Raw genomic sequence first — 57671 nt, 5'->3', positions numbered from 1 at the left:
TCTGAAAGAAGCGTTGTGCGCTCCTAATTATAATGATGATGAAAAGGAGTTTGAACAGGGGTTCCTGAAACCTTACAGAAAAATACTATCGAATTCAAGAAATTCAGAAAAATTGGGAGGAGTGCCAGGATATAAAGAAATGAAAGAAGCTTTAGACATGCTTCATCAAGCTTTAATCATAAAAAAAGTGGCGGATTCTGAACGTCGTGAAATCATGCAAGATGTGCTCTATGTAAACGGGTTGTTTGACGTTTATCCTGATTATCTGAAAATGCAGGTATAAGGAGGTATGAATATGGAGAGTTCGAAGGATATAGCAGTAATAGGGATAGGTGTTAGGTTTCCCCAAGCGGAAAATCCAAAAGAGTTTTGGGAGTGTTTGCGCAACGGAGTGGATTGCGTAGGTTCCCTGCCTGAGGGTAGACGCCAGGATGTAGAGGAATACGTCAAGGCGGTGTATCACGAAGATGAAATCCCTCACTATCGTGAAGCAGCGTACTTGGAACGAATTGATACGTTTGACTATGAGTTTTTTAAAATATCGCCTAAAGAGGCAGCTTTGATGGATCCACATCAGAGGTTGATGCTTGAGACGGCGTTTCAGGCTGTTAACAATTCCGGCTATGCTCAAAAGATAAGGGGGACCCGTACAGGCGTATTTATTGGATTTCCAACGGAATTTTCTGCTGTTATGTATCAGCATTTAATTATGAAACTGAATCCAGAAGAAGCAGATAACTCCTTTTCAGGTAATTTGCCTGCGGTTATCGCGGGGCGCATTTCCTATTTCTTTGATCTCAAGGGACCTTCTCTGCTAGTAGACACCTCTTGTTCATCCTCCTTGGCAGCTGTACATATGGCTTGCAACAGTCTGAACAGCGGTGACAGTGAGTTAGCCCTGGTCGGTGGAATCAATTTATTTATTATGCCAACAGAAAATAAAGTGGTTAAAAATATAGGTATTATTGCTCCAGACGGGCGCACAAAGTCTTTCGATGAGGACTGCGACGGGGTAGGGCAAGGTGAGGGAGTAGGCGTTTTAATATTAAAGCCGCTGTCCCGGGCCCTGGATGATCATGACTATATCCATGCCGTTATTAAAGGCAGTGCAGTGAACCAGGACGGCAAATCTATTGGAATTACTGCCCCTAGCGCAGGTGCTCAAGGACAAGTGCTGATGCAGGCCTGGAAAAATGCTGGAATTGATCCATCATCCATAAGCTACATTGAAACGCATGGAACAGCAACAAAACTCGGTGATCCAACCGAAATTCAGGGAATACGTAAAGCTTTTTCCAATTACACTTCACATAAGCAATTCTGCGGAGTTGGATCAGTGAAAACCAATATCGGGCACACGATCGGCGCAGCTGGGGTAGCGGGTATGATAAAGGCGATCCTCTCACTTAAACAGCGTCAAATTCCGCCCAGTCTTAATCTTATAAAGCCTAACAGGAAAATTAAATTTGAAGATTCACCGGTTTACATTAATCACAGACTCCGCCACTGGACCGTAAGTCCCCGTAGGTGCGGAGTAAGCTCTTTTGGAATCAGCGGAACAAATGCCCATGTCGTATTGGAAGAAGCCCCTGAGTTATACAGGGAGAAATATTTAAGACCGGACTGTAGCATTTTCACTTTATCCGCTAATGGACGGGAACAGATATTAGAGCTTGTAGACCTCATGACGTCCTATCTTAAAGGAGAACGCTCTGACTCACTGGCAGATATCTGTTATACCTCTGCTGTTTGCAGACTTCATTTGAAATACCGCATAGCCATAATAGTGCAGGATGCAGGTGAATTAATAGCTAAACTGGATAATTTAAGACTTAATCCAGAGACGCCGCAGCCCAGTGTGTGGACCAACCTTGGAAATTGCATATCGGTTAATGAGATAGCAACGAAATCAACGACCGATGATTTGCCTGTTATTTGTAGGCGTTATGTTCAAGGTGAGGATATCCCCTGGGAGGCTTATTATGCAGACTTACCAGTATACAAGGTTCCTCTTCCCGATTATCCCTTCAAAAAAACACGCTGCTGGATTCAGAGTGATCCACGTGTACTAGCCTACAAAAAGCGGAATTCCGCTGAAAAGATGTATCGAACGGTTTGGAGTGCCGAACCGCTCCTCTTATCAACGGTACCATGGAACGGCAAGCGAGTAATCCTTCTTACAGATCGCTCAGTTGCGGGAACTTCGATGGCGGACCTTCTGCGGCATCAGGGCAACAACGTACTAGAGATCGAGATAGGCTCCTCCTATGTTCCTTTAGACAAGGACCGTATAAAGGTTCCCGCAAGTGAAGAGGATTTCGAGCGGCTGCATCCTCATTTGGAAATGTTTATGCCGGAGAAAATTATACATATGACGACAGCTTTCAGAGATAGAGATCCTGACACTCTTGCGCAATTGGAATTGAATTTAGAAGAAGGTGCCTACAGCCTGTTATATCTAGTCAAAACACTTCAGAAGCTTAAATCACCTGTTGGAGTCGAGCTTGTTATTGTGACCTCAGGTACTGCCCGCATTGAAGCAGATGATCTTGTCCAACCGCATAATGCAGCCTTGGCAGCTCTAGGTAAAACTGTAAAATGGGAAAATCCGCAGATAAATTGCCGAAGTGTTGATGTTGGTCGGGGTATTACAATCGATGAGCTAATGGCAGAAATCCAATATCCGGGCAGCCCATACGCAGTGGCTCTCAGGGAGAGACGGCGATATGTTGAAACGATCGAAGCGGTCTCTGCGGATTCCATTGAACTTCGGTCAGGACCAGTACTTCGTAAGGGCGGTACTTATGTGATTACGGGAGGTATTGGACGTATCGGCAGCCGTCTGGCAGAGACATTGTCTGGACATGAGAGAATCAATTTAGTGCTACTCAGCCGTTCCAGCTTCCCCCCGAAAGAACAATGGGAGAACATTCTTAACAGGTCCGGTGAATTGGAAGACGGTATTGGAGAAATCCTTCTTAAACTTTTGAGGATTGAGCGTAGTGGTTCCTACGTGGATGTGCGTTCTTGTGATATTAGCGATCCGGATCAAGTGAACGCTACATTCCAGAGTATACGGCGAGATTGCGGAATTATCGACGGCCTGATTCATCTGGCTGTATCTGATGAAACCTGTAGCTTGGCCGAACTAACGAAGAAAGCGATGAATCGTTCGACCAGAGCAAAGGTTCATGGTACATGGATTCTGGACCAGGAGACACGTGAGGATAATTTATCCTTCTTTATTCTGTTTTCATCGGTGATGACATTAGTATCGGGAGCCGGGAATGGGACCTATACGTTATCGAATGCCTACATGGATGCTTATGCCGAATACAGGAACAACAAATTTCCTGGTTCGATGGCAATCAACTGGCCGGAGTGGGAAGGTATTGGTCTCGCTGAGGATAAGCAAACCGATGAAGAACGTTCCATTTTCAAAAAGATTTCTTCAGAAAAAGGTCTGGAGATGTTCTCCAGGATAATGGAGCTGAAGGCGGAGCGTCTTATCCCGGGAGAACTTAACGTAAATAGTCCAATCTTTCAGTTGTTGGATTACATGCCTTTTCAATTATCTGGCGATTTGGTCTCACAGCTCAAACACTATAGAAAAACTAAGCCTTCCGCCAACCACCTGCCCATTGAGAAGAATAGCGGTTTACCGCAGCGGCAGGTATCAGCCGGGAGTATGGATATAAGCCGCACAACTGTTCCTGTTCAGACAGCGGATTCTTTACAGGTCCGTACTTTACAGGCGAGCGAAGCTTGCGCTTTAACAGGAAGAGCATCAGGTATGTATACACATTATGAACAGCAGCTGGCAATGGTATGGCGTGATATGTTTGGTTATGAAACGATTAATGTTACCGACAATTTTTTTGAAATAGGCGGGGACTCAATTTTTGCTTTCAGGCTTGCAGCAATTCTCTTAGATAAGGGAGTAAATGTGGATGCGGAAGATATCTTGCGCTATCAATCCATTGAATCTATTGCCAAGATTATGGAGAGCAAGGTTGAAGAGGGGGCTGTCCCTACATGATGGATCATGATGAGTATTTTATGCGATTGGCAATTGAGACTGCCCGTCATGGGATCGAACGTTTTGAATTTCCGTTTGGTTGTTGTATAGCCCAGGACAGCTATCGTTATGTAGTTACCGGAAATCATTGCTTTACTTCCGCCGATCCAACTGCTCATGCAGAGATTACTGCAATACGTGAATGGAGTCGGTTATACGGTGCAATCAGCTTGAAAGAAACAGTCATTTATTCAACTAGCGAACCATGCCTGATGTGCCTTGGAGCCATAAATTGGGCACGCATCCCGCGGATTGTATACGGAACCTCGCTGCACAGCTGTATCCATCACGGATTTGCAGAAGCAGATATTAACTCTGCTGCTTTGCTGAATACCTTTTTGCATTCTGTTTCTATGGAAGGGGGGGTACTGGAGCAAGCGTGTGAGCAACTATTTGGATCGTGGGAAAAAAAGAAGAGGTTGACAGCCTTATTCTCTAAACAGCCATCTAAGCTAAGTACGACGTAAAGGAAGGAGAGGCAATGAAGAAAATCGGAGTATATGAAATCTTCTCTTCCATCCAAGGAGAAGGGATTTTGCAGGGGATTCCTTCTGTTCTGATTCGCCTAGTCGGTTGTAATCTGGACTGTTCCTGGTGCGACACCCAGAGCTTTCTGAAAGGAGGAAGAGGGACTTACTACAAGCTGGAGCAAATAGTTGATGCACTTGATAGCTACTGCTGCAAAAATGTTGTTATCACCGGAGGAGAGCCCTTTATTCATCAAGAACTTCCTATACTCACCCGTGAATTACATGAGCGCGGATATCATATTACGATCGAAACGAATGCGACACTATACCAGGAGGTAGTCTGCGACCTCATAAGCATGAGTCCCAAGTTGTCTAATTCCGTTGTTACAGATCCCGACACGAAGAGCAACAAGATTGATATTGGAGTTATACGTAAGTTCATTTCCAATTTTGACTACCAGATTAAATTCGTTGTCAACGATCAGGAAGATATGGAAGAGGTTAGTTCTATTCTGAAAGAGATCGGAGATTATGATCCTTTTCGGGTGATGATTATGCCTATGGCAGCTACCTTGAAGGATCTGCAGCTAGTGCAGAAAAAAGTGCTCAAATTGTGCATTGATTATAACATGAGATACGCGAACCGTCTTCAGCTGCAAATCTGGGACAATCAAAGTGAGGTTTTAAACTAAAAGGGAGGCTATAGAATGAAAGGACCACTGAGTTTAAAAGAACGTATGGATGATTTTTGGGTGTATCCGAAATTATCGAAAGTGAATGATAAACGCGAGTACAGAGATGATTTTTTTCAATTCCTGCAACAACCTTCTTTAGATAGTAAAGCAGCACTTAACTTGTATATACACATTCCATTCTGTGATTCTGCCTGTATTTTTTGTCCTTATTATAAAGTTCACGGTAGTAAAAATCTGGAAATCAAAATATCAGAGTACATCGACACTCTTATCGCTGAAATGAAGCACTATGCCTCAACTCCATATTTCTATGGGAAAAAGATTGATTCCGTTCATTTTGGTGGGGGCAACCCGCTGCTTATGCAACCTGCAGATTTTGAACGGATCATTCTGGCTGTTAAAACATATTTTCAGATGGATTTTAAGGAAAATTGGTCAGTTGAAGGATCGATCAATTGTGTGAGAAGCGTCGATCAAATTCGCCAAATGATGGATTTAGGAATTAACAGGATTAGCTTCGGTATTCAGACATTTAAAGAAGATATTCGTAAGGATATGAATATGAGAGTGACTCTGGATGATATTTACCGTGGGGTAGACATCCTGAACTCTGCTGGTCTGACTGATTATTGCATCGATATGATGTACAATATGCCGAATCAATCAATTGATGATGTCATAGAAGATCTGGAGAAAGTGACAGCTTTGAATCCCTATCATATTGATATTTACAATATGGCTGTCTTTCCAAACACTTATCTTGACCGTCAGATCAAGAAAGGTGCCTATCGAATTAAACCATCCAACCCGAACCAGCTTACAGCCTTCCGTGAGGCCCATAAGTGGCTGAAAGAGCATGGATACCAGCAGATAACGACCAATACCTATTCCTTGCGTCAAAAGGAAACACATATTGGCGACCGCCTATACTTAACTAATAACAATGTACTTGGAATCGGAGTATCTTCAAGAGGTTATTTAGACGGTTATGTCTACAAGAATGTGTGTGATATGAAGCAATATACGGAACAAGTGAGTCAGGGTTTATTTCCTGCCAATCTGGCACACAAGCTGACTGAAGAAGAACACAATGACCGGACAATGGTCTTTTTCCCGATCACTTTGGCGATCAGCAAAGCTTCCATCCCCAATTATGCCTTCTATGAAGAAAAGATAAATACCGTTATCGGTATGGGACTTGCCGAATGGACAGGCGACACTCTAAAGCTGACAGAGGAAGGCATCGTATGGGCCGGCAATATAGCGGCACATTTTATTAGTGAGGAACGATGGAACACGTACATGAGTTCATTTTTCCAGTCTGTTCGAGACAAGACGAACTTCTACAACGAAGATGATACAGGGATGAAGGTTGTGGAACTGGAGGTTTAGTTCATGTTGTACTCGAGTCTTCAACAAGCAAAGAATAAATACTCAGAGCGGTGTGCAGTAGTCTGTAACGGACACCATATGAGCTATGCTGAACTCTTGAAAGAAGTTGACTATGCCTCGGAGCGGTTTGGCGAACTGGGACTTGGGGGCGGTCAAACAGCCGCTTTGGTTTTGAGCAACTCACTGGAGTTCATCATCTGTCTGTACGCGTTGTCTAGCAGGCATGTATGTGTGTTGTTAATAAATCCGCAGAATGACGTAGAGAAAATATGCGAAAACCTGCAAATGACTCACTTGGATATTGTAATTATGGAGAATCACGTTTACGACAACCTTAAGGATACGGGCGCATCTTTTCCTTTCCAAGTTATTTTGCGTGAACATCTTTCCGGGTATTGTCGTCCCGGTGCATCAAAGCTTATGAACAGGGACGATAATCTGTATCAATCCAGAAACGAACATGCTCCGGTTGTTATCCAATGTTCTTCGGGGACTACAGGGTTGCCTAAAATGGCCATCCGGACGAACCGCAACCTGTCAGTGGATACGGATAACATTATCTCGACATTTGCTTATACAGAGGAAGATGTTGTCTACTGCGCAGTTCCGGTATGCCATGGATACGGGTTGACCATGGGGTTGTTAGCTCCACTTAAGGCAGGAGCTCAAATATGGCTGGAACGCTGGTTCATGCCGAACCGTCTAATCAGCGACTTATCCAAGACAAGGCTGTCTGTATTTCTGGGAACGCCAGAGTACTATGATATTCTGAACCGCCGTCAATACAGCGAAAGAAACATCAACTTAAGTGAAGTCCGGCTGCTGTTGTGCTCCGGCTCTCCTTTACAAAAAGAGACCGGGTTATCGTTCCACACACGGTATGGACGCTGGATTCAGCAGTTGTACGGAATGATGGAAGTGAGCACGATGTCCTGTAATTTGGCTGCGGATGAAAACAATGTAACAAGTGTAGGACTGGCAGTGAATAATGTCTTGATCAGGCTCGGTGCAGGAGGGGAGATTGAGGTTTTCAGCGAGACGATCTCCGAGAGCTACGTTGGAGACCGAAAGATAACTCCAGCAGAGAAACACGGATGGTTCAGGACTGGTGACCGGGGATATCTCGATGAGACAGGACGGCTGTATATCCAGGAGCGTATCAAGGCTTCGGAGCAATTTGCAGAAATGGAGGCGAACCTATGAAAGTGACTATCGGTAAAGAGTTTTTATTTGAAGCAGCACATCAGTTGCCGCAGAGAGAAGAGTACGGCGCTTGCCAGAACCTGCACGGGCACCGTTACGAATTGACTGTGGAAGTAAGGGGAGAAGTAAATGAACTGGGGTGGGTTTGCAATTTTAAGGAAATAAAATCTATTGTTAAAAATAATGTAATCGAACTGTATGATCATGCATATTTGAACGATCATTTCGACTTACCGACAGTTGAAGTCATGGCTGTACATATTTTCAAGGTGTTGTCTGAGAAATTACGAGACAAACCGTACGACTTGAACCGAATCTTATTATACGAGACTCAGGACAGTTATGCGGAAATTAGAGCATAACTCGAATTAACAATTCTAACAATCATTTAAGGGGAGAAAAACGTTATGGGGAAACCGGAATTTCAAATATCGGAGCGGGAACTGCGGCTTTTCATTATGGATAAAATCAGCGAGGAAAGCACAGATTTAGATGCATTTGATGAGAATACCGAGCTTGTCGACAGTAAAATTATTTCATCAATCTCTTTGATTAATCTGCTTGCAGGAATAGAGGAATATCTGGGTCAAGAGGTTGTTACCAATGAATTCGGCATAGAAGATTTTACATCAGTGAATAAGATCATCCAATCTGTCAGATCCTCCTTGCAGTGGCCGGATCAATCTCTATGAACGCCAGTTCATTTATGGAGTCAGAGTTTGTCTTTCCTAAGGAGTTTGAGTATTACTGCTTTAAAAATTGCTATTGGAATCTTTTGAAATATTATGGTGTTGAAAGTCCCGAGTTATTTCTGGATTGCGGAATCGAATGGCTATTTACTGAAGATGGATCGGATAAATATGGCTACTCATTCAGCACGGGAGATTTTTTCTCCAGCTTTCTGCCTTCTTGGGCTGGGCAAGCACATTTCCACTCTAATTCAGATAACAAGTATCAATGTGAGGAAATTTGGGAGTCCAATCGTCTGAAGTTAATGGCAGGAGTACCTTTAATTGCTGGAGTTGATGTATTCGAACTGGATTATACTCCCTTCTATCACAAAAAGCATTCCTATCACTCCTTACTACTGACTGGGTATGAGGAAAGGACAGAACAGTATCAGTTAATTGATTGGTACCCTCCCTGGTTCTTTAAGGGAGAACGTACGCAAGCTTTACTTGACCCGGCAAGGTCCTCAGCGAATCAAGCAGACGGAATTCTGAGCGGGAATCCTATCGATTATCTCTGGGTAGAGGTAGAGAGAGAGGGATGGACAGCGGCCAAGAAACATCAAATTGATGAAGCGTTATCTTTGTGTCTAGATCAGTTTTACAGCAGCCCTGAAGAAAGAGGTAATGCGCAGAGAGGCGTTTACGCTCTCCACGCATTGTTGGAGACAATTGAGAAAATGATGGAAGAAACCAAGGGACAAAAGGAGTTTATGGAAGACCTGCATGGTAAATTATTTTTTACAGCACCGCGAAAATCCTTTCTGAAGTTTTATCTGAAATCAGCAGCCCGAGAGTGGCCATCATCCAAATTGTATGGTTGTATCAAGTGCTTGGAGGATACAATCACGGAGTGGAAGAAGCTCTCCTCCATCGTGATTAAGGCATCACTCTCGGAAAGAACCGAACTATTTCAGCAGGTGATCGATTTATTGAGACGTCAGATCTCTCTGGAGAAAAATTTCTACTATGAACTGTATAGCGTAAGCAAAAGTCTAAAGGTGGAAGGATTTCCGATATGGATATAAAACGAGTTGCGGTTATTGGCGCCGGTATCATGGGCAGAGGAGTGGCGGAGGTATTGGCGGCAGCAGGGATCTCAGTCGTTCTGATTGACCGGAAAGATGATGTACTGCGGCAATCCAGAGACCAGCTCCAGGATGATCTGCGGATCCGGGCACTTATTCGCCAATCAGAAATAACGGCTCAGGAGCCTGAGGCGATCATGGAACGCATAGAATGGACAACCCGTTTAGATGTTCTGACCCAGGTCGATTATATTGTGGAAAATGTCCCCGAAGTGACACACGTGAAGAAGGAACTGTATCAACAGATAGCTCCGTATCTTCCAGAATCGTGCGTTATAGCTGTTAACACATCCTGTGTTTCCATTACTGAACTGGCTGCCGGATTACACCGGCCGGAACGGGTTATTGGTGTGCATTTTATGAATCCAGTGCCGTTGATCCCTGCTGTTGAAATTATTCGGGGTTATCATACGTCAGCAGATACTCTGAATATAACCACCTCCTTAATGGAGAGACTTGGAAAACAATCAATCGTAGTAAATGATTTACCTGGTTTTGTATCTAATCGGATATCCCATCTGATGATGAATGAAGCCGTGTTTGTTGTTCAGGATCAGGTAGCAACTGCCTGGGAAGTCGATGAAATATTTAAAAAATGTTATGGACATAAAATGGGACCCCTGGAAACAGCCGACTTAATCGGCCTTGATACAGTAAAAAATTCCCTGGACGTTTTATACAAAAGTTACCAGGATTCTAAATTCCGTTGCTGTCCGCTTTTAAAGAAAATGGTAGACGCAGGCCTTCTGGGGCGGAAGACGGGACAAGGATTTTATCAATACACTTAAACCTATTTAAGAATTTAAGAATGGGAGAGGAATAACCGATGGATGATGTGCAATTGAAAATTGAGCATTTTCTGCTTCGCATGTTCCGTGTCAAACAGATCGGTCTGCATGATGATATCTTTGCGCTGGGTTCAATGAATTCCTTATTTGCGATGCAATTAATTCTTTTTCTTGAGAAGGAGTTTCAAATTCGGATTGAAAGCAAGGATATGGATTTGAACCAGTTTAAGACACTGGGAACTATTATTGAGCTGGTAGAAAGAAAACGTCTTATTCTTAAATCTTCTGGAGAATAAAGGAGGCATTTATGGGGACATTTGGAGTTCAGGAGGCTTTGCGTAAAGAAGAGTTTAGACGTTTTACCGAGTTAGAGGTATTCCCGCTTGCAGACAAGATTGACCGGGATGAACAGATGCCGAGGGAATTAATTCGTAAGTTGGGCGAGTCGGGATATCTGGGAGCCTTTCTGCCAAAACGGTATGGAGGGCATGAAATGAGTATGTCTGATGTGGGATGTTTGAACGAAGAATTGGGGAGAGGCTGTTCTTCAACACGGGGAATTTTGACAGTGCAAGGTATGGTTGAAATAGCCATAGACCGCTGGGGAACACCAGAGCAGCGACAGGAATGGCTGCCGGAGTTGGCACAAGGTTTGGCCATTGGCGCGTTTGCCCTTTCTGAACAAGGAGCCGGGACAGATGCCAAGAGTATTGAAACTGCTGCCGTTGTCCAAGATGGCGTATATATTCTGAATGGTCATAAAAAATGGATTACAATGGGACAACTGGCCGATGTGTTCATTGTGTTTGCCAATTATAACGAGAAGGTAACAGCCTTCTTGATGCCAAGGGATACTCCCGGCTTGACAGTCCGGCCGATCGACGGAATGTTGGGTCTAAAAGGATCCATGCTGGCTGAACTACAACTGAACAATTGCCGGATACCGCTGGAGAACATGATAGGGTCTGAGGGAACGGGATTGACCAATGTTGCGATGTCCTGTTTGGATTACGGACGTTATACGGTAGCCTGTGGTTGCGTCGGACTTGCGCAAGCCTGTCTGGATGAATCGCTGCTCTACGCCCGTAAAAGAAAACAGTTTGGGAACTCGCTAAGAAATCACCAGCTTATTCAAAAAATGATAACTGAGATGGTAGTAGGTGTTCAAGCGGCCAGAGTATTGTGCACAAATGCAGGGCGCCTGAAGGATGAGGGAGATCCCGAATCCATCATGGAGACTTGGAATGCAAAGTACTTTGCTTCCAAGGTGGCCGTTAAATCGGCCGCTGATGCTTTACAAATTCAAGGTGCTGTCGGGTTCAGTGCGAATAGTCCTGCACAAAGACATTATCGGGATTCAAAAGTTTACGAGATTATTGAGGGTACCTCCCAAATTCACGAGTTAATGATCGCTACGAACGCTTTCCGGAGAATGTAAAATTTCGGAGCAGCTATGGGAAGGGGGAATTAAACGGTGGGCAAAAATATAAAATGTGTGGTCTGGGATTTGGATAATACATTATGGAATGGTGTGCTTAGCGAAGGGGACCCTGTTGAGCCGGATAATGCCGCCTTGGAATTGATACGGGAGCTTGACAGAAGGGGGATTCTCCAATCCATTAGCAGTAAAAATGATTATGACAAAGCGATGCAGAAACTGGATGAGTTTGGCCTAAGGCATTTCTTCCTTTATCCCCAGATACATTGGAATCCTAAGTCGGAAGCGGTGCAGGCTATCATCAACCGGTTAAACATTTCGGAGGATACAGTTGCCTTTATTGACGATCAACCCTTTGAGCGTGATGAAGTAGCGGCTCATCTTCCGGATGTGATGACAATAGATGCTGCTTTTATTAGCAGAATTCCTGATTTTCCAGAAATGAATCCTAAGTTTATTACGGAAGACTCTCTCCGCCGTAGGGAAATGTACATGCAAGATCAACAGAGGAACGAGAGCGAACAGGAGTTCACGGGGACCAAAGAAGAATTTCTTGCCGGGCTGGGCATGGTGATGTCCATTTCTGAGGCAGAGCTAGAGGACCTGCAGCGTGCGGAGGAACTGACAGTCCGGACACATCAATTGAACTCGACGGGTATTACATACGATTTAGAAGAGCTTGACAGTCTCAGGAGATCACCGAACCATCTTCTTCTAATAGCGAATCTTGAAGATCGTTACGGGGATTATGGAAAAATCGGACTTATGCTGGTGGAATGTGGTCCAGAAGAATGGACAATCAAGTTGCTGCTCATGTCCTGCCGGGTCATCTCCAGAGGGGTGGGAACCGTAATGCTTAGTTATATCCAAAAGGAAGCAGAATCATCAGGGGTAAGGCTGCTGGCTGAGTTCCTGCCGAATGAACGAAACCGTATGATGTATGCGACCTATAAATTCGCAGGATTCACCGAATTGCCCGGTAATTGCGGTGGGGATGTCCTTGTGCTGGAGCATGACGCAGATAACCGGGCTGTTTACCCTAAGTATATGACAATCCATACAGGTAACGAAGGGCGACAAAAAAGGAGAGAGAGGCTAGCGAATGGGAAAATTTAAGGATGTCTGCATTCCAGAGCGTACCGAAGCTAATACGGAGGAGATCTCTAAGTATATTCGAAAAATTATAAGCTTAATCGGAGAGGATCCCGACCGGGAAGGCCTGCTGGATACACCGAAGAGAGTAGCCAAAATGTATAATGAAATTTTCAAGGGTTATTCCACAGATTGTGCGGAACTCTTGTCGGCCACCTTTAACGAAAACTACGACGAGCTGGTCGCTCTTAGCCATATTAAGTATTTCAGCATGTGCGAGCATCATATGGTTCCCTTTTACGGACAGGTCCACATTGGTTACATTGCAAATAATAAAATCGTTGGTCTGAGTAAGCTGGCGCGATTGGTTGATGCACTATCAAGCAAGCTGCAGGTTCAAGAACGGTTGACAACAGAAATAGCTGATATGATTGAGCGGCATTTAAAGCCTCTTGGTGTAATGGTGATTGTGGAAGGTGAGCATCTTTGTATGTGTGCCAGAGGCGTCAAGAAACCAGGGGTAGTAACTACTACCTCCGTCAGCCGGGGCGTGTTCAAAACTGATTCCGACCGCAAAAACGAATTCCTGCATTATATCAGACGAGATTAACCGCGTTCTATAGACTTTAGTACTATAAAGGAGCTTTATGATGGTTTTGAAGAAAAAAAAGTATACCTTACTCGACTCCATTTCTATTGCATATAAAGCAAACCCGGTTATTGTACTTTGCATTTTGCTGTTTGCTGGAGCTAACGGTTTTGTTCCATTTCTACTCATTCTTATGAATTCGAGTTTTATCAATTCCGCGATTGATTATGTGAATCAGAAATCATCCTTTAGTGATGTGTTAGGGCCGCTAATTACAATTTTTCTTTTAATCGGTTATGTTCAGATGTACGCTGTAATCTCTCAAATTCTGTTTTCCAGAGTCACGATCAGCCTTAGAGAAAGCTTTAATACGGCAATCATTCAAAAACAACTGTCGATTAAGTACGAACATATTGAAAATGAAGAAACAAATGAATTATTGAACCGTATCGTTAAAAATCCCGGATTTTACTCCATTAATGAAGTATTCAGGCATCTTGTGGATCTAATTGGAATTCTGATCAATTTTGTTGCCGTAGGCTGGCTGGTATTTGAACTGAAATGGTGGCTTGGTGCGGTTCTGTTTCTGGTATGCATTCCGCTTGTTCTGATCTCTTACGTCTCACAGCAAAAAATTTATACTATTCTGCGATCCACCAGCGATCTGGACCGGAAATCAGGATACATCGAATTTGACGTCCTCCGCGGCCGTGATTTAGCTGCAGAGCGCAGACTGTTTGGCTTCACAAGCTATTTCAACGAAAAATTCGAGCAATACTTTACCGGTGCCATCAATTTATCGAAGAAAGTTAAATTTAAATGGCTGGCATTAAACAAAGTTTCTGTCATGTTTATTATTATCACCTGTGTGAGTTTTGCCGTTATGCTGTTGACGCCTTTAAAGAATAACGAAATTACTCTGGGCTTTTTCATTTCACTTGTAACAGCAATCTTTCAGCTACAGGAGAAAATGGCTAACCAAATGTCGGAAATTATCGGATTTTTATCAAAGGACAATGAATATATGAAGGATCTCAACCGCTTTGTCCAGCTCGAAGACGAAGAGGAAAATATAACTGGCTCCCAAGAAAAGAACATCCCTATTCTACGGGTGCAGACAATTGAATTTAAGAATGTGTACTTTAAATACCCGGGGACGTCCAATTATATTCTGAAAGGATTATCTTTTACTATACAGAGCGGGATGCATTATGCAGTGGTGGGTAAGAATGGTTCCGGCAAAAGCACGATTACAAAATTATTATTAGGTCTGTACACACCTGATCAAGGAGAAATTCTTATTAACGGAATCAATATTAGGCATATTCAGTCCCAAACACTCCATATGCTTTTTTCCGTCGTATACCAGGATTTTGCTAAGTATTCTGTAACTGTCGGCGAGAACATTGCAGTGGGCGATACCCGCCAATTTACCGGTAAAGAGAAGTTGGAGGCAGCTAAAATCATTGAAATTGCCGATTATGTAAGATTAAAAGAAAATGTGGAGCAACTTCCGCAACAGTTTGATACCCCTCTGGGAAAAATTTTACCAAACGGAATTGACCTCTCAGGTGGGCAGTGGCAAAAAATTGCATTGGCCCGTTCGCTGATGAAGAAAGACACCGTGCGAATTTTGGATGAACCGACGGCGGCGCTTGATCCGCTGGAAGAAAGTAATTTGTACACACATTATTCAAGAATATCATCAGAGGATACGACCATCTTTATTTCACATCGCCTTGGCTCTACTAAACTTGCAGACATAATCCTGGTTATTGATGACGGACGGGTAGCGGAATGCGGATGCCATGAGGATTTAATGCAGAGTAGAGGGATTTACAATGATATGTTTAATTCACAAAAGGAATGGTACTATGAAGCCTAAATCCATGTCTTTTCCGAAAATTTTAAAGAGAACCTTATCTTATGGATTTCAGAAGCTACCCGGATACTTTGTTTATTACATCTTAATTTCTTTATGTCTGGCTGCGCTGAATTTCCTGTCTATTGATATTATCAAACGAATGTTCGATACGGTTTCGCTTGCATTCTCTGCAGGAGTATGGGAGGGAACCATATCTATCATTTTGTTGGGAGGCCTGGTATTAGTATTATTCCAGTTCATTAGTGGTTATCACAGTTTTCTGAATGAAGACTATTTTCTTCAATTTATTAGCAAAATTCTAAAAGATATGAATGCCAAAGCAGGCAGGCTTGAGCTTATAGAATTCGAATCGATAGAGCTGTATGAAAAAATAAGTTTGGCAATCGGGGGCGTTCATCATGCCATTAAATCAACTATCCTGCTGCTAAACGGTGTGATTTTTCACCTGGTATTCTTTATAAGTATCAGCGTCTATTTCTTTTCGATCAAGCCTATTCTTGTTCTGCTGTGTTTCTTATTTTTCATTCCTAAATTTATCTCCCAACTGATTAAAGGGTCCAATTTATACAAGCTGCAGGAGGATCTTGTACAGACTACAAGGGAGATGGAATATTATCAAAAATGTCTTACCGATAAGGAGTACTACAAGGAAACGAAAACCTTGGAAGCAAGACCGTATTTTTTTAGCTTATATCAATCTAAACTTCGAGAATGTAATCAGAAGGAATGGAAAGCTAATTTAAAAATTGGCATGATCGATCTGCTGCTCAGTTTCATTACATATTTGGGCTATATAGGTTCTTTTGTTTTAATTACGTATTTCCTTCTAAAAGGAGAGTTATCCATCGGGATATTTGCCGCTGTGTACTATTCTTTGAACAAGTTGATGAATAGTATGAGTGACATGATGGAGTTGTTTGGTAGTATCTATCAAAATGCCAACCTTGCCGGTAAGCTCTATGATTATTTAGAAATTCCAGAGAATCCGACGGAAACGGTAGAGCTCCCCCCATTGGAAAAAATTACGTTGCGTGATGTTTCATTTACGTATCCCTATAGAAACAAAGAATCACTAAAAAATATTAATTTGGAAATATATAAAGGTTCTAAACTGGCGATTGTCGGTGCCAATGGATCGGGGAAAACCACTCTGGTCAAAATTATTACAGGGTTATTTCAAACCTCCGGGGGGGAGATTTTTTACAACGATATTAATCTGTCTGGTAAGCAGAAAAATCTATACAGCAAAATATCGGCTGTTTTTCAGAATTTCGGTAAATATAAGCTGACATTAAGAGAGAATGTCATCCTTAGTGAGATTGAAAAACCATATGATGTCGAATATCTAAATACCACGCTAGATAAGTCAGGATTCAACAGAAATAAAGACGGGCTGACAGAGGGTATTGAGACGATGATGTGTCGCTCTTTCGGAGGAATAGATCTATCCGGAGGAGAGTGGCAGCGCTTGGCTATTGCAAGAGGACTATATAAAACGAATGATCTCATCGTACTGGATGAGCCTACTTCAGCGATCGACCCCATCGAGGAAACAAATGTGTATAAGCGTTTTAATGAAATATCAAAGGACAAAACAACGATTTTCGTTACTCACCGTCTGGCTTCAGTCAAATCGGCAGATAGAATTATTGTAATGGATTCAGGAGCTATTCTAGAAGAAGGGAGTCACGAACAACTCATGGCACTCAAAGGTAAATATCATGAAATGTATATGTCCCAAGCCGAATGGTATGTTCGCTAAGAAACATTTCTAACACCCTTAAAAATGTTTTGTGATAAGGAGGTAAAGATGGAGATTATAGAAATTTCTAAGGAAGAATTAAAGTCATTTTTAGTCACCTATCAAGGTTTGCATCCAAACAAGCCTAAGGCTGACAGATCAGAGATTATTCAATTTATTAAGAGAGTGGGGTGTATTCAATACGACCCTTTAAACATGGTTGGGCACAACCCGGATCTTATGCTCCAATCACGCTTTTACAATTACGACCCATCCATTTTAAATCGACTTCTTTATGAAACAAGAGATGTGATTGACGGATGGGATAAGATGATGGCGATATATTTAACGGAGGATTGGCCGTACTTTAGAAGAATGCGAGTTAAAAAGCGTGAGGAGATCGAAGGGATTCTGACATATAGAAATTCAAGTAGTGCTCTTCAGTATGTAGAAGAAGTAAAGGAACACATTGTAAATAAAGGTCCAATTTCTCCTGCCTTTATAGACTTTGGCCGCGCTGAGAAAGGACGATGGGGCCATGGAAAACTGTCAAGTGCTACGATGGATTACATGTGGAACGTAGGGATTTTGTCGGTGAAGGAAAAGAAAAATACTCAAAAAATATATGATCTTACTGAAAATTTACTTCCTTCTCATGTTTTAGAACAAAAAGATCCTTTTGTGGATGATTACTCCTTTTATAAATGGTACTTTAAAAGAAGAATTGGGAGTCTGGGAGCCTATTGGCTTCGTAACGGAGGAGGGTGGCTAGGACACTTTGTATCAGATAAAAAACTTCGAATTCATGTACTAAATGAATTGTTTGAAGATGGCGAATTAGTTCAACTTAAGATTAAGGGCTCGAAGGAGATTTTCTATATGCGCTCTGAGGACAAAGAAGTTTTGAATCAGATGAGTATGGAGATCCCTGTCTCCAAAGCGCTCTTTCTAGCCCCTTTAGATAATCTTTTGTGGGATAGAAAGCTGATTAAAGATATTTTTGATTTTGAGTACAGTTGGGAAGTGTACAAGCCGGTATCCAGCCGAAAGTATGGTTACTATGTGCTGCCGGTACTTGTGGGCAACCAATTAGTGGCGAGATTTGAACCTGAGAAACATCGTGCTAACGAACCACTTAATGTAAAGAATTGGTGGTGGGAGGATGGAATCACGATAACGGGCCAATTAATTGACGCGGTGTTTGAAGGAATAAACGACTTTTGCTCCTATCTTAAAGCGGACGGTTTATCGCCAAAATCAACTGAGAGAATTACAACCAGTAGACTGAAAGGTATTGATGGGAAGAATACAGATAACAATGTTAATTATGTAGCAAAGGGTTGACGTCCATGTATAATGATCGTTACGACTTAGATACCGGCACTCTCATCCCATACATCCAAATGTTTCAAGAGAGTCTTCAAAAAAATAGGACGAAAACTGCTCTTCTCTACGGCGAAGATGAAATAACATACGAAGAACTGGACCTGCGATCAAGCCGGGTGGCTGCATATTTGAGTCACAATGCTGTTACTAGCCGGAGTATCGTTGGACTCTTTATGAAAAGAACTTTAGACCTACCTATTACACTTCTAGGCATAATGAAGACGGGGGCTTCGTTCCTCCCGCTCGATCCTGACTATCCCCAGCAGCGAATTCGTCATATTATTGAAGATAGTGGCTGTCAACTGATAATTGTAAATCAAGCGCTCAAAACTAGCCTGGATTACTATGGACATACTGTAGTTGCCTATGAGGAAATCCACCAGTATGAAGAAATCGGCTATCAGCTGCCAACAGTGAGTATGGTGGCGGCAGCGTATTTATTGTACACGTCTGGATCGACTGGTTTACCTAAAGGGACGGTTATAAACCAGCAAGCGTTAGCTTCGTTTGTTTACGGAGTTACTAAAGAAATTCAATTCTCACAAGCCCAGACGATGCTCTTTCTAACTACAATCTCATTTGATATTTCATTGTTAGAGTTGTTAATTCCACTTTTATATGGTATGAAGATCGTCATCGCTGATGAGAGGGGACAACGAAATCCATACCTATTGAAGAAAATTATCACTGAGAAGGATATAGACATGCTTCAAATGACTCCATCTGCTATGCAACTGCTAATTAATTATGATAAAGAACTAGATTGTCTGCGGCGGGTAAGCCATGTACTGCTTGGTGGAGAAGCACTTCCGTCACCGGTACTCGAGCATATACGAAACTACACAGACGTTAACATTTATAATCTTTATGGCCCTACAGAAACAACAATTTGGTGTATGGTTTCAGATTTAACGAACCAAGATACTGTTACTATCGGAATTCCGTTTCATAGTGTAAAGGTATACGTGCTTGACTCGGCAATGAATGAGGTAGAGCCTGGGGGAGTAGGAGAGTTATATATTGGAGGTCCTCAAGTGGCTGGGGGATATTGGAATAGTCCAGAACATACGACAGAGAAGTTTAAGAATTATTCGAATATTGAAGCAGGAATAATCTTTAAAACTGGTGATTTAGTACGACTTTCTGAGGTAGGAAAATTCGAATTTATGGGTAGAAATGATCACCTGGTAAAAATTCGTGGATTCAGAATCGAACCCGGTGAGGTTGAAGCTGTACTCTTGCGGCAAGAAGGAATTACTCACGCAACTGTGGTGCCAAGAATGGGTAAAAACGGAAATTTGTATTTAAGCGGATATTATGTATCGGATGAATGGGTGGACAAACAGACGCTGGTTGATAGTCTAAGAAACGTTCTACCCAGTTATATGATACCGGAACAGTTGACTCAGCTGGAGCAGCTGCCCTACACTCCGAATTTCAAAGTTGATCGAAAATATTTAGCTAGCTTAGATTTTAATGCTTGCAGATATAATAAAGTAATATCCGATCAGGGAGTGTGAAAAATGGTTTCTATTGAACAAAAAGTGAGAGAAATTATTACAAGTCATGTAGACGTTTCAGTTGATATGGATAAGGTTCATAGCAATTGCTATCTTAATACGATTGGAGTGAATTCTATAAACTTTATCCGCTCAGTGCTTGATTTGGAAACAGAATACTCCATAGAGTTTGATATTGATATGCTAGGGTTTGATAGCTTTGAGACATTTGGCAATCTTGTAAAGTATGTTGAACGAAAGGTTAGCTGATGTATTCAGCGGAGAGATGAGACAAGCAAAGCTATACTTTGGAGTATGAACATGTTAATCGGGATGAAGCATCTATGAATTAAAGGTTAATAGTTCTATATTTATCCCCGCCCCCCAATGAAGGTAAAAACTTCATTGGGGGGTTTGCTATGGTTTGTATAGAAAATTTGAATCAAAGTGATAAAATTTTTTAATATATTTACATTTATTAGGATAGAAGTGTATGATGCAAATGTATTTATTTTACTTTTTATAGAAAAATCTATGAGAATATGCCTTGGGAGGTGATAGGTTTGATCTACGACAATGTGCTGCAATTAATTGGGAACACGCCTATTGTTAAACTGAATTATCTTCCGGACCCGTATGGGGCGCAGGTATTCATCAAGCTGGAGGGGCTTAATCCCGGCGGCAGCATGAAGGACCGCACGGCGCTCTACATTATCAGCCAAGCGGAGGCAGCGGGACTACTGAAGCCCGGCGGCACGATTGTCGAATCCTCCTCCGGGAATCTGGCCATCGGGCTGGCGCTTGTGGCACGGCAAAAGGGGTACAAGCTGATCTGTGTGGTCGATCCCAAGATCAGTCTGGTCAATCTCAGTATTATCCAGGCCTATGGTGCGGAGACGGTAATGGTTGATCAGGCTGATGAGTATGGCAACTATCTTAGAGCCCGCCTGGACAAGGTACAGGATCTCGTCAAGCAACTGGGAGCATTCTGGCCTAATCAGTATAATAACCCGAGTAATCCTGAGGCACACAGACAAACGACCGCGCTTGAAATCTATGAGGCGTTCGGTAATGAGCTGCAGTGGGCGGTGATACCGGCAGGGACCTGCGGTCTCATTACCGGGTGCAGCCTGGGGCTGAAAGAACATATCCCGCACATAAAGATTATGGCTGTTGATGCTGCCGGCTCGGTTACCTTCGGGCAGCCGCCAGGTGTCAGACATCAGATTGGCATTGGTTCCGCTATAGTACCGGGCAATGTGCGAAGAGAGCTGTATGACGAGATTACGCATGTCTCGGATGCAGAGGCCTTCTCCACCACCCGCAGGCTGGTTAAGGAAGAGGGGCTGCTGGTCGGCGGCTCCGCAGGAGCAGCGGTGTTCGCGGCCCTTAAGCTTGCGCGACGTCTGCCCAGCAGGGACAAAGTGCTTACGATTCTTCCAGATCGCGGAGACCGGTACTACAATACTATTTTTTCGGATGAATGGCTGGAGCAGATTGGAATTGAACTGGGGAAGGACCCTGTGAAAATATGATCGGAGGTGCTGGAGATTACCGTTTCCACACGTAATGAGGTTATCGACCGTGCTGTCAGACAGACCCGAAGGCAGCTCGACAAGCTTGCTTCTATGCCATCCTCCGGTGAGATTAGGCTTCCTTATGTTACGAACAACGGAAGATATATGCTGGAGGATAAGTGGTCTTCAGGATTATTCATTGGACTTCTCTACCGGCTCTATCAGTTGACTGGCGATACTCTTTATATTGAGGAAGCTGACCGCTGGATGGGCGGGATTGAGCCTTATAAGAATCAGGGGGATTATCAGGACATTGGCTTCCTGTTCTATTATTCTTATGCGCTCGGGTACGATCTGACCGGTAAGGAAGCATACAGAATGATTGCGCTTGAAGCTGCGGACAGCCTCTTTGATTCGCGTCTCCCGGGCGGTTATCTGGAATGCAATTGGCTGCCCGAGGGGAAGCACTATGCAGGCGTTGACAGTATGATGAACATCCGGTTGTGGCTATGGGCCTACCGGATAACCGGTGAGGAGCGCTATCGCGCCGCTGCCATCGGATCAGCACAGATTACAAGTGCTGCGCTGATGAGGGAAGACGGCTTCACTTACGAATATATGAGAATGAACTCACTTACGGGAGCCCCGGAGCAGCCCTACAACAAGAACGCCAAATTCAGCTCAGCATCGGTGTGGGCCAGAGGCCACACATGGGCACTCTATGGAGCAGTTCAAATGTATGTGCTGGGCCATGAAGAGGAGTGGAGGACAAAGGTTGAGCAGCTCTCCGCCTTCTACTTAGCCCATGTCTGTTCGGATGGTGTTCCGGCCTGGGATCTGATGCTGTCCCATCAGGAGACGGCTATGAGGGATGCTTCCGCTGCTGCGATCGCTTGCTCTGCATTCTACCAGTTTGCCGCAGCCTTAAGCCCTAATGATCCTTTGCACCAGCAGTTCCGGCAAGAAGCAGAGAGGGTGCTCGATATTCTGATTTCTGCGGAGTATGCGCCCCCGGGTCCGGAGCATGAAGGACTGCTGGTGCACGCCAGCACGCCTCTGCATGTCGTTCAAGCCGCAGGCGAATCCCAGATCTGGGGCGATTATTTTCTGCTGGAGGCTCTATATTACTCATTGGAGGTCGGTTCTTAATGAATGTCAGTGCCGGATCGATAGAATCTAGCGATATTAAAATTGTCATCGAAGAAGGCCACGCTGCAATGCAATGCATGAATATGGTGCCGGAGCTTACGGACCGCCAAGTCTATGAATATGTTGTTCCCATTCTGAAGCAGTATGGCTTGGCGGATCTGTCCCCCCAGATCTGGTTCAATGGAGCCAATGAGTGGGTCATCCGCAGCCGCTGCGAAGCCTTGACATGCATGCTGAACGCTGACTTAGAGCGGGAGGAGGTTACGGGATGAATCAGGCTGCTGAACCCTTAGTCTATTTCTATGTTCCGGGATACAAACCGAATTACATAGAGTACGCTATGACCTTCTATCCTATGAATATTATCTTCTGCCTCGAAGACGGTACGCCGGAGGATAAGAAGCTGGAAGCAAGATACGTAGTCAAGAATGCCCTTCAGGAATTCAGTGACTCGGAGCATACACTTATTGTCCGCGTGAATAGTGTTCATACCTCTCACTGGGAGCAGGATCTGGAGGAGCTTGTGCCAGAGCGCCCTGCCCGAATCCGGCTGCCCATGGTCCGGACGGCGGAGGATTTACGGCAAGTGGAACGCAAGGTGCAGGATATTATACACAAGCGCAGCTTAAACTATTCTCCCAGCTATGAAGTCATGATTGAATGCTGCGAGGCTATATTCAATATCGGAGAGATTCACCAGGCCAGCCGGAATATTTATGCGTTTACCTTTGGAGGAACAGATTATTTCAATGATTGTGTGGCTAAGGGGCTTGTGGACCCGGCCCTGGAGGTCCGGAAGGCCAAGCAGAAGCTGGGGGAATACTGCCGCAGTGTGGGCCTTCAATGCTTTGACACCACTTACATGGCTTTTCGTGATATGGAGGGGTTCCGCGAGGATTGTCTGCTCTCCAGGGAATACGGCTTCACGGGGCGTTCTGTAATCCATCCGGACCAGGTGGCCGTTGTCCAAGAGATATACGGAATTTCAATAGCGTAGGAGGCTGTTATGTTCACAACATACCGATTGGAATTGCCAGAGCCTGTGACTCTGAATAAGCTGCAAATCCCTGTTTTCACCCATATGTTCCTGCAACATGTATCAGCCCATAAGGTGCAGGTCGATCCGATTCAAGGGAAGCGCATCAGCGTCACTTATTTATCGTCTTATCCCAGGGAGCAGATCGAGCGGGAGGTCGCTAGTTTCCTGGAGCGTTTCACCCCGGAGCATGATGAGGCATCTGCATCATCCGCTGAAGTGCAGGAGCCTGGGCTAAATGTGGTGGAGCTGCATGAGCCGCCGCTAGAGCGGCTGTGCTCCTGCTGCACACCGGGCAATCAGCGGAATGTCTCGGATGATCTGCTGGAGCAGAGGTGGCTGACTTTATTGAAGAATCAGGAGCTGGCCTACCATCGCCCGATCATCCGTCTGCTGGAGTATTTTGACCAGAGTTATGTGGATTATGTCGGCCGGAGGATCGGGGATTGTCAGGAGCGGCAGTATTCAGTCTTGTTGCCGGCTTCCTTCGCCGAGAAGATGAATTACTTCCATAGTGCGCCAATGCATCTGCTACTGGCTACCCACCTCAGCCATGACCAGGACAAAATGATATCCTTCGCGGAGGACGTCTCAGCCAATAACGGCAAGCTTCCCCAGGACTGCGGACCTTATCTGGAGACGCCTCCCTATATTCTGCAATCCGCACCGTGCTATAAAGTCTATATGGAGATGGAGGATCAGGTGTTTGAGGATAATACCGCTTTTGTACTCAAAGGCCAGTCCTTCCGCAATGAGGGGAAACGTGTATATCTGCTTGAACGGTTATTGAATTTCACTATGCGTGAATTCGTATTTCTGGGTACTCCCGAATATGTTACCCGGATGCGTGACTTGACATTAGGGTGGACCATCGAGTGGATGGAAGAGGTAGGGCTGAAAGGCGGGTGTGCCTTAGCCAATGATCCTTTTTTTTTGCCGGGTAAGGTGAAACAGAATTTCAAAGTGCCGAAGCATGTCAAATATGAGGTTCGTGCGGATATTCCGTATAAGAACGATACGATTTCGATTGCTTCCTATGACACGCACGGTGATTTTTTTGCGAAGACCTTTAACTTCGGGCTTAAGGATCATTCCGAGACATGGTCGGGCTGCATCGGGCTTGGCCTGGAACGGGTGGTCTGGAGCTTCCTTCAGCAGTACGGTCTACAGAGTGAACACTGGCCTGCGGCCATCCCGGAGAGCGTAAAGTGACAGCTTCGCAACAGGATACATCCTATTCGCTGGCAGAGGCGATGACCTATAGTGTTCTGGCAGAGGCTGTAAGCTGGCCTTCTCCCGGACTGGTCTCCGCCGTCAGCACGGGTTGTCACGGGGATATGGATATCTACACTTTTCTGAGAAGCGCACTCCGCATTCAGCCATATTACCAGGCAGCAGCCCGCTTGGGCATAGAAGAATCCGCGGACAGAACCGGAACGGAAGATCTGTTCAGGATGCTCCAGAAGCTCGGGCGGCGTGCCGAAGCTGGCATGCTGAGAGCTACCGGGGGAGTGAATACCCACAAGGGAACGATCTTTCTGGGACTGATTCTATGTGCGGCTGCGGGAATGACCAGCCAAGGGCCATCCGGCGGCGCAGAACCACGGGACATCTGCCGGCTGGCCGGAGGGATCGCCGGGAGTCCGCTTCGTAAGCAGCTTACGGACATCCTGAAGGAGACACAGGTTACAAGTACAGGCGGACGCGCGTACAAGGAATGGCGTATCAGAGGTATTCGCGGTGAAGTGATCGACGGATTTCCTTCCATTCTGCAGCAGGGCCTGCCTTCCTTCCGTTCTGCGCTTGATCAGGGGGCGGATATGCGAACGGCGGTTATTCATTGCTTGTTCTCACTGATGTCTGTGGTTCAGGATACAACGCTTCTGAACCGTGACTTTGACAAGGCACGGATCAGTTATACGCAAGCGTGTGCGCTGGAGGCTCTGGACCGGGGGAGTCTGTTCACCTCTGAGGGCAGGGCCTATATCCGCAATATGGAGCAGGATTTCCAGCTTCGTTCCTTGTCGCCCGGGGGATCAGCCGATCTTCTGGCCATGACGGTTGCCCTGCACTTGTGGGACGAGCATCGAAGGGGGGAAGTGTGTGGAGAACCATTCCGCTATGTCTGCCATTCTTCGTGACCGTGAGCGCCTCCCTGAGCTTAGAGAGGCGAGGGTTCCGGCGGCAGGTTCGCTGATACAGATCATGATGAATATTCCCGGACCATGCAAGAAGCTGGATTGCACCTATGAATTGTTCGAGCTCTGTATCGGGGCTTTGCAGGAGGAGCTGGCTTCAGCAGCTTGTGCGGTGCTGTCCTTGGAGCGGATCGACTTAGATGTTGGTCCCGTAGCCTATATGCAGGTATCCTGGGAAGCTAGAGCATTGAAACGGTTCTGTTTATTATTCGAACAGGGACATCCGCTGAGCGCTTATTGGGATATGGATATTTACAGTCCCTCGGGAAGAGCGGTGGGCAGGAGGGAGATCGGGGCCCCGCCGCGCTCCTGTTATCTGTGCAGCCAATCTGCCAAAGTGTGCGGATCACAGCGGCGCCATTCCCCGGAGGAATTAATAGGCCGCATGACCGCTGATTTGACAGCCTACAGACAGGCGCAGATGGGTGTGCCAGTTGAAAGGAGGGCAGGGACATGAACCTTTTCCGAAAGCTAAAGGTGCCCCGGCCGATATTCTCCATTTGTCTGAACACACTGGTTACCCATCTTGGCTTCTACGCTATGACGGCGATATTAACGGTCTATCTGTCTCAGGTCAAAGGGCTGCCGCTTTCGGTTACCGCTGTAGTTACCATGATCTTCACTGTGTCTTACCGCAGTGCGAGATTCCTTACCGGACCCTTGCTGGACAACATGGACCCGTTCAAATGCATGTGGTTCGGCTGCCTGCTAACAGGAGTCTCCATCGCTATGGTGGATTTCTGGCAGTCTCCGGTGTTGATTACTATACAGCTTATCCTTGCAGGGATCGGCTACTCTGTCAGAGGTTTATCCTCCAAGGCCTCTTTATCCTTCGTGGGGAGTAAGGATGGCAATGCCTTGTTTTATTTTGCGAATTCCAATATGTATACGAACGGTGCAGCCATTGCCGGGCCCTTAATCGGCTCCTTTCTTCTGACAAGCTCCTTGAAGAGCTTCACGTTGTCCTTCGTTGGAGGGTTTTATATTGTGGGTGCCATCCTGCTCAGTATCTTCCCGCCCGGGTGCAATCTGCAGGACCGGGAACGGAAGCCGGTAAGCTTCTGGAAAGGATATCAGACCGTTCTGCTCGATAAAAGCTTCCGTAAGGTGCTGCTGTTCAATATGATCGGCTGCTTTTTCTTCACCCAATTGTTCAATTCCTTTCCTTATTTAATCGGCACTTATTATAACGCACCGGAAAGGCTGGGGAGTCTGCTGATGCTGAACGGAATCCTTGTGGTACTTCTGCAGATTCCCGTCGGGCGCTGGATGAATACCGCGTTGTCCGGCCAGCGTGAGGGATACCGGCTGATGCTGGCGTTTCTGCTATTCAGCATTTCTTTCTCAATGAATGCGATAATCGGTTCGATCTGGGGCTACTACGTATTCGTTGCGTTGTTCACCCTTGCTGAAATGTTATTCATCCCCACAATAGATGCGTATGTCTCTAACGCTGCCCGCCCGGATCTGCGTATTACGTATTTCAGTGTCATCGGATTGTCCACAGCCCTTGGAGAAGGAATCGGTGTATATACCGGGCTGCAATTCATACATATGTGGAGCATATACGGAAAGCTGTCCTATTTCTGGTTGTCTCTAGCTCTTCTGTCTGGGCTGTCCCTTGTACTATACGTAATGCTAAACCGGTCACCTGTTCATCACAAGGAGGAGGAGAAACTATGGCGGTATTAATTCTGAATCAGAGGAGACGGGCCTTCGCTCCTTATCTGACCTGGCTGGAGGATCTGGATGAAGAAGTATACCTGTATACTTCGCCGGCATATGGTGAGATAACGGAACCCTTTGCCCTTGTGCAGGTGTTCGACAACTGGGTGAGCAATGACCGGGTAGAGATCGATGCGTTACGATTGTATGAGGAACATCCTTACCGTCTGATCATAGCTCTCGATGAGAGTGATCTCATTCGTGCAGCCCGGCTGCGTGAACGGCTGCACCTGCCTGGTCAACAGCTGGAGAGTGCAGTGGCTTACAGGGATAAGGCCGTGATGAAAAGCTTAGTAAGCCCGCAGGTATCCTGCCCGGCATTCCGCAGACTGGCTTCACCGCTTCACTTGTATGATTTTGTGCTGGAACACGGCTTGCCGGTTGTGGTTAAACCGGTGGACGGCATGGGCTCCATGAATACGGACATCATACGGACCCAGGAGCAATTGAACGGTGTATGGGAACGCGGCCTCAGCAGCGGCTTAATGGTTGAAGCCTACGTAGAGGGAGAAATGTATGAGATCGATGGGCTCATGATGGGCCAGGAGATCCGTTTCGCTTCTGTGGGCAAATATTCCTGCAAGCCGCTGGAGATTCTCCGGCAGGATTGCTTCGTGGAATTGCTTAGCCCCGGCTGCGCGGTGTATGAGCGGCTGGTTCATGAAGTTCAGCAGGTCATTGAAGCCTTGCCCTCACCGGGAGTCTCAACCTTTCATTGTGAAATGTTCCATACCCCGGAGGATGAATGGGTATTCTGTGAAATTGCCAGCCGGACCGCAGGCGGGCGGATCAGTGAGTCGGTCAGCGTCATGTATGACGTTGATCTGAACCGGGAGTGGGTCCGGGGGCAATGCGGACTGCCGCTGAAGCTGCCGGTGCCAAGGCCGTCACAGGTAGCGGGGGTATATCTAATGCCGAAACGTCCGGGAACGGTAGAGACCATTCCGCAGACGCTGCCCTTTGAATGGGTGAAGGAATATGTTCCCCGCGTCAGAGCAGGCGAACAGCTGGACGCGGCTCATTCCAGCGTGGATGCCGTGATGACCGTAATCATCGCCGGCGAGAATTCGGCATCGCTGCAAGCCCGGCTGTCACAGCTGCTGCGGTATCTGGAGCAAGAAGTGCAAATTCTGCCCGCCTACAAGGAGGATACAACCCATGAAGCACCTGTTATTAGTGGAAAGCAATGAGTCTATCGCAGGTATCCAGGCCTGCAAGGAGATGGGGTACACCGTAACGCTGCTGACCCAGAATATTCAGCATTACCTGAAGGGCCAGCCGCTGGAGTCCCATCCGCTCCGGTTGGTAGATTACATTCATGAAGTGGACACCTTTAATGAAGAAGCAGTGGTTGACTTTGTCAAAGCGTACCATCAAGCGAACCCTTTGACCGGAGTGATGTCTTTTGCGGAATTCTACGTGGTTCAGGCAACAGCTGCGGCGCATGCGATTGGTGTGCCGACCATGCAGCCGCTGGCGGCCAAGAATGCCCGGAATAAATATAAATCCAGAGAAATCTGCGTTCAGAGCGGCGTTCCGGTTCCCCGTTCACTGCTCGCAGGCAGTGTGGAGGAAGCTTGCAGACATGCCCATTCCATGGGTTATCCCTGTATCGTAAAGCCGTGTGACGGGGCTATGAGTATTGGGGTGGTCTTTGTCAACAATGAGCGAGAGCTGCGCCAGGCTTACGAGAGCTATGTGAACAACAGGAATTTTGGGCGTAATCTCTATGGAAGTACGGATGTGCTCATTGAGGAATATGCAGCCGGGCCTCTGGTCAGTGTGGAGATGGTCACTTATCAGGGGCAGGATCACCTGATCGGGATTACGGACCGCCGTCTGGTTGGATTTCCCTATTTTGTAGAGACTGGCGCCAGCTTTCCGGTTCGGCTAAGCCATGAGGCGGAGATTGTGGAGGTGGTCCGCCGGGGACTGCATGCGCTTGGGGTTGACTTTGGCCCCACACATACAGAGGTTGCGCTCACTCCTGAAGGTCCCAAGATTATTGAATTCAATCCGCGGATGGTAGGCGGGCCTGTTCCGGAGATGATTAAATACGCAACCGGCATTGACCTGCCGCGTGAAGTGCTTCGTATGCATATGGGGGAGGCACCGGAGTTGACGCCGAGCGTCTCACGCGGTGCTGCTTCAAGGGAATTCTGTTCGCCGGTTGACGGCAGGCTGATCGAGGTTACGGGGCTTAAGGAATTAGAGGGGCGTGCGGACATTCTGCGATCGCATTTCATTGCTGCCGGGCGCGAGGTGTCCTTTCCGAGATCTAATTTTGACTGGATTGGCAGAGTGATGGTTGGAGGGGACGATGCAGAGCAGGCTGAGCAGAAGTGCAGTGAAATCCAGAATACGATCGGCTTGCATATTGCAGCCAGACCTATAAGCTGAGGAGGCCTTGAGCATGTTATATCTGAATACCACAAACCTGGAGCAGATGAATCTTCCCTGGGCACTGTGCATGGATACGATACGGAGTACTGTCCAAGTGATGGCAGCGCACGAATTCTCCCAGCCGATTAAACCTTATCTGCTCTTTGATAAAGATCCAAGCAGCCGGATTATTGCCATGCCCGCTTATGTGGGCGGAGAGATCGGGATGGCAGGCATCAAGTGGATCGCCAGTTTTCCCGGTAACCATGGCAGGCAGCTTCCCCGTGCCCACTCGGTTACGATACTGAATGATTCCGGCAGCGGGAAGCCGGTGGCTATCATCAACAGTCCGCTTATCTCCGGGATTCGCACAGCTTCAGTCAGTGGACTGATGATCCGGGAATACGAGAAGGTACACCCTTTTGCGAGTAAAATTATTGCCGGTATTGTAGGGTTCGGACCGATCGGTCAGCTCCATCTGTCGATGCTGAATCAGCTGCTCGGGGACCGGCTGGAGGAGGTTCGGATCTTTGATCAGAATCCGGGTGCTCTGGATCATATCCCGGAAGAGCTTGGGACAAGGGTGCGTCCCGTGGATTCCTGGGAGGAAGCCTACGAAGGGGCTGATCTGTTCATCACCTGTACAATTTCCAGCTCCGGTTATATTGAGCGTAAGCCCAAAGACCAGAGTCTGCTGCTGAACGTGTCACTGCGCGATTTCACCCCGGCTATCTTAAGCTACACCTCTGCCATTATTGTCGATGACTGGGATGAAGTGTGCCGTGCGAATACGGATATTGAACATATGCATCATCAAAGAGGGCTGCGGAAGGAGGACACGGCGTCCATCGTCGAGGTGGTCTGCGGCAACGCGCTGGCGAAATTCCCGAAGGAGGAAGCGGTCATGTTCAATCCGATGGGAATGGCTGCCTTTGATATTGCCATAGGGTCACTATATTATCGTGAAGCGCTGAATCGCGGTTATGGTAAGGAGTTAGAGGAGTAGGGGGCAGGATCAGCATATAAAATAACCGGGCCGGATAAGAGATACTCTTGTCCGGCCCGGCTGTGTACTGCCTCGTCACAAGGCTACGGATTCTTGCGGTTCTTCTTATCTTCCGGGTCTGGTGCAAGGCCGGGAGCCGCTACCTCCGGGTCATTCCCCAGCACGGCGCCTACGAGCTCATCCAGCTTGTCTGTTTCTGATTGACCGTCCGCCGGACTGGATTCGCCCTCCGGGATCGGGTGGACACCTGCGGTGCGTCCGTCAAGCGGAGCTTTTGTATCATCCTTCATCTGTATGTCTCCCTTCTAAGTGCAGGTTCTGTCTTAGGATGTGTCTGCGATAACCGTTCTATGTAACGATAACCGCTGCGGGGGCTGATGAAACCATGCGGCTGGTTAGGATTGGTGTACCATTTCCATACTCTTTTCCAGGGCGTTCTTATAATAGTGGCATTTATGCTCTATGACTTCCATTGTTCTTCGTAACTCCTCCATCTGCGCTTCTACGGAAGCCTTCCGCTCCAGGAACATGTCGTATCGGCGCTGCAAGGTGGAATCTCCTTCGGAGCACCATTCAATGAAATGCTTGATTTCTTTGATGGGCATCCCGGAGGCTTTCAGGCATTCAATAATCCGCAGAGCCTCCATATCGGAGGGCTTGAATACGCGTTTGCCGCTGGGAGTTCTCTCGATAGAAGGGAGGAGGCCCTCTTTGTCATAGTAACGCAGGGTATGCGGGGTCATGTTGAAATGCGCTGCGGCTTCGCTTATGGAATAGGTCTTCATCATCGTTCTCCTGTCCTGGATATTTCGGGCTTGACTTAGAGTTAACTTTAAGGAATATCATAGGCTTTGTAAAGCTTAAGGAATGATGTCTACTATTCTATTGAAAAGAGGTCTCACTATGATACAAGTTAACGCACGCGCTACATTCAGTCAGGAAGGCCCGTTCAAGCTGACTACGATCGAACGCCGGGAGTTGCAGCCGCAGGATGTTCTGATCGAGATTAAATATGCCGGTATTTGCCATTCCGATATTCATACCGCCCGCGGGGAATGGGGTCCAGTGAAATATCCGCTGGTTCCGGGGCATGAGATTGCGGGGATTGTCAGCCAGATTGGTTCTGGAGTGACGAAATATGCTGTCGGTGACCGTGTCGGCGTAGGCTGTATGGTCGACTCCTGCGGCGAGTGCAGCAGCTGCCGGCAAGGGGAGGAGCAATACTGCCTGGAGGGGAACACGGGAACCTATGGAGCGACTGACCGCCACGGGCACTATACGCAAGGCGGATATTCCACACATATCGTGGTCACTGAAGACTTTGTGGTGCGGATTCCCGACAGCCTCCCGCTTGACGCTGCTGCACCGCTGTTGTGTGCCGGAATCACCACTTACTCACCACTGAGCCACTGGGGAGCTGCTCCCGGCAAAAAGGTAGCTGTAGTGGGTCTCGGCGGGCTGGGGCATATGGCAGTGAAAATTGCTCATGCCATGGGGGCTGAGGTTACGGTGTTATCCCAATCCCTAAAGAAGAAGGAAGACGGCCTGCAATTGGGCGCAGATCATTATTATGCCACCAGTGATCCGGAGACATTCAAGCAGCTGGCCGGTTCCTTCGACCTGATCATTAATACGGTCAGTGCGCAGGTGAATATCAATGCCTTCCTGTCACTCCTGGCGCTGGACGGGACCTTAGTGAATGTCGGTGCACCTGCTGATCCGTTGGCTGTTAATGCCTTCTCGCTGATCGGCCACCGCCGCTCCTTTGCCGGTTCAATGATTGGGGGAATCCGCGAGACGCAGGAGATGCTTGATTTCTGCGCTGAACATCAGATTGCTTCCGAGATCGAAGTGATTTCGGCTGACCAGATTGACGAAGCCTGGGAGCGTGTACTGGCCTCGGATGTGCGTTACCGGTTTGTGATTGATATCAGCACAATGGGGAAGGCATAAGTTTGTAGAGGAGCAAGAACCTTCAACTATTTGGTTAAAAGAAACAGCCTGCAGGAATGGAACTACTCCATTCCTGCAGGCTGTTGGTATTTCTGTATAGCTTCTCTTACGAGAAGCTATACAACCGTACCCCGTGCGGAGGCACGGTGGTCTGCAGCACGCCGCCGCTAAGCTCAGCAGGCGTCTGGCTCCACAGCTCCGTACCTGCGGCTGCGCCGCCGAGGCCGATCTCTTCGAGGCTCAGGTCAACCGGCAGCGGACTGTTGCTGGTGTTGAAGACGGCCGTGTACCGGGTGCCGTCGTCATGAGCAGCGGTCCAGACGATCAGCTCATCGCGGTACAGGGCTTCCCTGGCGCCATGGCTCTCGCGCTGCATGCGCAGCACCTCGCGGTTGGTGAGCAGCGACAGGGTCCAGTCGTCATTGTCCCGCAGCTCACCGCCGAAGATCAGCGGCGAACGGAAAATACTCCAGAGCGACATCATCGTCAGCTGCTCGTCCCGGGTGAAGCGGGTCCAGCGGTCATCCCCGCCGCCGTCAACGGAGCGGACGCCGATGTGGCCGAGCGGCAGCATATCGCAATCCGGCCAGGAGCCGGCCTGCGGGATACCCTGCCAGCTGCGGCAGCGGCTGAACATGTCCAGCAGCAGCTCCCAGCGGTCCCAGAAATCATCCGTGATGCGCCACATGTTGGCGTGTTCGGTAAAATGTTGTGCGTATTCTACCGGAGCCGGGCCGGGGGAGAGACTCAGGACCATGGGGCGGCCGCAGTTCTCGATTGCCCGGGAGATCAGGGCAATCTCCGGCTGATGGGTATCGTACAGTCTGGAGGCGGCGATGTCATCTACCTTGACCAGATCGACGCCCCACTGCGCGTACAGTTCAAAGAGTGAATTATAGTAGGCCTGAGCGCCTTCCTTGGAAGCATCGACACCGTACATATCTGTATTCCACGGACAGATGGAGTTCGTGTGCGCGATCTCGCGGGCAGTTGCTTCCGTACCGAGAATAGCGGTGCCTGCATGAGCGGCCTGGCGCGGGATACCGCGCATAATATGAATGCCGAACTTCAGTCCCAGGCTGTGGACATAGTCGGCCAGCGGCTTGAAGCCCTGACCGCCTGCTGCGGAAGGGAAGCGGTTCTCGGCAGGCATCAGCCGGGAGTATTCATCCATGACCAGCGGGACAAAGGGGCGGTACAGGGAGGACACGGCACCAGGCTCATACCACTGAATGTCAACGGTAATGTAGCTCCAGCCGAAGTCTTTGAGATGCTCGGCCATATATTCCGCATTGCCGCGGATTTCCGCTTCGGTTACGGCTGCGCCGTAGCAATCCCAGCTGTTCCAGCCCAGCGGGGGGACAGGTGCTGCAAGCTTATGATTCATTGTGTAATCTCCTTATCAGATGGATTATTGCTCCTCATAAGTCCATCATAATCAAGGATAAATCCAATATCTATAGTAATCTTATAAGCCGAATAGCACTATATTGCGCTTAGTCAAAAAAGAGCTGGCGGTAAGTCAGGCTCTCGCCCCCACTGCGGAAATCGCCCGGGGTCAGCCCAGTCAGGCTGCGGAACGCCTTGATAAAGTAGCTTCCGCTGGAGTAGCCGATCTGTTGCGCAATAGCTTCAATGCTTAAGCTCGTCCCCCGGAGCAGCTCCATCGCCTTCTCCGTTCGGACCCGGGTCAGATAAGCGCCGGGTGTCAGGCCGGTGCTGGCCGAGAAACGGCGGATGAGATGATACTTGGACAGGGAGACATGCTCCGACAGCTGGTCGATGCTAATCATCTGCGAATAATGCTGCTCGATGTATGCGGCGGCGCGCTTGATATTCTCTGACCAGTTGTCCCTGTCGCGCAGCGTAGCCGCCTGCATTCGGGTCAATTCGGTCATGAATTGATAGACGCTGGACGAGGCGATCAGCGGATCGGAGATTCTGCCCGCTCCGGCATCCATGACAATCATCCGCGCCAGCCGGACAGGGGCACAATCTGCGGGCAGCCGGGGCACCTCACCCGCTTCGCGCAGGAATCTGCGCCAGTGGGGCAGGATTAAGCTTGGGCGCAGCAGGAGGAACAGGAACTCCCAGGGCTCTGCCGCATCCGGCGGATAGTAATACCGGTGAGGTCCCGGAATTTCCGCCAGCAGAGCCTGTCCGGCCCGGACCCGGTAGGTCCGGTTCTCTGACTCGAATACGCCCTCACCGGAGAGCGTGTACTGGAACAGCAGCAGCGGGCCGTCGCTGCGCTCCATCCCGTCCCAGCGGTATGCGGGATCGGAGACGGAATCATAACCGGCTGCGAACAATACGCACAGCTGCAGCTCCTTATCTTCGGCAAAGCGAAAGCCATAGGTCCCTCTGGGGATGTCCATGGATATCCTCCTTTTTCTTGACAAGTACTTAATATCTTAACATATCATTGCTAATATAAAGCGCCTTTGCTACTGTTACGAATAGAAACGAGAGAAGGAAGGTTATGGAATGTCCCAGATGCAAACGTACCAACCGGCAGCTAATCAGGTCAGACTCATCGGACGGACCCACTGGATGGGGGAGGTGCTGTGGCTGGCTCTTTCGGGGAGCGGGGTGGAATTCTCTTTCTATGGCCGGGCGGCCCGGATCACTCTGCAAGGCGATGATGTCGCTGCAACCGGCAACAATCTGGCCCGGATCGGAATCAGCGTTAACGGCCAGCGGGTGATAGACGATCAGGTGGATCAGCTACGCAAAACGTATACAGTGTTCGAAAGCGACACCGGGCAAGAGATTACTGTAAGAATTACGAAGCTGTCTGAAGCAGCCATGTCAACGGTTGGCATTGCGGAGATCGCGGTGCAGGCTGACGAAGGGATTAAGCCGACTCCATCTCCGCAGCATACGATCGAATTCATCGGCGATTCCATTACCTGCGGGTATGGTGTGGATGATGAAGAAGCGCTGCATACCTTTTCTACGGCTACAGAAGATGTAACGAAGGCTTATGCCTACCTGAGCGCAGAGCAGCTTGGTGCGGATTACAGTATGGTGTGTTATAGCGGATACGGCATTATTACCGGCTATACCGAAAATGATCAGAAGCTCACCACGCATCTTCTGCCCGATTACTACGAAAAGGTAGGCAAGTCTGAAGGGAGGTTCGGCGGCAGTCTGCTGCCTCAGGAGATAGCTTGGGATTTCAGCAGATTCACGCCGGAGCTGATCGTCATTAATCTGGGGACCAACGACGATTCGTACACGAAGGATGACCCTGCCAAGCAGGCGGATTATGCAGAGAACTATGTCGCTTTTCTACAAATGGTCAGACGGAATAATCCCGATTCGGCCATACTATGTACGCTGGGAATCATGGGGGACAGGCTGTATCCTATCCTGGAGCAGGCGGTGGACCGCTATGCCCGGGAAACCGGTGACAGCAGGATCTCAGTGATGAAGTTCGAGGTGCAGCTAGAGGCGGACGGCCACGCTGTTGATTATCATCCTTCGCAGGTGACGCATCGCAAGGCGGCGGATAGACTGGCGTCAGAGATCAGGAAGCTGATGAAGTGGTGATTGACGGTCACCGGTGAATTCCCTTCTCGCGCACAAACCTCTCCAGCACCCCGAACTCCTCCGTCACCTTGGTGAACGGCAGCGCGGCAAGGACCTGCTCCCGATATGGGTTGCGGGCTCCAGCCGACAGGCGCGAATCCAGGATGCTGAGCACGCCGAGGTCTGTCTCGCTGCGGATCAGGCGCCCGGTGCCTTGCCGCAGGCGGAGCAGCATGTCCGGCACATAGACCTCCATGAGCGGATTCGCCGCCTGCTCCGCCTTGTATTCGTAGACAGGATCAGCCGGAACCGGGAACGGCAGCCGGAAGACGATCAGATGCGACAGATCTGCACCCTCGATATTCACGCCTTCCCAGAACACACCGGTACTCAGCAGCACGCCCTTGCTCGCCCGGAACTCAGCGATCACCCCGTCTTGGGACGAGCCTTCCCGCTGCATATGCAGCGCCCATTTCAGCTTCTCCGCACTCAGCTTCTTGTGAATGTATTTCATATCCTCTTTGGCCGAAAAAAGCACCAGTGTCCGCCCGTCCGTTGCATTGCACAGCCGCAGCAGCTCCTTATACGCCGCTTCCAGATAAGCTTCCCGGTTGTTGTGGTTATAGTAAGGAACGTCCTTGGCGATATACATCATCGTGTGGTTGTCATAATCGAACGGTGAAGCCTGACGCTCCATATACTCGCCCCTGTAGCCCAGCGAACGGGAGAGATAAGCGTATTGTTCCTCCAGCGTACCGCCGGACTGGCTGAGGGTTGCGGAGGTCAGGATGACAGAGGTCTTGCCGCTAAACAGACTGTACTTCAGGAATTGGCTGATCCCCTTGGGGCAGATGCTGACGGCAGCTTCTCCCCGGGGGTGGCTGGCCCAGAGCAGATAGTTGTCCTCCGTCCCGGCAAGCACCTGGAAGAGGCCGATCATTCCGTTAACCGCTTCGAAGGTATTGTCAATCTCCCGTTCATGCCGGGAAGTCAGCACCGAGAGACTGAGGCGGAAATCCTGCAGAAGCTGCACGGCCTGCTGCAGCGGGACTCCTGTAATCTCCGATACTTTAATCCGGTCAGTGTCCTGCTTCGCCGTGTGCAGCAGGTCTGCTTCTATCTGTCTGAATACCTCTTTGGCACAGCGACGGACAAACTGGAAGGACTTCATCAGGCTGCGGTCTGCGGATTGCTTATACAGCAGCTGCATGGCATCCTCAAGCACCCGGGAGATCTGCCGGAAGGTGAATTCGAGCGTCTGGGCATCTCTAACCTTGGCTTCCAGATTATGCGCTTCATCTATAATGATCAGCGCGGGGCGTTCTGCGATCAGGCCCTTGGTCCCTTCTTTTTTCTTGATCAGGTCACGGATCAGCAGGTCCTGATTCACGATGATGAAGTCCATCTCGCCCGGGGCCGCATTGATCTTGGCCCGCATGTCGTAGAAGGTGCAGGTATGCTTGTAGTGGCAGTGCTCGAACTTGCAATCCGTCACACACACGTTAGACCATAAGGCATCACTGACCCCGCCCTTCAGGTCTGCCCGTTCGTTGATTTCTGCATTCAGGATACGTTCTGCCATTACCGTGAGCGGGGAGCCGGACTCCCCGGACGGGAACAGGTCCGCTGCCCGGTACCGGCAGGCATATTGCCCCATGCCCTTGCCGACTACAGAGCGGACCATGGAGAAGCCGAGCCGGCTGCCGATGAACCGCAGATCCTTATGGATCTGTTCGGAGAGCTGGATGGACGAGGTGGCGATAATGACCGGCTGCCGGGAGAGCTGGTTAATCAGCAGGCCGGGAATCAGGTAGGCGAAGGATTTGCCGATGCCGACTCCGGCTTCAATCATTGCATTCCGGCCATGGATATAAGCGTCGGCAATATCCAGCGACATATCCTGCTGGCCGAGCCGTTCGGTGAGACCGAGCCGTTTGAACCGGTCATACATGCGGAAAATCGTATTGACTAGAGCAGGCTCGGCGTCTTTGGCCGGCTCCTTCTTCTGTAATTTGTAGAGATCATTTAACCAGCTGATGACGACCGCCCCTTTTCCTGTCAATTGTCCTGTCAATGTTAGTCTTGTCCTGCATGGATTACGGCAGAGGTTGTTATTATCTTAGATGACGGGCGAACAGTCAAGGGTTAAGGCTGAATTTGTAATCTAGATTCTGGAAGTTCGTCCCTTGCAGGCGGGAGCGGGGCTACATTCGATCGGAAGGTCCGTATCTATTATAATGAGGGCATAATCTGCGTACTGATCATGAAGGGAGAGAAAGGATATGAGCGAACGTCTGCCTTGTCAGACCCCCGGCTGCACGGGAAAGATTCTTCCAGCAACCGCACTGAAGACCGGAGGCATCTGTATGCCCTGCTACCAGCAGAAGAAAGCGATGGAAAGACAGGCTTATATTGAACAGAACCGCAAAGAGGTGAACAGGTATGCGGGTATCCATGATCCGGTTGAAATTCTCACCATTATGCACAGCCCTCGGAAGCCTGACCCGCTGATCAAGGAAGTTCCTTACCCCCGGACTGCACAGGAGCTGTATCATGATCTGACAGAGGAAGAGAGAGAACGGATGGAGAGCTATGCCGTTCATTTATTGGAAGAAGAGGATATAGACCAGGCGGAGATGGTTCTGGTGTCCCTCCTCTGCTTCACGGATACACAGCTTGGGCCGGGTCTGGAAATGCTCCTCCGCACAGGGAATTATGCACCCGCGATTCTTTTCAAGGATGCTGACGCGAAGGTCCGGGACCGGCTCATTGCCCAGGTGGAGTCCGATCCGGTTAACCGTAATCTGCTGCTGCTGGGGCTGGCCTGGATTGGCGATGAAGAGGTGGTTAGGCTGTTCGCGGCATGGCGGCAGTCCCCGCCGGAGTGGGCAGCAGCGTTATATCAGGCGCCCGAGACATATGCCCTTGAAGCAGGCTGGGAGCTGGATGCCGGAGGCGGCAAAAGACAGCTGTACCATTCCGAATGTTACCCCTTCCTGGTAAGCAGGGAAGACACTCCGGAAGCCCCCGGCGCTCCGGCGGCCGTTCAAATGCTCCAGACAGGAACGGACGCCTGTCCTTGGTGCGGAGATGCGCTAACTGTCTTATTCGATTACGATTTGCAGCATCCGCAGGTTAGGTTCATGGAGCTGCCCGGCAAGCGTCTGAGGATTGCAGCCTGTATGCACTGCAACTGTTATGGCACTGTATATATGAAGGCCGACCTGGAGGGCGGGTATTCATGGAGTGAATATAATGCTGTTCCCGGATATCTGCCTGACAATACAGGAGGAGCATTGGCGTTCAACACATGGCATGTCATGCAGCTGTCGGAACAGCCGGCAGGCACATATGAGAGTGCATACTGGGTTCTGGAGGCACCGGCCTCGCAGATCGGAGGTCATCCGGCCTGGATTCAGGATGCGGACTATCCGCCCTGTCCCTGCTGCGCACAAACGATGACTTTTGCGGCGCAGGCGGATATGGGCCAGGTGGCGGAGGACGAGGGGATTTATTATGCTTTTCTGTGCCGGAAGTGCCTGATTACAGCGGTGAATTACCAGCAGACCTGAGTTTCGGGATTTGAAATTTTGGGTATATAAGCTATATTTTCGAAATATAAACGCAAGGCATGCCACAAGCTGGAAAGTGAGGGTTCTCATGGATTTTCCGGTCAACATCCTGCTCGTAGACGATCATCCCGAGAATCTGCTTGCCCTTGAGGCCGTTCTCCGCGGAGAGCCTTACCGGTTGTTTCGGGCCTATTCCGGGATTGAAGCTTTACGTTGTCTGCTGGAGGAGGAATTCGCCGTCATTGTGATGGATGTGCAAATGCCGGGCATGGACGGGCTGGAGACGGCGCGCCTTATCCGTACCCGGGAGAAGAATCATGTGGTGCCGATTATTTTCATGTCCGCGAACAGTACTACGATGGAGGATATCTTCGCCGGCTACTCTGTCGGTGCGATGGATTACATGACGAAGCCCTTCGTCCCGCAGCTGTTCAAGTCCAAGATTGAGGGTTACGTCAGCATGTATGAAGCGAATAAGAAGCTGCAGCTCCAGAGCGAGATGCTGAAGCAGCAGGCCCGGCAGCTGGAGAAGACGAATCAGGAGCTGAGGGAAGCCAAGGAAGCCGCAGAAATTGCCTCCAAGGTGAAATCGGAGTTCCTGGCGATGATGAGCCATGAAATCCGCACGCCGCTGAACGGGATCATCGGGATGTCTGATCTGCTGCTCGCCTCGGATCTGCCGGAGGAATATTGTGAGATGGCGGGGATTATCCATACAAGCAGCAATGCCCTTCTGTCGGTGATCAATCCCATTCTCGATTATTCCAAGCTGGAATCCGGGAAGCTGGTGGTGGAAGCGGCGCCGTTCTCCCTGCAAGATTGCCTGAGCGAGACAGTTGCCCTATTCACCGCGAGGACCCGTGAGCGGAAGCTTGATATGGTGGTGGAGATTGATCCTGCTGTGCCGCCTGATCTGGTGGGAGATGTGAACCGCCTCCGCCAGGTACTGAATAATCTCGTAGGCAACGCCGTGAAGTTCACCCATGCAGGCAGTGTATACATAATGGTTAACAAGCAGGAGGGACCGGCGGAGAAGCTTACACTTGAATTCACAATCAGAGACACAGGAATCGGGATTCCCCCGGATAAAATCGGCGAGCTGTTCCAGCCCTTCTCCCAGCTCGACGCCTCTACCACACGCAGGTTCGAAGGTACGGGACTTGGCTTATCGATCAGCAAAGCTCTGGTGGAGCTGATGGGCGGAAGTATCCGGGTGGAGCCGTCGGATGAACCCGGGGCTACGTTTGTTTTTACAATTGTCGTTCAGGAGTATCATGGACCGGTGGCGTAGAAGATGTCATCGCCAGGCCGGTCAGGCTGGAGGCTATACAACAGGTCATGCAAAAATACGTGCTGAATAAGGGGCAGGGTTGATACTATGAGCGATGACAACCAAATTAAAGAAAACCAGGGCGATGGAATAGACGCCGGTGAACTGCTGAGCGCCTTGATGGCGATGAAGAAGGGCAATTTCTCCCACCGGATGCCGTATGACCGGACGGGAATCGCCGGTAAGGTAGCGGATACGTTCAACGAGATTATGGATATTCAGGAGAGCCTGGTGAACGAGGTTCAGACGGTGGCCAGAGTGGTCGGCAAGGAAGGGAACCTGTCCAGACGGTTCGTGCAAAAGAATCTGGGCGGGTCCTGGGAGACGGTGACCGATTCCTTGAACGGACTGGTGATTGACCTGATTCAGCCGACCAGCGAGATGGTCCGGGTCATTAACGCCGTAGCCAAGGGCGATCTGTCCCAGCAGGTGGAGCTCGCGATTGAAGGACGGCCGCTTACCGGCGAGTTCCAGCGAACGGCAAGTAATATCAATATGATGGTGAATCAGCTCAGCACGTTCGCCTCCGAAGTTACACGCGTGGCGCGTGAGGTGGGTACCGAAGGTATTTTGGGCGGACAGGCTGATGTGAAGGGGGTCTCCGGGACCTGGAAGGATCTGACCGACAGCGTCAATTATATGGCGACGAATCTTACGGATCAGGTGCGCAATATCGCGGCGGTGACCACGGCCGTAGCGAACGGCGATCTGTCGAAGCAGATTACAGTCAATGCACGGGGCGAAATCATGGAGCTGAAGAATACGATCAACACGATGGTGGACCAGCTCTCCATGTTCGCCTCTGAGGTGACCCGGGTGGCGCGTGAGGTCGGGACCGAAGGCAAGCTCGGCGGACAGGCCGATGTGAAGGATGTCTCCGGCACCTGGCGGGATTTGACCGAGAGCGTCAACTACATGGCGTCCAACCTGACGAACCAGGTGCGGAACATCGCGGTGGTGACCACGGCGGTGGCCAACGGCGATCTGTCGAAGAAGATTACCGCCGATGTGCAGGGTGAAATTCTGGAGCTGAAGAACACGATCAATATCATGGTGGATCAGTTATCGACCTTTGCTTCCGAGGTGACCCGGATGGCGCGCGAGGTCGGTACGGAAGGCATTCTTGGCGGGCAGGCCGACGTTAAGGGCGTGTCCGGCACCTGGCGGGATTTGACCGAAAGCGTCAACTACATGGCGTCCAACCTGACGAATCAGGTGCGCAATATCGCGGAAGTGACCACGGCGGTAGCCAAGGGCGACTTGTCGAAGACCATTACCGTCGATGCGAAGGGCGAGATTCTGGAGCTGAAAAGCACGATTAACATCATGGTGGACCAGCTCAGCAACTTCGCCTCCGAGGTCACGCGTGTGGCGCGCGAGGTATCTACGGAAGGGATTCTCGGCGGACAGGCCGATGTGAAGGGGGTCTCCGGGACCTGGAAGGATCTGACCGACAGCGTGAACTTCATGGCGGGCACACTGACGGATCAGGTGCGCAATATCGCCGAAGTAACGACAGCCGTGGCGAAGGGGGATCTGTCGAAGCAGATTACGGTGAATGCGACCGGCGAGATTCTGGAGCTGAAGAACACCATTAACACCATGGTGGAGCAGCTGTCGATCTTCGCCTCCGAGGTGACGCGCGTGGCGCGTGAGGTCGGCACTGAAGGGATGCTGGGCGGACAGGCGCAGGTGAAGGGCGTAGCCGGGACCTGGCGCGATTTGACCGAGAGCGTCAACTATATGGCGTCCAACCTGACGAATCAGGTGCGCAACATCGCGGTCGTAACGACAGCGGTGGCGAACGGGGACCTGTCCAAGAAAATCACTGCAGATGTGCAGGGTGAAATTCTGGAGCTGAAGAACACGATCAATACGATGGTGGACCAGCTCTCCATGTTCTCTTCCGAGGTAACGCGTGTAGCGCGCGAGGTTGGTACAGACGGTAAGCTGGGCGGACAGGCGCAGGTGAAGGGAGTCGGCGGCACCTGGAAAGACTTGACCGAAGGCGTAAATAACATGGCCCGCAATCTGACGGACCAGGTGCGTAATATTGCAGATGTGACCACGGCGGTAGCCAAGGGCGACCTGTCCAAGAAGATCACCGTAGACGTCAAGGGCGAGATTCTGGAGCTGAAAAATACGATCAACACGATGGTGGACCAGCTCTCCATCTTCGCCTCCGAGGTGACGCGTGTAGCGCGCGAGGTAGGCACTGATGGCAAGCTTGGCGCGCAGGCCGAGGTGAAGGATGTCTCCGGCACCTGGAAGGATCTGACCGATACGGTGAACTTCATGGCGAGCAACCTGACGATTCAGATGCGCAATATTGCCGGTGTAACGACGGCGGTCGCGAACGGGGATCTGTCCAAGAAGATTACGGTGGATGTCAAAGGCGAATTGCTGGAGCTGAAGAACACGATCAATACGATGGTGGATCAGCTGAATTCGTTCGCCTCCGAGGTGACGCGTGTAGCGAGCGAGGTCGGCACGGACGGGAAGCTGGGCGGACAGGCCCAGGTGCGCGGTGTCGGGGGCATCTGGAAGGATCTTACTGACAACGTGAATATCATGGCCACCAATCTGACCGATCAGGTGCGGGGAATCGCCAAGGTCGTGACGGCAGTGGCGAACGGTAACCTGAAGCAGAAGCTGACGGTTGAGGCTAAGGGCGAGATTGCCGAGCTGACGGATACGATAAATAACATGATCGAGACGCTGGCCACCTTCGCTGATCAGGTGACTACTGTGGCCCGCGAGGTTGGAGCTGAAGGGAAGCTGGGCGGACAGGCCAGCGTGCCGGGGGCTGCGGGCACCTGGCGTGATCTGACCGACAACGTCAATTACATGGCGAGTACGCTGACCACACAGGTGCGGGCCATCACCAATGTGGCTACAGCAGTGACTAACGGCGATCTGTCACGGGCGATTGATGTGTCCGCCTCCGGGGAGGTTGCCACGCTCAAGGATAACATCAACGAGATGATCCGTAATCTGAAGGAGACGACCCGCATCAACACCGAGCAGGACTGGCTGAAGACCAATCTGGCCAAGTTCTCGCGGATGCTCCAGGGGCAGCGTGATCTGTATGCAGTCAGCCGGATGATCCTGTCCGAGCTGGCTCCGCTGGTATCGATGCAGCATGGCGTCTTCTACATTAATGAACCCTCCGGCGGGGAAGCGGTGTTGAAGCTGTTCGCCAGCTATGCGTATCAGAACCGCAAGCATCTGGCGAACGAATTCCGGGCGGGGCAGGGGCTGGTCGGCCAGTGCCTGATTGAGAAGCAGCGGATTCTATTAACCAACGTTCCGGGCGACTATGTGATGATCTCGTCCGCACTGGGAGAAGCGACGCCGCTTAATATCATTCTGCTGCCGATCATCTTCGAGGATCAGGTGTTGGCGATTCTGGAACTGGCGACCTTCCGGCCTTATAGCGATATCGACATCGCCTTCCTGGATCAGCTTACTGAATCCATCGGCAGTGTAATTAACACGATGCAGGCGAACCAGCGTACGGAGGAGCTGCTGATCCAGTCCCAGTCGCTCACCGAGGAGCTGCAGAAGCAGCAGCTGGAGCTGCGGAGCACGAATGACGAGCTGGAGGATAAGGCGAAGCTGCTCGTACTCCAGAAGGCAGAGGTGGAGAGCAAGAACCATGAGGTGGAGGTGGCCAAGCGTTACCTGGAGGAGAAGGCGGAGCAGCTTGCCCTGACCTCCAAGTACAAATCCGAATTCCTGGCCAACATGTCCCATGAGCTGCGCACGCCGCTGAATTCCTTGCTGCTCCTGGCAGAACAGCTGGCCGAGAATCCGGATGAGAATCTGCATGAGCTGCAGGTGAAGTTCGCCAAGACGATTCAGGATTCCGGGCTGGAGCTGCTGAACCTGATTAATGATATCCTCGATCTGTCCAAAATCGAATCCGGCACGATCACGCCGGATTTCAGCGAAGTCTCGCTGGCGGAGCTCACGGACGGGCTGGACCGTTCTTTCCGCCATATGGTGGATGCCAAGAAGCTCGACTACCGGATCAAGATTGATCCCGGTGTACCGGCCAGCATCGCTACGGATTCCAAGCGTCTGCTGCAAATCCTGAAGAACCTGCTGTCGAACGCCTTCAAGTTCACCGAGCAGGGACAGATTATGCTGCAGATCCGCAAAGCGGCCGACGGGTGGCACCCGGATAAGGAGTCGCTTGAGCGGGCGGCAACGGTCATCTGCTTCTCGGTAAGTGATACGGGAATCGGCATTCCGGCGGAGAAGCAGCAGATTATCTTCGAAGCGTTCCAGCAGGCGGACGGCAGTACGAACCGGGAATATGGCGGAACGGGTCTCGGGCTGGCCATCTCCCGCGAGATCGCCGAGATGCTCGGCGGAGAGATTAGCCTGTACAGCGAAGTGGGCAAGGGAAGCGTATTTAACCTGTACCTGCCGACAGATGCGGAATTCACTGAACCGGAGCCTCCGAAGGCTCATGTTCCGGAGGTCATTGACATTACCCCGGCCAAACGCAGAAGCAGCCTTGTCAAGCCGGAAGAGGAGCCCTTCGCGGATGACCGCGATGGGATTGAACCGGGAGACCGGGTGTTCCTGATCGTTGAGGATGACCAGAAGTTCAACGAGATCATTCTGGGGATGCTCCACAAAAAAGGAATCAAAGCGGTTATCGCCACCAGCGGCTGGGATGTCCTGGAGCTGGTTCAGAAATACCAGCCGTCGGCCATCACGCTGGATCTGCATCTTGGCGGAGATACGGACGGCTGGCTGGTGCTTCAGCAGCTCAAGAACGATATCGGGGTAAGGCATATTCCGGTCTGCGTAATGACCGTGGATGAAGACGAGGTGCAGCTGCTGCAGAAGGGGGCTTACGACTATTTCCGCAAGCCCGTGACCAATGAGGAGCTGGAGAATGCGCTGGACCGGCTGAACCGGTTCGCGGATCACACCACGGCTAATCTGCTGGTCGCCGTCCAGGATGAACAGGAGCGCAAGCATATAGCCGAGCTGCTGGACAATCCAGATCTTACACTCACTCTTGTAGAGACCGGGCGCAAAGCCTTGAACCAGTTGAACAGCAAGACGTTCGATGCGATCGTGCTGGACAGCAGCCTGGCAGATATGAATCTGATCCGCTTCCTCCGGGAGATGTACAAGAACGCCAGGAACAAGAGAATTCCCGTGCTGGTGCAGATGAACCGGAAGCTGACGCCGGAGGAAGAAACCGAATGGGATGAGCTGGCCAAGATGGCGGTGCTCAAAGAGGTGAAATCAGATGCCCAGCTGATTGATGAATCGACGCTCGCCCTGCACCGCAAGGCAGAGAATCTGCCGCCGCTCTCCAGAGAGAAGCTGGTGAAGCTGTATCAATCGGATGAGATGATCGAGTATAAAAAGGTGCTTGTCGTGGATGATGATATCCGCAACATCTTTGCGCTTACCTCTATTCTGGAGCGTCATCAGATGAAGGTGATCCCTGCGGAGAATGGCCAGGATGCGATCACGCTGCTGGAGCAGACGCCGGATATCGGAATTGTCCTGATGGACATCATGATGCCGGGAATGGACGGCTACGAGACGACCCGGGCGATCCGGGAGAAGCCGGAATGGAGGGACCTCCCGATTCTTGCGCTTACCGCCAAGGCAATGAAGGGGGACCGTGAGCTGTGCCTGGAAGCAGGCTGCTCGGATTATATTACCAAGCCGGTGAACAGCGGACAGCTGTTATCGATGATGCGTGCCTGGCTGGACAAATAGGACAGAACGTATAGGACAGGACTATGCAGACAGGAACAGGAGCCAACCCCTTAGCCGCGATCAGGCGGTTAGGGCTGGCTCCTGTTTTTTGCGTATAAGCGGTGAATGCAGCTTACTGATCCGCAGAGGGTTCGAGCCGCCGGCAGGAAGCTCTCTCAATCAAGAGGGTGTCGACTTTGACCTTGGTGCTGACTGCGGACTGCCGGTGAAGAGAAGCGGTGAACAGCTCCACGGCCCATGCGGCCATCTGTTCTTTCTCCACATGAACGGTGGTCAGCTCCGGGGTTACAATCTGTGATTCATTGATATTATCGAAGCCGATGACGGATACATCCTCCGGGATGGAGAAGCCCAGCTCGCTGAGCGCCTTGATCGCGCTGATGGCGATGTAGTCACATTCACAGAAGAAGGCGGTGGGAAAAGGCTGTCCGCTGTCCTTCAGCCGCTGCAGCTTGTCCCGTAACGGTCCCTGGGAGGAAAATAAAGTCGGCGGCACCGCCAGCAGGCTGCTCCGGGGAATCTCCACCTGCGCCTCCGCCATAGCGTCCATGAACCCGCGCTGCCGTTCCCCGAAGTTATGAATCCGCTCCTCGGATGCGATATAACCTATGCTCCGGTGCCCGTGGCCGGTCAGATAGGTGCCTGCCTGATAAGCCCCCATATAATTATTGATCTCGACAAAATGGACAGGCAGCGCATCGAAGCAGGTGTCCAGCACGATCAAGCCGGGCAGCTTGTCTGCAATATCGGCTATTCTGGCCGCATCCAGGCTGGTGCCGAGCAGAATCACGCCGCTGGCGGGCTCCTCCATCACGGATTGAATGCCCTGCTCATAGTGCTTTTCTTCAATCGCGGAGAACATCAGACTGTAGCCCCCCATCCGGCAGCGCTCCTCGATATGATGAATCAGCTCCCGGAAGAAGGGCTGCTGATAGTACTCCTGATGGACCAGTCCGGCATTGGTGAACACCAGGAACCGCAGGGTGGTGGGGTTCGCCTCAGCGGCCGCCGCTTTTCCCCTGCCTGTATATCCGTAGGTCTCCGCCAGGCGCAGGATTCGCCCGCGTGTCTCCGGCCCGACCCCCGGCTTCCCGTTCAGCGCCAGCGAGACAGCCCCTTTGGAGACCCCGGCCAGCCGGGCAAGCTCCTCCATATTCAATGACAAGACCTCCATTCAGCATCGTAGCTTAAGTATGTTTAGTGTAAGGGAAGGTGGTGAATTTAGCAATGAAGCAGGGGTTGAGTGTATTTGTTTAGTTTTGTTTAGTGATAAATAATAACATTGACGATAATTATAAGGTGATGTAGGATGGTTTTATCATGGTCGTATAGTTATTTAATCTTATTTTGTTTAGTTATTGTTTAGTTCAGTGTTACTTATTGTATATCTTAGGATTCATACAGAAGGGAGCAGGACTTATGGCTAATCCGAAGGAAGCAGGGCGGGCTGAAGCATTTCAGGGGAGGGTCTCCGTATCGGTGCCTGACCAGACTTCACAGTGGGGCGTATGTGAAATTGTATTGCACGGAGGCCCTGCCGGGGGCAATCCGTTTACGGAGGTAGCGCTGCAGGCGGAATTTTCGATGGGAGATCGTTCGGTTCTGGCTCTGGGCTTCTATGACGGGGAAGGGGTATACCGCATCCGCTTCATGCCGGAGCAGCAGGGGAAGTGGACGTTCCGGACCAGCAGCAATGCGCCTGCGCTGCATGAGCTTGAAGGGGAACTGGAATGCACGGCTGCTGCAGGCGGGAATCACGGTCCGGTCCGGGTGCGGAATACCTTTCATTTTGCCTATGCGGACGGAACGCCCTATCTTCCTGTCGGCACGACCTGCTACGCCTGGACCCATCAGGGAGACGAGATGGAGCGCCAGACGCTGGATACGCTGAAAGCGTCTTCTTTTAACAAAATAAGAATGTGCGTGTTCCCGAAATCCTACTCCTATAACGAGAATGAACCGGAGTACTATCCCTATGAAGGCTCGGCCCAAGCAGGCTGGGATTACAGCCGGTTCAACCCGGCGTTCTTCCGGCATCTGGAGGAGCGGATTGCAGACCTTGGGGAGCTGGGCATCGAGGCTGACCTGATTCTGTTCCACCCTTATGACCGTTGGGGCTTCGCGGATATGGGCAAGGAGGCGGATGACCGCTATCTCCGGTACCTTGTAGCCAGGCTCTCGGCTTACCGCCATATCTGGTGGTCGCTGGCCAATGAATATGATTTTATGAGAAACAAGATGCCGGCTGATTGGGAGCGGTATGCCCACATTGTAACGTCGTATGATCCTTACGGGCACCTGATCTCTAATCATAATGGCATTGCCTTCTATGATTTCAACCAGCCCTGGGTTACGCATTGCAGCATTCAGCGTGTAGATGCTTACAAGACCTCCGAGAATACGGACGAATGGAGACGGCGCTGGAATAAGCCTGTCGTGATCGATGAATGTGCCTACGAGGGCAATGTCGAGCATGGCTGGGGAAATATTACCGGGGAAGAGATGGTCCGCCGTTTCTGGGAAGGCGCGGTCCGTGGAGGATATGTCGGACATGGGGAAACCTATCTGCACCCGGAAGACAAGCTCTGGTGGGCCAAGGGCGGCCGGCTGTATGGCACGAGCCCTGAGCGGATTGCTTTTCTGCGCCGCGTGCTGGAGGAGGGGCCTTCAGAGGGGCTGAATCCGCTGCCTTCGGAGTGGGATCTGCCCAGAGCCGGGGTGGAGGATGAATATGTTCTCTATTATTTCGGCTTTAACCGGCCGCTGTTCCGCCAGTTCACGATGAACCCGGAGATCCGCTATAAGGTGGAGCTGCTGGATACCTGGAACATGACGGTGGAGGAGCTTGCGGGCAGCTATCAGGGAACCTTCAGGGTCGATCTTCCGGGACGGACCTATATGGCGGTGAGAATGACGCGCCTGCGCGATGAGTATGACCTGGAGGCGAAATAAGATGTGGAAGGTTGGTGTTGTGGGCGCCGGGTATTGGTCGGATAAGCATTTGCAGGCATGGCAGCGTATCCCCGGCGTTCAGCTTCAAGGCCTGTGCGATCTGGATTCGGAGAAGCTGCACAGGAAGGGGGAGGCATACGGGATTCCCGCAGATATGCTGTACTCTAAGCTGGAAGACATGCTGTCTTCTGCGGAGCTGGATATAGTAGATATTATTACTGCGCCGGATACTCACCCTGAGCTGGTCGGACTGGCCGCACGGGCTGGGAAGCACATCCTGTGCCAAAAGCCTTTTGCCCGCTCCATGGAGGAAGCCTGTGAGATGGTGGAAACAGCCCGTGCTGCGGGCGTCCGGCTGATGGTTACAGAGAACTGGCGCTGGCTGCAGCCGATTCAGGCCATCCGCAAGCTGCTGGATCAGGGAGCTGCAGGACGGCTCCAGATGATCCGCTATATCCACACGGATTATTATTCACCGCGGTTTGCCCCGGAGAATGAGCTTCCGCAGCCGTTCTTCCGGGAGATGCCGAAGCTGCTGTTCTATGAGATGGGGGTTCACTGGTATGATACATGGCGCTTTCTGTTCGGGGAGCCGAAACGGCTGTATGCCGAGACCCGGAAGGTCAGTCCGTATATTGCCGGAGAGGACGCCGGGCTGATCACCCTTGGCTATGAGGATTATATGGGGCTGATGGATATGAGCTGGGCCACCCGGCAGAATCTGCCCGGCCCGCTAACCCTGCCGGTGCTGCCGGACCATAAGGAGCAGTTGATTATCGAAGGCGATCAGGCAACGATCAAGCTGTACAGCAGCGGCAGGCTCAGCCTGATTGATAATAACGGGCTGGAGACGGCGATTTCGGAGGATAACGGCCTTGATTTTGAAGAGAGTCATTACCGCTTGCAGTCGCATTTCATTGAATGCCTGAACACGGGTGAGGAATTCCAGACGAGCGGCGAAGATAATCTGAAGACGCTGGAGCTTGTATTCGGGACCTACCGAAGTGCGGAGGAGCATGAGGTCATTCATTTAGCTTAACTCCAAGGTGGCGGCGTGGGATGATGGGCGAGTGTACCTATACGTTCAAATATACGAAGAGCCGGAGAGCTGTTGTCCGGTTCTTCGCCATGCTTACCGGCAAGATTGGCTGATCGCCGGGGAATAGCGTACACTGGGTGGATAGAGTCATTACTGAACTTAAGCTGCGGGGTGAGAAGGATGGACAAGCTGCTGGAGCAGATCACGGGCGAGCTGTTGGGACAGGTTAGTATTGAGAGCGTGAATCCGCTGGAGCCGGTGAAGGTCAGCGGTGTACCAAAGCCCTGGAGTGTGCTCGGAACCGGAAATTATGCGGCTGTCTTCTGCCGGCAGGGAGCTGAGGAATTCGCAGTGAAGATCTACGCGCCGGGCAGGCCGGGCATTGAGGAAGAAGCAGAGGTATACCGCCGCCTCGGGCACCATCAGGCCTTCTCGGAGTGCTATTATGCCGGAGCGGATTTCCTGGTTCTCAAAAGGCTGGGCGGAGTCACCTTCTACGATTCCATGCAACGCGGCATTCTCATTACCGGACAGGCTATTGAAGACATTGACAACGCGCTTCAATATGCAAGGTCCCGCGGGCTGCGTCCGCATGATATCCATGCCAAGAATGTGATGCTCCGGGACGGACGGGGACTGATTGTGGATGTCTCTGATTTCCTGAAGGATGACGACTGCAGCATGTGGGAGGATTACAAGCGGCTGTATTACCGGTTGTACCAGCCGGTGGCTTCCCGCCGGGTATTTCCGGTTCCCCGTCTGATTCTGGAGACGGTCCGCAGAGGGTACCGGTTATGGCGTCGGCGGAAGCAGAGGCGGAGCGGCTTCAATCATTTGAAAAGGTAACTATATAACATCTGCACGGAACTAAGCGCTGCCATGTCTGGATTTTGCTATTCCCGTGACTTGAAAGTGAAGGTTTGGCAGAGCGATTCCATTTATAATCGATATAGAACCTAGAATTCAATTGAAAATGGACAGGAGCGCCTCTTCATGCATTATACCAATCCCATCATATCCGGTTTCCATCCCGATCCCAGCATCTGCAGGGTAGGGGATGATTATTATCTGGTGACAAGCACATTTGAATATTATCCGGGCGTCCCTGTCTTTCACAGCAGGGATCTTGTTCATTGGCGGCAGATCGGCCATTGCCTTACCACACCCAGCCAGTTGCCGCTGGAGAATTCGTGGAGCTCAGGCGGAATATTCGCGCCGACCCTCCGTTATCATAACGGCTGGTTCTATATGGTGACCACGAATGTAAGCGGGATGGGCAATTTCTTCGTCAAAACACAGCATCCTGAAGGCACCTGGTCGGAGCCTTACCTGATTGCGCAGGGCGGCATTGATCCTTCCCTGTACTTCGATGAGGACGGGCGCGTATATTTCCAGTCCGCCATGGACGGCGGGCAAGGGAACGGAATCTACCAGTGTGAGATTGATATCGAGACCGGGGAAATGCTGACCGGGAGCGTGCTGATCTGGACAGGAACGGGCGGCGCTCATCCCGAGGCTCCGCATCTGTACCGGAAGAACGGCTGGTATTATCTGATGATCGCCGAAGGCGGAACGGAGTATGGACACATGGAGACCATCGCCAGAAGCCGCCAGCCTTATGGCCCGTATGCTGCTTGTCCCCATAATCCGATTCTGTCCAACCGCAGTACGGCAATCAGCATACAAGCTACAGGCCATGCAGACCTGGTTGAGGCGCAGGACGGCAGTTGGTGGGCGGTGTGCTTAGGCATCCGTCCGGTCTCCTATCCGATGGGCCATCATCTGGGCAGAGAGAGCTTCCTGGCTCCCGTAAGCTGGACATCCGAGGGCTGGCCGGTTATCGGGAACGGCGGCCGCATCGAGCCGGTTATGGACTCGCCGCTGCTGCCGGAGGTCCGCTGGCCGGCGAAGCCCGTAAGAGACCATTTCGATGATACCCGGCTGGGGCTGGACTGGACTTTTCTGCGTAATCCGGCAGAAGGAAGCTGGTCGCTCGAAGAACGGCCGGGCCATCTCGTTCTGCATGGCTACGAGGCTACGCTGAATGAAGCCGCGGCACCTGCCTTTGTAGGCCGCCGCCTCAGCCACTTCACGGCCAATATAGCAGCAGAGCTGGATTATGAGCCGCAGCATGAAGGGGAAGAAGCCGGAATTGCAGTGTACAAGAACGAGAAGCATCATTATGAGCTGGTGATCCGCTCTGTCAGCGGGCGGAGAGCCGCCGTGTTCCGGCGGACGGTCGGTTCACTCCGGGTGGAGCAGGTGGAGGAGTGTCCTGACGGGCCGGTCATCCTGAGAATCAAGGCGCTGCCCGGCAGTATAGAAGCCTCGGTTGAGGCACCGGATTCCGGGGTGATCGGGCTGGGGGCTGGAGAGACACATTATCTCAGCACCGAAATCTCAGGAGGGTTCACCGGGGTATTCGTTGCCATGTATGCAACGTCCGTGACGGGACAGGGCGCTCCGGCAGCGTATGACTGGTTCGATTATGAGCCGCTGGATCAGCCGGCGGTATAAGGTGTGAGCGGCAGTTCCTTGGGACATGCTGCTCTTTTTTGCGTTAAGCGGCGTATGGACCTGGTTGCTGCACAACTACTGTTGATTGCGGTAGGCCTTCGGGGACTTGCCGTACGTTTTTTTGAAGAGACGGGCGAAGTAGTTACTGTCATTAAATCCGCATCTATAGGAGATGTCTGTAATAGGGTGTCTGGTGTGCTTGAGCAGTGAGCAGGCATGTTCCAGCCGCAGACGCTGAATATAAGCAATCGGTGTAGTCAGATAATACGCCTGGAATATCCTGTTCAAATGACGGACGGAAATATCCGATTTGGCGGCAATGGCATCAAGAGTAACCGGTTCATGATAGTGATCCTCAATATAGGAGATGGCACTGGCGAGGTGCATCAGGCTGTGGTCCACGCCCTTCTCCTGAATGTCATAATGTCTGGACAGATACACGACCAGCTCCATGAATTTGGAGGCGAGCATGGTCTGATAGCCGTGCTGCTTCTGCTCATATTCTGTAATCATGCCGGCCACAAGCGATGAGACAGCCTCCAGGCTGACGATGGGGAGGTTCATTTTGCTTTTATAGGCGTTAATGCTGCGGTAAAAGGGTTCTAAGACAAACAGCGCCTGATAGCCGTTCAGCGTTCTTAAGTCCGGTCCGGCCAGCTTAAGCATGCCTGATTTGTACATAATGTTGCAAATTCTGAAATCATAAGGGTCCTTATAGGCATGGGGAGTGCCGCCGTTAATCACGAATACATTGCCTTTCTTGATAAAAGCCTCTTCGTCGTTGACGATATGCGCAGCATGTCCGTTCAGCACAATGACAAGCTCGGAGAAGTCTGCATGCTGATGGAGGGAGGTGTCTTCTTCATGCCCGCCATATTGGATAAAGAAAGGAAAATGCTCGTCAGTCGTGAACCAGTTCAAATATACATTGCTCACAAAGCTCCCACCTCAGAAATACGTATTTGTCTATATAATGCTAGTCTGCGACTTGAAAATCAAGGTTATCGGCCAAAGGTGACGCTAAAATATAACTGTAAACGCATTCAACCAAAGGGGATGAGACGGATGGAAAAACAAATGCCAAGAAGATTAGGGATGGGTCTGCTGGCAAGTATGCTGTTCATTTCGGCAGGCTGCAGCAACGGCAGCAGTGCCGGAAATAACACAAAGAATATAACGAACGGAAATAACAGCGCAAAGGATACAGCTCCCGTAACGTTTACCTTCTTTGGCGCCGATGCCAGTCCGAATTGGAACAGGATGGAGGATGATATCGGCAAGGAGATTGTTGCCACAACAGGTGTTACCCTGAACGCGGAATATGATGTGGGCAGCGGAGGGGGACAGGACAAAATCTCAATGATGGCAGCCAGCGGAGAGTATCCTGATATGATCTATGCCAAGGGAGAGCTGGGCAAGCTGGTGGATGCGGAAGCCATTATCGACCTGACCGAGCTGATTGATAAATATGCCCCGAATATAAAGAAGGTCATGGATGGGAACATGAACCGGATGAAATACAGCAAGGATAATCAGGCGATCTATTCGATCCCGACGAATGTCGGCATTGATCAGCAGAGCTTCGATGCGACGAACGGATTTCAGATTCAGCACCGCGTATTGAAAGAGCTTGGATATCCCGAAGTCCGGACGGTGAAGGATTTCGAGAATGTCCTCAAGGCGTATGTGGCTAAGCATCCAACGACGGACGGGCAGCCGACCATACCGCTGACCGTCAATGCTGACGGCTGGAAGATCATGATTACGGTGACCAACCAGGGCGATATCACTACCGGAGGAACCAATGACGGCGAATATTATGTGAACCCTGAGACGTACGAGACGATGCTGCATTATAAGAAGCCTGAAGAGAAGGAGTACTTCCGCTGGCTGAACCATATGTACAATGAAGGGCTGCTCGACAAGGAATCCTTTGTTCAAAAGGATGACCAGTACAAATCCAAAATCTCCAGCGGCCGGGTGCTGGGGCTTACCTCAGTGGAATGGGAGTATCAGGATGCGGAGAACGCCCTGAAGGCTGCGGGCAAAGACGAATATACGTACGCCCACTTCCCGGTTACGCTGAGTGAGGAGTACAAGGATCACGCCATGCAGTCTGTCGGAGTGGACGGCTACGGGATCAGTATCACCGCGGCTTGTAAAGATCCGGTCCGCGCGATTAAATTCCTGGACTGGCTGTCCTCGGAAGAAGGCCAGGTGCTGAGAAACTGGGGGATCGAAGGCAAGCATTATAATGTGGAGAACGGGAAGCGCGTCATCCCTGCCGACATTCTGGATCAGAAGGTCAACGATGCAGCAAGTTTCACCAAAGCGACAGGGGTGGGGTTGTATTCCACGCTGGGAGTCCGCTACGGGGACGGTGTGAAGGATTCTACAGGCAATTACTATACAACGAACTTCCCGGAACAGATTCTGGCCGAATATTCGGGTGCGGAGAAGGCGAGCCTGGCTGCGTATAACGCAACAACCTGGAAAGACCTGTTCCCGGCGGAGGATGAATTCCCGGTCAAGGAATGGGGCGCGCTGTACAATATGCCGGTGCCGACAGATGGGGATTATCAGGTAATCTATCAAAAGACGCAGGATATCGTCCACAAACGGATTCCCGAAGCCATCCTCTCCAGCACAGCCGATTTCGATAAAATCTACGACGATTTCATTGCGGAGCTGAATAAAGCGGGTGCAGAGAAAATGGAGAAGGAATATACAGAGCTGGTTAAAGCGAGAGTCTCGCTGTTTACCGGGAAGGAGATTGAGTAGCAGAGCCGCTTAGCTTACGCGGCAGAGATATGCAGAGATATTCAAAGATATTCAAAAGGGCCTTCCTGCAGCTGAGAAATTAGCCCGGAAGGCCCTTTTCGTTCGAGTACAGATTCAGCCCTTCGGGATCTTCCGGTAGCTTGAAGGAGAGAACCCCGAAATCTTCTTGAACAGCCTGGAGAAGTAATAAGGGTCGTTGATCCCTATAGCGGAGCCGACCTCCTTAATGCTGAGTTCGGTAAGATCGAGCAGATGGCCTGCGCGCTGGATTTTGAGCCGCAGGAAATACCCGATCGGGGAGACTCCGGTCTCGGCGTTGAAGATATAGATCAGATGCTGCTTCGACACGCCGACCTGCTTAGCCAGCTCAGGCAGGGTGAGGTTGCTGCCCAGCCGTCCGTTCATATACTGGATCGCCTGTTCCAGATAGGTCCCGCGTTTCTTCTCCTGCGCGGACGGGCCTGCCGTAATGCCGATGCCGGAGAGCAGCTGTCTGGCCGTCTGGGCGATGTGCACATGGGTAGCCAGGGCATAGGTCCGCTCAGCCAGCAGCTCATAGGCAGGGACGAACCATTCAATGAGCCGGGCCTTGCCGCTCGGGGCCAGGGCGAGGGGAGCGCCCGACAATCCGAACAGCTTCACCAGCCGGTCCGCATGATTTCCTTGGAAATGGAACCAGTATATGCTCCATGGCTCTTCCTGCATGGCCCCGTAGCGGTGCGGGGTGTGTGGAGGAATAATCACCATGTCCCCCGGCTGCATGGTCATCTCCTCCCCGTGATTCAGCTCCACCCAGCCCTCCCCCGCTTCACACAAGATCAAGATATGCGACGGGCTGCCTTCCAGGCGTTCCCTGAAATGATAACGGGCATTCGGGAAATAACCAATGTCCGTAATGAACAAGGAGGCGGTCAGCTCCTCCTGCTCCAATTCCTTCATCCAGTACTCCGGCAGCACATACAGCTTCTCCTCCACAAACCCTTCCGGCTTGCGGATATTGCCATCATTCATGCCGCTTCCCCTCCTGACAGATCGTATATAAACCAAACGTTAGACACCCGGCCCAACAAGTAACTTCCCAATCTCTTCTCGCAGGCATCAGCGTATTCATCCGAAGGCTTAGAACGGGATAGCCCCTTCCAAAAGAAGTG

General features: G+C 50.3%; 48 protein-coding genes (1 of these 48 cut by a window edge). 40 read left to right on the top strand and 8 right to left on the bottom strand.

The features are described 5' to 3' along the window. The 30 genes from NSS64_RS21335 to NSS64_RS21190 form a co-directional block, all read left to right on the top strand. Positions 1-283, top strand: partial view of an ACP S-malonyltransferase gene (locus NSS64_RS21335; protein WP_341141436.1) — the 3' portion only. The gene continues 992 nt to the left of window position 1, outside the view; the window shows 283 of its 1275 coding nt (coding positions 993-1275); the start codon falls outside the window, past its left edge; it ends in the stop codon at positions 281-283. A gap of 12 nt (positions 284-295) precedes the next feature. Continuing rightward, positions 296-4039 carry a type I polyketide synthase gene (locus NSS64_RS21330; RefSeq protein ID WP_341141435.1) on the top strand — a complete coding sequence of 1248 codons (3744 nt, stop codon included), beginning with the start codon at positions 296-298 and terminating at the stop codon, positions 4037-4039. Then, complete coding sequence (locus NSS64_RS21325) at positions 4036-4545, top strand: nucleoside deaminase (RefSeq protein WP_340943081.1); 510 nt, start codon at positions 4036-4038, stop codon at positions 4543-4545. Before NSS64_RS21330 ends, NSS64_RS21325 begins: the two co-directional genes overlap by 4 nt. Before the next feature lie 14 nt (positions 4546-4559). Further along, positions 4560-5240: a 7-carboxy-7-deazaguanine synthase QueE gene (locus NSS64_RS21320; RefSeq protein ID WP_340943079.1), complete on the top strand. Its 681-nt coding sequence runs from the start codon at positions 4560-4562 to the stop codon at positions 5238-5240. A 15-nt stretch (positions 5241-5255) separates the two neighbouring features. After that, positions 5256-6635, top strand: coding sequence for a coproporphyrinogen-III oxidase family protein (locus NSS64_RS21315; RefSeq protein WP_341141434.1), 1380 nt, complete (start codon positions 5256-5258; stop codon positions 6633-6635). 3 nt (positions 6636-6638) lie between these two features. Beyond that, positions 6639-7838 carry a class I adenylate-forming enzyme family protein gene (locus NSS64_RS21310; protein WP_341141433.1) on the top strand — a complete coding sequence of 400 codons (1200 nt, stop codon included), beginning with the start codon at positions 6639-6641 and terminating at the stop codon, positions 7836-7838. Further along, the gene (gene queD, locus NSS64_RS21305; protein WP_340943073.1) at positions 7835-8200 is read left to right on the top strand and encodes a 6-carboxytetrahydropterin synthase QueD; all 366 of its coding nucleotides are present in this window, start codon (positions 7835-7837) and stop codon (positions 8198-8200) included. Before NSS64_RS21310 ends, queD begins: the two co-directional genes overlap by 4 nt. 45 nt (positions 8201-8245) lie before the next feature. Then, complete coding sequence (locus NSS64_RS21300) at positions 8246-8530, top strand: hypothetical protein (RefSeq protein ID WP_340943072.1); 285 nt, start codon at positions 8246-8248, stop codon at positions 8528-8530. Further along, entirely contained in the window at positions 8527-9594 is a 1068-nt protein-coding gene (locus tag NSS64_RS21295; RefSeq protein WP_340943070.1) for a BtrH N-terminal domain-containing protein, read from the top strand. Before NSS64_RS21300 ends, NSS64_RS21295 begins: the two co-directional genes overlap by 4 nt. After that, entirely contained in the window at positions 9585-10442 is an 858-nt protein-coding gene (locus NSS64_RS21290) for a 3-hydroxyacyl-CoA dehydrogenase family protein (protein ID WP_341141432.1), read from the top strand. Before NSS64_RS21295 ends, NSS64_RS21290 begins: the two co-directional genes overlap by 10 nt. Positions 10443-10480: 38 nt before the next feature. Beyond that, the gene (locus NSS64_RS21285) at positions 10481-10738 is read left to right on the top strand and encodes an acyl carrier protein (RefSeq protein WP_341141431.1); all 258 of its coding nucleotides are present in this window, start codon (positions 10481-10483) and stop codon (positions 10736-10738) included. Positions 10739-10749: 11 nt separating this feature from the next. Then, positions 10750-11880 carry an acyl-CoA dehydrogenase family protein gene (locus NSS64_RS21280; protein WP_341141430.1) on the top strand — a complete coding sequence of 377 codons (1131 nt, stop codon included), beginning with the start codon at positions 10750-10752 and terminating at the stop codon, positions 11878-11880. Positions 11881-11916: 36 nt separating this feature from the next. Beyond that, positions 11917-12996, top strand: coding sequence for an HAD-IIIC family phosphatase (locus tag NSS64_RS21275; protein WP_340943063.1), 1080 nt, complete (start codon positions 11917-11919; stop codon positions 12994-12996). Then, complete coding sequence (gene folE, locus NSS64_RS21270; RefSeq protein ID WP_341141429.1) at positions 12983-13582, top strand: GTP cyclohydrolase I FolE; 600 nt, start codon at positions 12983-12985, stop codon at positions 13580-13582. Before NSS64_RS21275 ends, folE begins: the two co-directional genes overlap by 14 nt. Positions 13583-13628: 46 nt before the next feature. Next, a complete protein-coding gene (locus NSS64_RS21265) occupies positions 13629-15446 on the top strand; it encodes an ABC transporter ATP-binding protein (protein WP_340991586.1) in 1818 nt (605 codons plus the stop codon). Beyond that, complete coding sequence (locus NSS64_RS21260; protein WP_341141428.1) at positions 15436-17208, top strand: ABC transporter ATP-binding protein; 1773 nt, start codon at positions 15436-15438, stop codon at positions 17206-17208. The genes NSS64_RS21265 and NSS64_RS21260 overlap by 11 nt, the downstream gene beginning before the upstream one ends. Before the next feature lie 48 nt (positions 17209-17256). Then, entirely contained in the window at positions 17257-18531 is a 1275-nt protein-coding gene (locus tag NSS64_RS21255; protein WP_341141427.1) for a DNA glycosylase AlkZ-like family protein, read from the top strand. Between the two features lie 5 nt (positions 18532-18536). Further along, positions 18537-20093: an amino acid adenylation domain-containing protein gene (locus tag NSS64_RS21250; RefSeq protein ID WP_341141426.1), complete on the top strand. Its 1557-nt coding sequence runs from the start codon at positions 18537-18539 to the stop codon at positions 20091-20093. 3 nt (positions 20094-20096) lie between these two features. Continuing rightward, on the top strand, positions 20097-20342 hold the full coding sequence (locus NSS64_RS21245; RefSeq protein ID WP_340943051.1) for an acyl carrier protein: 246 nt from the start codon (positions 20097-20099) through the stop codon (positions 20340-20342). A gap of 293 nt (positions 20343-20635) precedes the next feature. Continuing rightward, positions 20636-21607: a 2,3-diaminopropionate biosynthesis protein SbnA gene (sbnA, locus tag NSS64_RS21240; protein ID WP_341141425.1), complete on the top strand. Its 972-nt coding sequence runs from the start codon at positions 20636-20638 to the stop codon at positions 21605-21607. 6 nt (positions 21608-21613) lie between these two features. After that, a complete protein-coding gene (locus tag NSS64_RS21235; protein WP_341141424.1) occupies positions 21614-22738 on the top strand; it encodes a glycoside hydrolase family 88 protein in 1125 nt (374 codons plus the stop codon). Continuing rightward, positions 22738-23010 carry a hypothetical protein gene (locus NSS64_RS21230; protein ID WP_341141423.1) on the top strand — a complete coding sequence of 91 codons (273 nt, stop codon included), beginning with the start codon at positions 22738-22740 and terminating at the stop codon, positions 23008-23010. The genes NSS64_RS21235 and NSS64_RS21230 overlap by 1 nt, the downstream gene beginning before the upstream one ends. After that, positions 23007-23735 (top strand): HpcH/HpaI aldolase/citrate lyase family protein, encoded by a 729-nt coding sequence (locus tag NSS64_RS21225; protein ID WP_341141422.1) that lies wholly within the window; start codon positions 23007-23009, stop codon positions 23733-23735. The genes NSS64_RS21230 and NSS64_RS21225 overlap by 4 nt, the downstream gene beginning before the upstream one ends. A gap of 9 nt (positions 23736-23744) precedes the next feature. Next, positions 23745-24986: a hypothetical protein gene (locus NSS64_RS21220; protein WP_340991595.1), complete on the top strand. Its 1242-nt coding sequence runs from the start codon at positions 23745-23747 to the stop codon at positions 24984-24986. Then, positions 24983-25915, top strand: a complete 933-nt coding sequence (locus tag NSS64_RS21215; protein ID WP_340943039.1) for a triphosphoribosyl-dephospho-CoA synthase — start codon at positions 24983-24985, stop codon at positions 25913-25915. The genes NSS64_RS21220 and NSS64_RS21215 overlap by 4 nt, the downstream gene beginning before the upstream one ends. Continuing rightward, entirely contained in the window at positions 25878-26429 is a 552-nt protein-coding gene (gene citX / locus NSS64_RS21210; RefSeq protein WP_341141421.1) for a citrate lyase holo-[acyl-carrier protein] synthase, read from the top strand. The genes NSS64_RS21215 and citX overlap by 38 nt, the downstream gene beginning before the upstream one ends. Further along, positions 26426-27664 (top strand): MFS transporter, encoded by a 1239-nt coding sequence (locus NSS64_RS21205; RefSeq protein ID WP_341141420.1) that lies wholly within the window; start codon positions 26426-26428, stop codon positions 27662-27664. Before citX ends, NSS64_RS21205 begins: the two co-directional genes overlap by 4 nt. Next, positions 27652-28887 (top strand): hypothetical protein, encoded by a 1236-nt coding sequence (locus NSS64_RS21200; RefSeq protein ID WP_341141419.1) that lies wholly within the window; start codon positions 27652-27654, stop codon positions 28885-28887. The genes NSS64_RS21205 and NSS64_RS21200 overlap by 13 nt, the downstream gene beginning before the upstream one ends. After that, positions 28856-30097, top strand: a complete 1242-nt coding sequence (locus NSS64_RS21195; RefSeq protein WP_341141418.1) for an ATP-grasp domain-containing protein — start codon at positions 28856-28858, stop codon at positions 30095-30097. Before NSS64_RS21200 ends, NSS64_RS21195 begins: the two co-directional genes overlap by 32 nt. A gap of 13 nt (positions 30098-30110) precedes the next feature. Then, a complete protein-coding gene (locus tag NSS64_RS21190; protein WP_341141417.1) occupies positions 30111-31085 on the top strand; it encodes a 2,3-diaminopropionate biosynthesis protein SbnB in 975 nt (324 codons plus the stop codon). 83 nt (positions 31086-31168) lie between these two features. Here the strand turns inward: NSS64_RS21190 and NSS64_RS21185 are convergent, their stop codons facing one another. Together NSS64_RS21185 and NSS64_RS21180 are read right to left on the bottom strand one after the other, a co-directional pair. Further along, positions 31169-31375: a hypothetical protein gene (locus NSS64_RS21185; RefSeq protein WP_341141416.1), complete on the bottom strand. Its 207-nt coding sequence runs from the start codon at positions 31373-31375 to the stop codon at positions 31169-31171. A 105-nt stretch (positions 31376-31480) separates the two neighbouring features. After that, positions 31481-31870, bottom strand: coding sequence for a MerR family transcriptional regulator (locus NSS64_RS21180; RefSeq protein ID WP_341142868.1), 390 nt, complete (start codon positions 31868-31870; stop codon positions 31481-31483). A 118-nt stretch (positions 31871-31988) separates the two neighbouring features. Between NSS64_RS21180 and NSS64_RS21175 the strand changes: the two genes are divergently transcribed. After that, complete coding sequence (locus tag NSS64_RS21175) at positions 31989-33038, top strand: NAD(P)-dependent alcohol dehydrogenase (RefSeq protein ID WP_341141415.1); 1050 nt, start codon at positions 31989-31991, stop codon at positions 33036-33038. 106 nt (positions 33039-33144) lie between these two features. On the opposite strand, the gene NSS64_RS21170 is transcribed toward NSS64_RS21175, so the two are convergent. Further along, positions 33145-34425 carry a glycoside hydrolase family 27 protein gene (locus tag NSS64_RS21170; protein WP_341141414.1) on the bottom strand — a complete coding sequence of 427 codons (1281 nt, stop codon included), beginning with the start codon at positions 34423-34425 and terminating at the stop codon, positions 33145-33147. 109 nt (positions 34426-34534) lie between these two features. After that, on the bottom strand, positions 34535-35416 hold the full coding sequence (locus tag NSS64_RS21165; RefSeq protein ID WP_341141413.1) for an AraC family transcriptional regulator: 882 nt from the start codon (positions 35414-35416) through the stop codon (positions 34535-34537). Between the two features lie 109 nt (positions 35417-35525). On the opposite strand from NSS64_RS21165, the gene NSS64_RS21160 reads away from it, so the two are divergent. After that, complete coding sequence (locus tag NSS64_RS21160) at positions 35526-36593, top strand: SGNH/GDSL hydrolase family protein (protein ID WP_341141412.1); 1068 nt, start codon at positions 35526-35528, stop codon at positions 36591-36593. 7 nt (positions 36594-36600) lie between these two features. On the opposite strand, the gene NSS64_RS21155 is transcribed toward NSS64_RS21160, so the two are convergent. Next, positions 36601-38646 (bottom strand): ATP-dependent DNA helicase, encoded by a 2046-nt coding sequence (locus NSS64_RS21155; RefSeq protein ID WP_341141411.1) that lies wholly within the window; start codon positions 38644-38646, stop codon positions 36601-36603. A 208-nt stretch (positions 38647-38854) separates the two neighbouring features. Between NSS64_RS21155 and NSS64_RS21150 the strand changes: the two genes are divergently transcribed. The 3 genes from NSS64_RS21150 to NSS64_RS21140 all read left to right on the top strand — a co-directional run bounded on the left by NSS64_RS21150 (position 38855) and on the right by NSS64_RS21140 (position 47231). Continuing rightward, entirely contained in the window at positions 38855-40144 is a 1290-nt protein-coding gene (locus tag NSS64_RS21150; RefSeq protein WP_341141410.1) for a DUF1963 domain-containing protein, read from the top strand. Positions 40145-40232: 88 nt separating this feature from the next. Then, positions 40233-41435, top strand: coding sequence for an ATP-binding protein (locus NSS64_RS21145; protein WP_340943017.1), 1203 nt, complete (start codon positions 40233-40235; stop codon positions 41433-41435). Between the two features lie 87 nt (positions 41436-41522). Further along, positions 41523-47231 (top strand): HAMP domain-containing protein, encoded by a 5709-nt coding sequence (locus tag NSS64_RS21140; RefSeq protein WP_341141409.1) that lies wholly within the window; start codon positions 41523-41525, stop codon positions 47229-47231. A 112-nt stretch (positions 47232-47343) separates the two neighbouring features. Here NSS64_RS21140 and NSS64_RS21135 read toward each other — a convergent pair whose 3' ends face one another. Then, positions 47344-48384, bottom strand: a complete 1041-nt coding sequence (locus NSS64_RS21135) for a LacI family DNA-binding transcriptional regulator (protein ID WP_341142867.1) — start codon at positions 48382-48384, stop codon at positions 47344-47346. Positions 48385-48650: 266 nt separating this feature from the next. Between NSS64_RS21135 and NSS64_RS21130 the strand changes: the two genes are divergently transcribed. From NSS64_RS21130 to NSS64_RS21115, 4 genes are all read left to right on the top strand, one after another. Continuing rightward, a complete protein-coding gene (locus tag NSS64_RS21130) occupies positions 48651-50183 on the top strand; it encodes a DUF5605 domain-containing protein (protein WP_341141408.1) in 1533 nt (510 codons plus the stop codon). Between the two features lies 1 nt (position 50184). Further along, positions 50185-51222, top strand: coding sequence for a Gfo/Idh/MocA family protein (locus NSS64_RS21125; protein ID WP_341141407.1), 1038 nt, complete (start codon positions 50185-50187; stop codon positions 51220-51222). 180 nt (positions 51223-51402) lie between these two features. Further along, positions 51403-52068: a serine/threonine-protein kinase gene (locus NSS64_RS21120; protein WP_341141406.1), complete on the top strand. Its 666-nt coding sequence runs from the start codon at positions 51403-51405 to the stop codon at positions 52066-52068. 147 nt (positions 52069-52215) lie between these two features. Then, on the top strand, positions 52216-53739 hold the full coding sequence (locus NSS64_RS21115) for a glycoside hydrolase family 43 protein (RefSeq protein ID WP_341141405.1): 1524 nt from the start codon (positions 52216-52218) through the stop codon (positions 53737-53739). 75 nt (positions 53740-53814) lie between these two features. Here NSS64_RS21115 and NSS64_RS21110 read toward each other — a convergent pair whose 3' ends face one another. Further along, on the bottom strand, positions 53815-54675 hold the full coding sequence (locus NSS64_RS21110; RefSeq protein ID WP_340991613.1) for a helix-turn-helix domain-containing protein: 861 nt from the start codon (positions 54673-54675) through the stop codon (positions 53815-53817). Positions 54676-54804: 129 nt separating this feature from the next. Between NSS64_RS21110 and NSS64_RS21105 the strand changes: the two genes are divergently transcribed. After that, positions 54805-56520, top strand: a complete 1716-nt coding sequence (locus NSS64_RS21105; RefSeq protein ID WP_341141404.1) for an ABC transporter substrate-binding protein — start codon at positions 54805-54807, stop codon at positions 56518-56520. Between the two features lie 114 nt (positions 56521-56634). Here NSS64_RS21105 and NSS64_RS21100 read toward each other — a convergent pair whose 3' ends face one another. Beyond that, a complete protein-coding gene (locus NSS64_RS21100; protein WP_341141403.1) occupies positions 56635-57531 on the bottom strand; it encodes a helix-turn-helix domain-containing protein in 897 nt (298 codons plus the stop codon). Between the last annotated feature and the right edge of the window lie 140 nt (positions 57532-57671).

This window comes from Paenibacillus sp. FSL H8-0122 (assembly GCF_038005345.1).
GTDB lineage: Bacteria > Bacillota > Bacilli > Paenibacillales > Paenibacillaceae > Paenibacillus_AQ.
The sequence above is the reverse complement of the archived record's forward strand: the minus strand, read 5'-3'. Positions and strand labels throughout refer to the sequence as shown.

Coding starts and splice junctions, on each gene's coding strand:
- NSS64_RS21295 (WP_340943070.1), top strand. CDS start 8,527: ATGAACGCCAGTTCATTTATGGAGTCAGAGTTTGTCTTTCCTAAGGAG.
- NSS64_RS21145 (WP_340943017.1), top strand. CDS start 40,233: ATGGATTTTCCGGTCAACATCCTGCTCGTAGACGATCATCCCGAGAAT.
- NSS64_RS21255 (WP_341141427.1), top strand. CDS start 17,257: ATGGAGATTATAGAAATTTCTAAGGAAGAATTAAAGTCATTTTTAGTC.
- NSS64_RS21120 (WP_341141406.1), top strand. CDS start 51,403: ATGGACAAGCTGCTGGAGCAGATCACGGGCGAGCTGTTGGGACAGGTT.
- NSS64_RS21225 (WP_341141422.1), top strand. CDS start 23,007: ATGAATCAGGCTGCTGAACCCTTAGTCTATTTCTATGTTCCGGGATAC.
- NSS64_RS21200 (WP_341141419.1), top strand. CDS start 27,652: ATGGCGGTATTAATTCTGAATCAGAGGAGACGGGCCTTCGCTCCTTAT.
- NSS64_RS21170 (WP_341141414.1), bottom strand. CDS start 34,425: ATGAATCATAAGCTTGCAGCACCTGTCCCCCCGCTGGGCTGGAACAGC.
- NSS64_RS21330 (WP_341141435.1), top strand. CDS start 296: ATGGAGAGTTCGAAGGATATAGCAGTAATAGGGATAGGTGTTAGGTTT.
- NSS64_RS21105 (WP_341141404.1), top strand. CDS start 54,805: ATGGAAAAACAAATGCCAAGAAGATTAGGGATGGGTCTGCTGGCAAGT.
- NSS64_RS21165 (WP_341141413.1), bottom strand. CDS start 35,416: ATGGACATCCCCAGAGGGACCTATGGCTTTCGCTTTGCCGAAGATAAG.
- NSS64_RS21185 (WP_341141416.1), bottom strand. CDS start 31,375: ATGAAGGATGATACAAAAGCTCCGCTTGACGGACGCACCGCAGGTGTC.
- NSS64_RS21250 (WP_341141426.1), top strand. CDS start 18,537: ATGTATAATGATCGTTACGACTTAGATACCGGCACTCTCATCCCATAC.
- NSS64_RS21220 (WP_340991595.1), top strand. CDS start 23,745: ATGTTCACAACATACCGATTGGAATTGCCAGAGCCTGTGACTCTGAAT.
- NSS64_RS21260 (WP_341141428.1), top strand. CDS start 15,436: ATGAAGCCTAAATCCATGTCTTTTCCGAAAATTTTAAAGAGAACCTTA.
- NSS64_RS21285 (WP_341141431.1), top strand. CDS start 10,481: ATGGATGATGTGCAATTGAAAATTGAGCATTTTCTGCTTCGCATGTTC.
- NSS64_RS21310 (WP_341141433.1), top strand. CDS start 6,639: ATGTTGTACTCGAGTCTTCAACAAGCAAAGAATAAATACTCAGAGCGG.
- NSS64_RS21195 (WP_341141418.1), top strand. CDS start 28,856: ATGAAGCACCTGTTATTAGTGGAAAGCAATGAGTCTATCGCAGGTATC.
- queD (WP_340943073.1), top strand. CDS start 7,835: ATGAAAGTGACTATCGGTAAAGAGTTTTTATTTGAAGCAGCACATCAG.
- NSS64_RS21300 (WP_340943072.1), top strand. CDS start 8,246: ATGGGGAAACCGGAATTTCAAATATCGGAGCGGGAACTGCGGCTTTTC.
- NSS64_RS21290 (WP_341141432.1), top strand. CDS start 9,585: ATGGATATAAAACGAGTTGCGGTTATTGGCGCCGGTATCATGGGCAGA.
- NSS64_RS21190 (WP_341141417.1), top strand. CDS start 30,111: ATGTTATATCTGAATACCACAAACCTGGAGCAGATGAATCTTCCCTGG.
- NSS64_RS21320 (WP_340943079.1), top strand. CDS start 4,560: ATGAAGAAAATCGGAGTATATGAAATCTTCTCTTCCATCCAAGGAGAA.
- NSS64_RS21160 (WP_341141412.1), top strand. CDS start 35,526: ATGTCCCAGATGCAAACGTACCAACCGGCAGCTAATCAGGTCAGACTC.
- NSS64_RS21180 (WP_341142868.1), bottom strand. CDS start 31,870: ATGAAGACCTATTCCATAAGCGAAGCCGCAGCGCATTTCAACATGACC.
- NSS64_RS21130 (WP_341141408.1), top strand. CDS start 48,651: ATGGCTAATCCGAAGGAAGCAGGGCGGGCTGAAGCATTTCAGGGGAGG.
- NSS64_RS21140 (WP_341141409.1), top strand. CDS start 41,523: ATGAGCGATGACAACCAAATTAAAGAAAACCAGGGCGATGGAATAGAC.
- NSS64_RS21150 (WP_341141410.1), top strand. CDS start 38,855: ATGAGCGAACGTCTGCCTTGTCAGACCCCCGGCTGCACGGGAAAGATT.
- NSS64_RS21135 (WP_341142867.1), bottom strand. CDS start 48,384: ATGGAGGAGCTTGCCCGGCTGGCCGGGGTCTCCAAAGGGGCTGTCTCG.
- NSS64_RS21100 (WP_341141403.1), bottom strand. CDS start 57,531: ATGAATGATGGCAATATCCGCAAGCCGGAAGGGTTTGTGGAGGAGAAG.
- NSS64_RS21205 (WP_341141420.1), top strand. CDS start 26,426: ATGAACCTTTTCCGAAAGCTAAAGGTGCCCCGGCCGATATTCTCCATT.
- NSS64_RS21175 (WP_341141415.1), top strand. CDS start 31,989: ATGATACAAGTTAACGCACGCGCTACATTCAGTCAGGAAGGCCCGTTC.
- NSS64_RS21280 (WP_341141430.1), top strand. CDS start 10,750: ATGGGGACATTTGGAGTTCAGGAGGCTTTGCGTAAAGAAGAGTTTAGA.
- folE (WP_341141429.1), top strand. CDS start 12,983: ATGGGAAAATTTAAGGATGTCTGCATTCCAGAGCGTACCGAAGCTAAT.
- NSS64_RS21245 (WP_340943051.1), top strand. CDS start 20,097: ATGGTTTCTATTGAACAAAAAGTGAGAGAAATTATTACAAGTCATGTA.
- NSS64_RS21325 (WP_340943081.1), top strand. CDS start 4,036: ATGATGGATCATGATGAGTATTTTATGCGATTGGCAATTGAGACTGCC.
- NSS64_RS21125 (WP_341141407.1), top strand. CDS start 50,185: ATGTGGAAGGTTGGTGTTGTGGGCGCCGGGTATTGGTCGGATAAGCAT.
- NSS64_RS21115 (WP_341141405.1), top strand. CDS start 52,216: ATGCATTATACCAATCCCATCATATCCGGTTTCCATCCCGATCCCAGC.
- NSS64_RS21230 (WP_341141423.1), top strand. CDS start 22,738: ATGAATGTCAGTGCCGGATCGATAGAATCTAGCGATATTAAAATTGTC.
- NSS64_RS21315 (WP_341141434.1), top strand. CDS start 5,256: ATGAAAGGACCACTGAGTTTAAAAGAACGTATGGATGATTTTTGGGTG.